Source organism: Stappia sp. ICDLI1TA098 (assembly GCF_054880955.1).
This window is the reverse complement of the sequence record NZ_JBTZBT010000002.1, coordinates 449,786-504,492: the sequence shown is the minus strand read 5'-3', so window position 1 is coordinate 504,492 and position 54,707 is coordinate 449,786. Positions and strand designations below refer to the sequence as shown.

Annotated in this window: 57 protein-coding genes (2 of these 57 running past the window's edge); 39 read left to right on the top strand and 18 right to left on the bottom strand. The window is 65.4% G+C overall.

The features are described 5' to 3' along the window. The 3 genes from glk to ACSLUQ_RS12665 form a co-directional block, all read right to left on the bottom strand. A protein-coding gene (gene glk / locus ACSLUQ_RS12675) for a glucokinase (protein WP_461808731.1) crosses the window boundary here: on the bottom strand, nt 1-989 show its 5' portion. It extends 70 nt beyond the left edge of the window; the window shows 989 of its 1,059 coding nt (coding positions 1-989); it begins with the start codon at nt 987-989; its stop codon lies beyond the left edge, outside the window. After that, nucleotides 986-1,432 carry a methylglyoxal synthase gene (locus ACSLUQ_RS12670; protein WP_461808730.1) on the bottom strand — a complete coding sequence of 149 codons (447 nt, stop codon included), beginning with the start codon at nt 1,430-1,432 and terminating at the stop codon, nt 986-988. Before ACSLUQ_RS12670 ends, glk begins: the two co-directional genes overlap by 4 nt. Before the next feature lie 194 nt (nt 1,433-1,626). Further along, the gene (locus ACSLUQ_RS12665) at nt 1,627-2,487 is read right to left on the bottom strand and encodes a DUF1194 domain-containing protein (RefSeq protein ID WP_461808729.1); all 861 of its coding nucleotides are present in this window, start codon (nt 2,485-2,487) and stop codon (nt 1,627-1,629) included. 591 nt (nt 2,488-3,078) lie between these two features. Between ACSLUQ_RS12665 and ACSLUQ_RS12660 the strand changes: the two genes are divergently transcribed. The 18 genes from ACSLUQ_RS12660 to ACSLUQ_RS12575 all read left to right on the top strand — a co-directional run bounded on the left by ACSLUQ_RS12660 (nt 3,079) and on the right by ACSLUQ_RS12575 (nt 20,889). Beyond that, nucleotides 3,079-4,056 carry a sugar-binding transcriptional regulator gene (locus ACSLUQ_RS12660; protein ID WP_461808728.1) on the top strand — a complete coding sequence of 326 codons (978 nt, stop codon included), beginning with the start codon at nt 3,079-3,081 and terminating at the stop codon, nt 4,054-4,056. A 49-nt stretch (nt 4,057-4,105) separates the two neighbouring features. Further along, nucleotides 4,106-5,086, top strand: coding sequence for a BMP family lipoprotein (locus ACSLUQ_RS12655; RefSeq protein WP_417772550.1), 981 nt, complete (start codon nt 4,106-4,108; stop codon nt 5,084-5,086). Nucleotides 5,087-5,165: 79 nt separating this feature from the next. Further along, complete coding sequence (locus ACSLUQ_RS12650; RefSeq protein WP_461808727.1) at nt 5,166-6,188, top strand: BMP family lipoprotein; 1,023 nt, start codon at nt 5,166-5,168, stop codon at nt 6,186-6,188. After that, the gene (locus ACSLUQ_RS12645) at nt 6,185-7,720 is read left to right on the top strand and encodes an ABC transporter ATP-binding protein (RefSeq protein WP_417772180.1); all 1,536 of its coding nucleotides are present in this window, start codon (nt 6,185-6,187) and stop codon (nt 7,718-7,720) included. The genes ACSLUQ_RS12650 and ACSLUQ_RS12645 overlap by 4 nt, the downstream gene beginning before the upstream one ends. Continuing rightward, nucleotides 7,717-8,823, top strand: a complete 1,107-nt coding sequence (locus ACSLUQ_RS12640; protein ID WP_461808726.1) for an ABC transporter permease — start codon at nt 7,717-7,719, stop codon at nt 8,821-8,823. Before ACSLUQ_RS12645 ends, ACSLUQ_RS12640 begins: the two co-directional genes overlap by 4 nt. A 10-nt stretch (nt 8,824-8,833) precedes the next feature. Then, complete coding sequence (locus ACSLUQ_RS12635) at nt 8,834-9,802, top strand: ABC transporter permease (protein ID WP_417772182.1); 969 nt, start codon at nt 8,834-8,836, stop codon at nt 9,800-9,802. Next, nucleotides 9,799-10,224, top strand: a complete 426-nt coding sequence (gene cdd / locus ACSLUQ_RS12630) for a cytidine deaminase (protein ID WP_417772183.1) — start codon at nt 9,799-9,801, stop codon at nt 10,222-10,224. The genes ACSLUQ_RS12635 and cdd overlap by 4 nt, the downstream gene beginning before the upstream one ends. Next, nucleotides 10,221-11,033 (top strand): purine-nucleoside phosphorylase, encoded by an 813-nt coding sequence (locus tag ACSLUQ_RS12625; protein ID WP_417772184.1) that lies wholly within the window; start codon nt 10,221-10,223, stop codon nt 11,031-11,033. The genes cdd and ACSLUQ_RS12625 overlap by 4 nt, the downstream gene beginning before the upstream one ends. Further along, nucleotides 11,026-11,802 (top strand): deoxyribose-phosphate aldolase, encoded by a 777-nt coding sequence (gene deoC / locus ACSLUQ_RS12620; protein WP_461808725.1) that lies wholly within the window; start codon nt 11,026-11,028, stop codon nt 11,800-11,802. The genes ACSLUQ_RS12625 and deoC overlap by 8 nt, the downstream gene beginning before the upstream one ends. Nucleotides 11,803-11,807: 5 nt before the next feature. After that, nucleotides 11,808-13,130: a thymidine phosphorylase gene (gene deoA, locus ACSLUQ_RS12615; protein WP_461808724.1), complete on the top strand. Its 1,323-nt coding sequence runs from the start codon at nt 11,808-11,810 to the stop codon at nt 13,128-13,130. A gap of 67 nt (nt 13,131-13,197) precedes the next feature. After that, a complete protein-coding gene (locus tag ACSLUQ_RS12610) occupies nt 13,198-14,418 on the top strand; it encodes a phosphopentomutase (protein ID WP_461808723.1) in 1,221 nt (406 codons plus the stop codon). Nucleotides 14,419-14,466: 48 nt separating this feature from the next. After that, nucleotides 14,467-15,483, top strand: coding sequence for an adenosine deaminase (locus tag ACSLUQ_RS12605; RefSeq protein ID WP_461808722.1), 1,017 nt, complete (start codon nt 14,467-14,469; stop codon nt 15,481-15,483). A gap of 194 nt (nt 15,484-15,677) precedes the next feature. After that, on the top strand, nt 15,678-16,307 hold the full coding sequence (gene upp, locus ACSLUQ_RS12600; protein ID WP_417772189.1) for a uracil phosphoribosyltransferase: 630 nt from the start codon (nt 15,678-15,680) through the stop codon (nt 16,305-16,307). A 47-nt stretch (nt 16,308-16,354) separates the two neighbouring features. Further along, nucleotides 16,355-17,128 (top strand): SDR family NAD(P)-dependent oxidoreductase, encoded by a 774-nt coding sequence (locus ACSLUQ_RS12595; RefSeq protein WP_417772190.1) that lies wholly within the window; start codon nt 16,355-16,357, stop codon nt 17,126-17,128. A gap of 53 nt (nt 17,129-17,181) precedes the next feature. Then, nucleotides 17,182-18,108 carry a ribokinase gene (locus ACSLUQ_RS12590; RefSeq protein WP_461808721.1) on the top strand — a complete coding sequence of 309 codons (927 nt, stop codon included), beginning with the start codon at nt 17,182-17,184 and terminating at the stop codon, nt 18,106-18,108. 116 nt (nt 18,109-18,224) lie between these two features. Further along, on the top strand, nt 18,225-18,755 hold the full coding sequence (locus ACSLUQ_RS12585; RefSeq protein WP_461808720.1) for a retropepsin-like aspartic protease family protein: 531 nt from the start codon (nt 18,225-18,227) through the stop codon (nt 18,753-18,755). A gap of 76 nt (nt 18,756-18,831) precedes the next feature. After that, nucleotides 18,832-19,827 carry an aldose epimerase family protein gene (locus ACSLUQ_RS12580; protein ID WP_461808719.1) on the top strand — a complete coding sequence of 332 codons (996 nt, stop codon included), beginning with the start codon at nt 18,832-18,834 and terminating at the stop codon, nt 19,825-19,827. 30 nt (nt 19,828-19,857) lie between these two features. Beyond that, nucleotides 19,858-20,889 carry a histone deacetylase family protein gene (locus tag ACSLUQ_RS12575; protein ID WP_461808718.1) on the top strand — a complete coding sequence of 344 codons (1,032 nt, stop codon included), beginning with the start codon at nt 19,858-19,860 and terminating at the stop codon, nt 20,887-20,889. 24 nt (nt 20,890-20,913) lie between these two features. Here ACSLUQ_RS12575 and ACSLUQ_RS12570 read toward each other — a convergent pair whose 3' ends face one another. Next, complete coding sequence (locus ACSLUQ_RS12570) at nt 20,914-21,531, bottom strand: HAD family hydrolase (RefSeq protein WP_461808717.1); 618 nt, start codon at nt 21,529-21,531, stop codon at nt 20,914-20,916. A gap of 351 nt (nt 21,532-21,882) precedes the next feature. Here ACSLUQ_RS12570 and ACSLUQ_RS12565 point away from each other — a divergent pair, with 351 nt between their 5' ends. Then, on the top strand, nt 21,883-22,800 hold the full coding sequence (locus ACSLUQ_RS12565) for a phosphate/phosphite/phosphonate ABC transporter substrate-binding protein (RefSeq protein ID WP_461808716.1): 918 nt from the start codon (nt 21,883-21,885) through the stop codon (nt 22,798-22,800). Between the two features lie 18 nt (nt 22,801-22,818). Here ACSLUQ_RS12565 and ACSLUQ_RS12560 read toward each other — a convergent pair whose 3' ends face one another. The 5 genes from ACSLUQ_RS12560 to ACSLUQ_RS12540 all read right to left on the bottom strand — a co-directional run bounded on the left by ACSLUQ_RS12560 (nt 22,819) and on the right by ACSLUQ_RS12540 (nt 27,446). Beyond that, entirely contained in the window at nt 22,819-23,991 is a 1,173-nt protein-coding gene (locus ACSLUQ_RS12560; RefSeq protein WP_461808715.1) for an acetate/propionate family kinase, read from the bottom strand. Continuing rightward, nucleotides 23,988-25,499 (bottom strand): bifunctional enoyl-CoA hydratase/phosphate acetyltransferase, encoded by a 1,512-nt coding sequence (locus ACSLUQ_RS12555; RefSeq protein ID WP_461808714.1) that lies wholly within the window; start codon nt 25,497-25,499, stop codon nt 23,988-23,990. Before ACSLUQ_RS12555 ends, ACSLUQ_RS12560 begins: the two co-directional genes overlap by 4 nt. 175 nt (nt 25,500-25,674) lie before the next feature. Then, nucleotides 25,675-26,328 carry a TadE/TadG family type IV pilus assembly protein gene (locus ACSLUQ_RS12550; RefSeq protein WP_461808713.1) on the bottom strand — a complete coding sequence of 218 codons (654 nt, stop codon included), beginning with the start codon at nt 26,326-26,328 and terminating at the stop codon, nt 25,675-25,677. A gap of 9 nt (nt 26,329-26,337) precedes the next feature. After that, nucleotides 26,338-26,904, bottom strand: coding sequence for a TadE/TadG family type IV pilus assembly protein (locus ACSLUQ_RS12545; protein ID WP_417772200.1), 567 nt, complete (start codon nt 26,902-26,904; stop codon nt 26,338-26,340). 56 nt (nt 26,905-26,960) lie between these two features. Beyond that, the gene (locus ACSLUQ_RS12540; RefSeq protein ID WP_461808712.1) at nt 26,961-27,446 is read right to left on the bottom strand and encodes a pilus assembly protein N-terminal domain-containing protein; all 486 of its coding nucleotides are present in this window, start codon (nt 27,444-27,446) and stop codon (nt 26,961-26,963) included. Nucleotides 27,447-27,854: 408 nt separating this feature from the next. On the opposite strand from ACSLUQ_RS12540, the gene ACSLUQ_RS12535 reads away from it, so the two are divergent. The 9 genes from ACSLUQ_RS12535 to ACSLUQ_RS12495 all read left to right on the top strand — a co-directional run bounded on the left by ACSLUQ_RS12535 (nt 27,855) and on the right by ACSLUQ_RS12495 (nt 37,016). Continuing rightward, nucleotides 27,855-28,040 (top strand): Flp family type IVb pilin, encoded by a 186-nt coding sequence (locus ACSLUQ_RS12535; RefSeq protein ID WP_417772202.1) that lies wholly within the window; start codon nt 27,855-27,857, stop codon nt 28,038-28,040. Nucleotides 28,041-28,279: 239 nt separating this feature from the next. After that, entirely contained in the window at nt 28,280-28,786 is a 507-nt protein-coding gene (locus ACSLUQ_RS12530) for an A24 family peptidase (RefSeq protein WP_417772203.1), read from the top strand. A gap of 253 nt (nt 28,787-29,039) precedes the next feature. Beyond that, complete coding sequence (gene cpaB, locus ACSLUQ_RS12525; protein ID WP_417772204.1) at nt 29,040-29,816, top strand: Flp pilus assembly protein CpaB; 777 nt, start codon at nt 29,040-29,042, stop codon at nt 29,814-29,816. A gap of 41 nt (nt 29,817-29,857) precedes the next feature. Further along, nucleotides 29,858-31,327 carry a type II and III secretion system protein family protein gene (locus ACSLUQ_RS12520; protein ID WP_461808711.1) on the top strand — a complete coding sequence of 490 codons (1,470 nt, stop codon included), beginning with the start codon at nt 29,858-29,860 and terminating at the stop codon, nt 31,325-31,327. A gap of 11 nt (nt 31,328-31,338) precedes the next feature. Then, on the top strand, nt 31,339-32,115 hold the full coding sequence (locus tag ACSLUQ_RS12515) for a CpaD family pilus assembly protein (RefSeq protein ID WP_417772206.1): 777 nt from the start codon (nt 31,339-31,341) through the stop codon (nt 32,113-32,115). A 20-nt stretch (nt 32,116-32,135) separates the two neighbouring features. Further along, complete coding sequence (locus ACSLUQ_RS12510; protein ID WP_417772207.1) at nt 32,136-33,455, top strand: AAA family ATPase; 1,320 nt, start codon at nt 32,136-32,138, stop codon at nt 33,453-33,455. A 52-nt stretch (nt 33,456-33,507) separates the two neighbouring features. Continuing rightward, complete coding sequence (locus ACSLUQ_RS12505) at nt 33,508-35,013, top strand: CpaF family protein (RefSeq protein WP_417772208.1); 1,506 nt, start codon at nt 33,508-33,510, stop codon at nt 35,011-35,013. Next, nucleotides 35,006-36,025 (top strand): type II secretion system F family protein, encoded by a 1,020-nt coding sequence (locus tag ACSLUQ_RS12500; protein WP_417772209.1) that lies wholly within the window; start codon nt 35,006-35,008, stop codon nt 36,023-36,025. The genes ACSLUQ_RS12505 and ACSLUQ_RS12500 overlap by 8 nt, the downstream gene beginning before the upstream one ends. A 13-nt stretch (nt 36,026-36,038) precedes the next feature. Further along, nucleotides 36,039-37,016 carry a type II secretion system F family protein gene (locus ACSLUQ_RS12495; protein ID WP_417772210.1) on the top strand — a complete coding sequence of 326 codons (978 nt, stop codon included), beginning with the start codon at nt 36,039-36,041 and terminating at the stop codon, nt 37,014-37,016. Between the two features lie 134 nt (nt 37,017-37,150). Here ACSLUQ_RS12495 and ACSLUQ_RS12490 read toward each other — a convergent pair whose 3' ends face one another. Next, a complete protein-coding gene (locus ACSLUQ_RS12490; protein ID WP_461808710.1) occupies nt 37,151-37,978 on the bottom strand; it encodes a tetratricopeptide repeat protein in 828 nt (275 codons plus the stop codon). A gap of 213 nt (nt 37,979-38,191) precedes the next feature. Here ACSLUQ_RS12490 and ACSLUQ_RS12485 point away from each other — a divergent pair, with 213 nt between their 5' ends. The 4 genes from ACSLUQ_RS12485 (at nt 38,192) to ACSLUQ_RS12470 (ending at nt 41,756) form a co-directional block, all read left to right on the top strand. Continuing rightward, nucleotides 38,192-39,595 carry a leucyl aminopeptidase family protein gene (locus tag ACSLUQ_RS12485; protein WP_461808709.1) on the top strand — a complete coding sequence of 468 codons (1,404 nt, stop codon included), beginning with the start codon at nt 38,192-38,194 and terminating at the stop codon, nt 39,593-39,595. A gap of 113 nt (nt 39,596-39,708) precedes the next feature. Further along, complete coding sequence (locus ACSLUQ_RS12480; RefSeq protein ID WP_417772213.1) at nt 39,709-40,059, top strand: MarR family winged helix-turn-helix transcriptional regulator; 351 nt, start codon at nt 39,709-39,711, stop codon at nt 40,057-40,059. Nucleotides 40,060-40,076: 17 nt separating this feature from the next. Beyond that, a complete protein-coding gene (locus tag ACSLUQ_RS12475; RefSeq protein ID WP_461808708.1) occupies nt 40,077-40,973 on the top strand; it encodes a C40 family peptidase in 897 nt (298 codons plus the stop codon). Nucleotides 40,974-41,327: 354 nt separating this feature from the next. Further along, nucleotides 41,328-41,756, top strand: a complete 429-nt coding sequence (locus ACSLUQ_RS12470; protein WP_417772215.1) for a response regulator — start codon at nt 41,328-41,330, stop codon at nt 41,754-41,756. A 20-nt stretch (nt 41,757-41,776) separates the two neighbouring features. Here the strand turns inward: ACSLUQ_RS12470 and ACSLUQ_RS12465 are convergent, their stop codons facing one another. Beyond that, a complete protein-coding gene (locus ACSLUQ_RS12465; RefSeq protein WP_461808707.1) occupies nt 41,777-42,721 on the bottom strand; it encodes a 2-hydroxyacid dehydrogenase in 945 nt (314 codons plus the stop codon). A gap of 180 nt (nt 42,722-42,901) precedes the next feature. Between ACSLUQ_RS12465 and ACSLUQ_RS12460 the strand changes: the two genes are divergently transcribed. After that, a complete protein-coding gene (locus ACSLUQ_RS12460; RefSeq protein ID WP_417772217.1) occupies nt 42,902-43,222 on the top strand; it encodes a hypothetical protein in 321 nt (106 codons plus the stop codon). Between the two features lie 36 nt (nt 43,223-43,258). On the opposite strand, the gene ACSLUQ_RS12455 is transcribed toward ACSLUQ_RS12460, so the two are convergent. After that, nucleotides 43,259-44,476: a DNA recombination protein RmuC gene (locus tag ACSLUQ_RS12455; protein ID WP_417772218.1), complete on the bottom strand. Its 1,218-nt coding sequence runs from the start codon at nt 44,474-44,476 to the stop codon at nt 43,259-43,261. Between the two features lie 103 nt (nt 44,477-44,579). Between ACSLUQ_RS12455 and def the strand changes: the two genes are divergently transcribed. From def to truA, 4 genes are all read left to right on the top strand, one after another. Beyond that, nucleotides 44,580-45,098, top strand: coding sequence for a peptide deformylase (gene def / locus ACSLUQ_RS12450; protein ID WP_417772219.1), 519 nt, complete (start codon nt 44,580-44,582; stop codon nt 45,096-45,098). A 149-nt stretch (nt 45,099-45,247) separates the two neighbouring features. Continuing rightward, nucleotides 45,248-46,198, top strand: a complete 951-nt coding sequence (fmt, locus tag ACSLUQ_RS12445) for a methionyl-tRNA formyltransferase (protein WP_417772220.1) — start codon at nt 45,248-45,250, stop codon at nt 46,196-46,198. 130 nt (nt 46,199-46,328) lie between these two features. After that, on the top strand, nt 46,329-46,856 hold the full coding sequence (locus tag ACSLUQ_RS12440) for a GNAT family N-acetyltransferase (protein ID WP_417772221.1): 528 nt from the start codon (nt 46,329-46,331) through the stop codon (nt 46,854-46,856). A gap of 110 nt (nt 46,857-46,966) precedes the next feature. Continuing rightward, nucleotides 46,967-47,788 carry a tRNA pseudouridine(38-40) synthase TruA gene (gene truA, locus ACSLUQ_RS12435; RefSeq protein ID WP_461808706.1) on the top strand — a complete coding sequence of 274 codons (822 nt, stop codon included), beginning with the start codon at nt 46,967-46,969 and terminating at the stop codon, nt 47,786-47,788. A gap of 10 nt (nt 47,789-47,798) precedes the next feature. Here truA and ACSLUQ_RS12430 read toward each other — a convergent pair whose 3' ends face one another. From ACSLUQ_RS12430 to ACSLUQ_RS12420, 3 genes are all read right to left on the bottom strand, one after another. Next, on the bottom strand, nt 47,799-48,662 hold the full coding sequence (locus ACSLUQ_RS12430; protein ID WP_417772223.1) for a DUF2189 domain-containing protein: 864 nt from the start codon (nt 48,660-48,662) through the stop codon (nt 47,799-47,801). Nucleotides 48,663-48,773: 111 nt separating this feature from the next. Then, nucleotides 48,774-49,946: a succinyl-diaminopimelate desuccinylase gene (dapE, locus tag ACSLUQ_RS12425; protein ID WP_461808705.1), complete on the bottom strand. Its 1,173-nt coding sequence runs from the start codon at nt 49,944-49,946 to the stop codon at nt 48,774-48,776. Nucleotides 49,947-49,968: 22 nt separating this feature from the next. Next, nucleotides 49,969-50,397: a DUF805 domain-containing protein gene (locus tag ACSLUQ_RS12420; protein ID WP_417772225.1), complete on the bottom strand. Its 429-nt coding sequence runs from the start codon at nt 50,395-50,397 to the stop codon at nt 49,969-49,971. Nucleotides 50,398-50,619: 222 nt separating this feature from the next. On the opposite strand from ACSLUQ_RS12420, the gene ACSLUQ_RS12415 reads away from it, so the two are divergent. Continuing rightward, nucleotides 50,620-51,291, top strand: coding sequence for a class I SAM-dependent methyltransferase (locus ACSLUQ_RS12415; protein WP_417772226.1), 672 nt, complete (start codon nt 50,620-50,622; stop codon nt 51,289-51,291). Nucleotides 51,292-51,385: 94 nt separating this feature from the next. On the opposite strand, the gene dapD is transcribed toward ACSLUQ_RS12415, so the two are convergent. After that, a complete protein-coding gene (dapD, locus tag ACSLUQ_RS12410; RefSeq protein WP_417772227.1) occupies nt 51,386-52,243 on the bottom strand; it encodes a 2,3,4,5-tetrahydropyridine-2,6-dicarboxylate N-succinyltransferase in 858 nt (285 codons plus the stop codon). A gap of 194 nt (nt 52,244-52,437) precedes the next feature. Between dapD and ACSLUQ_RS12405 the strand changes: the two genes are divergently transcribed. Beyond that, nucleotides 52,438-53,343 (top strand): EamA family transporter, encoded by a 906-nt coding sequence (locus ACSLUQ_RS12405; RefSeq protein ID WP_417772228.1) that lies wholly within the window; start codon nt 52,438-52,440, stop codon nt 53,341-53,343. A 12-nt stretch (nt 53,344-53,355) separates the two neighbouring features. Here the strand turns inward: ACSLUQ_RS12405 and ACSLUQ_RS12400 are convergent, their stop codons facing one another. Both ACSLUQ_RS12400 and ACSLUQ_RS12395 read right to left on the bottom strand, forming a co-directional pair. After that, nucleotides 53,356-53,871 (bottom strand): alkylphosphonate utilization protein, encoded by a 516-nt coding sequence (locus ACSLUQ_RS12400; RefSeq protein ID WP_461808704.1) that lies wholly within the window; start codon nt 53,869-53,871, stop codon nt 53,356-53,358. 113 nt (nt 53,872-53,984) lie between these two features. Then, nucleotides 53,985-54,707, bottom strand: the 3' portion of a protein-coding gene (locus tag ACSLUQ_RS12395; protein WP_461808988.1) for a DUF817 domain-containing protein. The gene runs 177 nt beyond the window's last position; 723 of the gene's 900 nt are visible here — the last part of the coding sequence; its start codon lies off the right edge, out of view — the gene reads right to left on this strand; its stop codon occupies nt 53,985-53,987.

Genomic DNA, 54,707 nt, shown 5'->3' with positions numbered 1-54,707 from the left:
ATTCGGGCGAAGGCGGTGAGGCCCTCGAGCGCGGGCTGCTCGTGGCGAATGAGGAAGGTGGGAATGGTCTTCATCAGTCCGGCGTGTGGGGCCTTGGCCTCGAAGGAGGTGCGAAACGCGGGATGCGCCAGATAGGTCTCGATGTGCTTCGCGATGCCGCCCCCCAGAAACACGCCGCCGCGGGCGAGGAAGGTGATGGCGAAGTCTCCAGCGACCCGACCGAGCGCGCGCACGAAGGCGTCCATGGTGCGCAGGCCGACCTCGTCGCCCGCGTCGGCAGCCAGCGTCACGTCGCGGGGTTCCGCGAAGCGTCTGTCGAGGCCGGCCTCGCTGGCGACGGCCCGGGCAAGGTGCAAGAGACCGCTGCCGCTGATGATCCGCTCGGCGCTGACGCGCCCGCCAATCCGCTCGATGTGCGGCCAGATCCGGTAATCGCTCTCGGAAACGGGGCCGAGTTCCACATGCCCGCCCTCGCCGGGGATGGGCACCCAGGTGTCGCTGGCATGAACCATGGCGGCGACGCCGAGGCCGGTGCCTGGGCCGAGCACGACCCTGGCGCCCTTGGCAAGCGCCTTGCCGCCGCCGATCTGGTGGACGGCATCGTCGGCAAGGCCCGGCAGCGCAAGCGCCTGGGCTTCGAAGTCGTTGAGCACGACAAGCCGTTCAAGGCCGAACTCGGCGCAAAGCCCGCGCGGTTCGATGACCCAGTCGGCGTTGGTGAGCGAGATCCTCTCTCCCGTGACCGGACCGGCCGCCGCGATCACCGCCGTGCGCGGCATTACCGAGGTGTGGTCGAGCACGGCCGCCCGGGCGGCTTGTGAAAGGTCCGGGTAGTCGGCGGTTGCGACCGACCCGAAGACGCGCGATTGCGCGTGGGCGTCCGAGATAATGGCGAAACGCGCATTGGTGCCGCCGATGTCGGCGACCAGCACGGGAAAGGGGAAATGACGAAGCGAGGGGGCGCTCTCGAGCCTGGCAGGGATACTCATGTCGTCTGCAACTGGATTTCGGGCGTTCGGGACGTTGTCGCCAGACCAGCAAGGCGGGCGCTGCGCAGCAGGATGTCGGCGGTGGCCCGGTTCAGCGCCATGGGGATGTTGTAGACCAGAGCAAGCCGCATCAGGGCTTTCACGTCGACGTCATGGGGCATCGGCGACAGCGGGTCGACCAGGAAGATCATGCCCTGGAGCCGGCCTTCCGCGATCATCGCGCCGATCTGCTGGTCACCACCGAGCGGGCCGCTCTTCAGGCGGGTCACGTCCAGTTCAGGGCAGGCCTCGATGATGCGCCCGCCGGTGGTTCCGGTGGCGAACAGGCGGTAGGCCCGCAGTTTATCATAATGGGCGCGCGCGAAGGTGACCATGTCGTCCTTCTTTGCGTCATGGGCTATCAGCGCGAGCGCCGGTTTCACTGCCTGGTCTGACTGAGTCACGGGGCATTCCTGCTCATGGGGCCTGGCTTTTGGCCAGGAGCCCTGGTCGTCGAGCCATCGGGTGCGGTCTCCGCTCGCGGGAGCATGGCCGACCGCCCGGCGGGGCTCCCCCAAGAATTACCCGTTTCCGGAGCGTGTTGGAACCCGTCCCGGTGTCTGTGCCGTGGTGGCCCGTCGCGCGGCGTGGCCTTGCCTCAGTCATAGAGGCTGCAATTGACCGGCTTGCGGCCGGCCGCACGTATCACCTGCGGCTGCGTTGGCACGAGACCGGCGATCTCCAGAACCAGCTTCATGCGGATCGCGTCCGCGAACTGTCCCTTGGAGCGGACGGGTATGAAGAAATGCCCCGGGCCGCCGATGACGCAGTCCTCATAATAGTTGTCGATGTTCATCATCGACTGCCAGGTGTCCTTGTCGGATTTCATCATCAGCGGCAGGCCGTTGATGGTGATGCCGGCGGAAACCGTCCGGTCGCGGATGGCGGTGACAGCGCCGCCCTGATTGTTCGGCCCGTCGCCGGAAATATCGATGACCTTGCGCAGGCCCTCGTAGCTGTTGCTCCCGACCATGAGCGTCGCCTGGGCGAGTGCGGAGGAGATGGAGGTCCGCTGTCGGTGGTTGAGTGGCGCCTCGGCGATCTTGGTGGCGAAGGCGGCGGCCGTCGACGCGTCGCTGATCACCGACCAGTCGGCGACGACGAACTGCTCGCCGGTGCCGCCCCACTCCATGTAGGCGACGGCGATGCGTCCGGTCGGGCCGTAGCGGATGGCGTCGAGCACCTGCGGCGAGGTCAGCGCCGCGACGTAGCCGGCACGCTGCACCTCCTGCTCGTCCACGTCCATCGACTGGGAGATGTCGACGGCAAGGACGAGTTCGACGTCGACCTCGCGGTCGGGGGCATAGCCATAGCCCACAACCGGCGGGGTGCCTGCGGCGAGCGCTTTGTTGCCGGATGCGGCAGCGCCGCCGAGCGCGATGGCGGCGGCGAGGCCCAGAGACTTGAAAATCGCCGGTGGGGTCTTGCCGCGCCGACTGATGGGGACTGACACGCACATGGTCGAACTCCTTCAACCGATTGAAGGGCTCCTGCCTTGTCAGACGCTTCTCTTCCCAGTCCCCTCCCGCCTTATCTTCCTGCCGTCCCGGTTGGGCACCGCGCCCGCGCCAAGAACGACTGGTCTGGCGACAGTGAAAATCAGCAAGAGGCATGCCAGTTGCGGGCGAGCCTGAGTGAGTGAGATGTCTTTCGGACGCTACGTCATCAATTAAAATAAGCGCACTAATTGCGTTTTCTGATACCCGTGTCAGATCAGCCGGTTAAGGAGTGTGCCCTGGCGTGGCCTGCGCGGCGGACGTGGCCGGAGCGCGGTGGCGCTCTGCCTGCTGTTTGTGCGCAATCGAGTGTTGTGCCCGCGAAGACGGCAGATGTTGCCGGGTGGTCGGCAAAATTTGCCGGGTGATGCGATTTCTTGCCGGGAACGCGGCGTAAACAGGCTTGACCTTGCGGGGCCGCTCATGCAGTCTGAATGAAAGAAACCGCAAAGGTTGAAGAATTTTTCGGGCTGGCCGGCTGATCTTCCTCCTCTGGCGGGAGTGCCGGTGCATGCGGCAGCCGGGGCTGCCCGATGGCGAGGGGACGGCACTTCATGCCTCAGGTCGACTGGACCACCGACATGGCCATCCGCGCCGCCTGGATGTCGTTCGTTGGCGGCGCGACGCAGGGTGAGATCGCCACGCGGCTCGGAATTTCGACGGCCAAGGTTCACCGCCTGATCGCCCATGCCCAACGCACCGGCCTCGTCCGCTTCCAGATCGTCGGTCGCCCGGCGGATTGCCTCGCGGTCGAGGCGGACCTGGTTACCGAGCACAAGCTCGCGTCCTGCCTGATCGCTCCCGACATCGGCGGGACGGAGGACGATGGCGACATTCGCTCCATCGCAGAGGTTGCCGGGCCGCATCTTGCGAGCCTGCTCGGCGCGCCGACGGTCTCCCAGGTCGGCGTCGGCATGGGGCGCACGCTTCGCGCGGCGGTCGAGCGCATGCCGCGTGTCCTGCGTCCGGATCTGTCCATCGTCTCCATTTCTGGTTCGCTGACGCGCAAACTGTCGGCCAATCCCTTCGACGTGGTGCAGCAACTTGCCGAGCGCACCGGCGGCGAGGGCTATTATCTTCCCGTGCCTTATCTCGCCGACAGCGTCGGCGAGCGCGACATGTTCCTCGGCCAGCGCAGCGTGCAGGCGTTGCTTGAGCGCGCACGCAAGTCGGACCTTTTCGTCATCGGCATCGGCTCCGTCGAGGATGATGGCCACCTGATCCGCCGTGACCTGATCTCGCGCGACGAGCAGCGCGATCTCATCGCCTCGGGGGCCGTGTGCGATCTGATGGGCCGCTTCATCGACAGCACGGGGCGGCTGGTATCGGCGAAGCTCGGAGACAAGGCCGTCGGCCTTCCTTTCGAGGCTGTCAGCGGCGCGCGGGTGGTCGCGCTCGCCGGCGGTCTCGGCAAGCTCGAGGCGACCCGCGCGGCCCTGCGCTCGGGCCTCGTGACCGACCTGATCGTCGATGAAAGTCTGGGCCGGGCTCTTGCGGCCGCCGGCAGAACAGGACAGGCGCGCTCGGCATGATGCCGAAGCGGCCGCATAGGTGGAGGTGAATGCAGTGTTGAAACGGATCATGCTCGGCGTCGCGGCTGCGACGCTTCTTGCGGGAACGGCGATGGCTGAGGATTTCGCACCGGCGGTCGTCTATGACCTCGGCGGCAAGTTCGACAAGTCCTTCAACGAGGCGGCGTATGTCGGCGCCCAGAAGTACAAGGCCGACACCGGCACGAACTATCGCGATTTCGAGATCCAGAACGACAGCCAGCGCGAACAGGCGCTGCGCAACTTCGCCCGTCGCGGCTCCAACCCTGTGGTCGCCATCGGCTTTTCCTATGAGGGTGCGCTGAAGAAGGTCGCCCAGGAGTTTCCGGACACCAAGTTCGCCATCGTCGACATGGTGGTCGACCTGCCGAACGTCCGTTCGATCGTCTTCAAGGAGCAGGAAGGCTCCTACATCGTCGGGCTTCTCGCGGCGATGGCCTCGAAGACCGGCAAGGTCGGCTTCGTAGGCGGCATGGACGTGCCGCTTATCCGCAAGTTCGCCTGCGGCTACAAGCAGGGTGTGATGGAGACCAACCCGCAGGCGACGGTGTTCCAGAACATGACCGGCAACACCGGGGCAGCCTGGACCGACCCGATCAAGGGTGGCGAACTGGCGAAGTCGCAGATGGACCGCGGCGCGGATGTGATCTTCCACGCCGCCGGGGGCACCGGTCTTGGCGTTCTGCAGGCGGTGGCCGACGAGGGCAAGCTTGGCATCGGCGTCGACAGCAACCAGAACGGCCTGCACCCGGGGCATGTGCTGACCTCGATGCTGAAGCGCGTCGATACCGCGATCTACACCACTTTCGAGGACGCACGCACCGGCAACTGGACCTCGGGCATCTACTCGCTTGGCCTCAAGGAGAATGGCGTCGACTGGGCCCTGGACGACAATAACAAGGACCTGATCACGCCCGAGATGAAGGACGCGGTCGAGAAGGCCAAGGCCGACATCATCGCCGGCACGGTCAAGGTGCACGACTACAACTCCACCGACAGCTGCCCGTTCTGAGGCCGCGTACGGGCGGCGGCGCAACAGCCGTCGCCCGTCTGATCGAGGCCGGTCGCGCCTGGGCGGCCGGGGAGGCGTGATGACCCGATATCTTTCGAAACAGACGCCTCGTCGCTTGCCCCTTCAGGGTCTGCGGACACTGGCCGCCCTGCTCTTTTCCGCCACCGCCGCCATGGCCGAGCCGGCGCTCGTCTATTCGGTCGGCGGCAAGTTCGACGGCTCCTTCAACGAGAGCGCCTATCGCGGCGCGGAGCGCTTTGCGAAAGAGACCGGCGGGCGGTATCGCGAGTTCGAGATCGCACGTGACGCTGACAGCCTCCAGGCGCTCAGACGGTTCGCCCAGCGCGGCGAGTTTCCCATCGTCGCCATCGGCTTCAACCAGGCAAGCGCCGTCGCGGCTGCGGCGAAGAGCTTTCCCGATGCGTCTTTCTCCATCGTCGACATGGTGGTCGACGCGCCGAACGTGCGCTCCGTTATCTTCCGCGAGCATGAAGGCTCCTACATCGCCGGACTTCTCGCGGCGATGGCGTCGAAGACCGGCACCATCGGCTTCGTCGGCGGCATGGACATTCCCATCATCCGCCGGTTCCTGTGCGGCTACCGTCAGGGCGCTGCCGCCGTCTCGCCGCACGTTCGCGTGCTTTACAACATGGCCGGTGACACCCCGGCGGCCTTCGCCGATCCCGCGCGTGGGGCGGAACTCGCCCGCTCCCAGATCTCGCGAGGCGCGGATGTGATCATCCAGGCGGCCGGCGGCACCGGTATCGGCGTGCTGCAGGCTGCCGCCGATGCGGGCGTGCTCGGCATCGGCACCGACAGCAATCAGAATGGCCTGCATCCAGGGCATGTGCTGACCTCGATCCGCAAGCGCGTCGACATGGCCGTCCTCGCCAACTTCATGGATGCGCGGGAGGGGCGCTGGACCCCGGGCATCGAGGAACTGGGCCTGAAGGAGGGGGGCGTCGACTGGGTGCTCGACGACGACAATCGTGCGCTCGTCAGCGACGAAATGGAAAAGGCGGCGCGCGCGGCGGAAGCCGCCATCGCCGACGGCCGCGTTGTGGTGCACGATGTGGCGACGCAAGGGGAGTGCCCGCTATGACCGAGACGCTCGCCATCGAGCTTGTCGGCATCGACAAGAGTTTCGGCGCTGTCCACGCCAACAAGGACATCAACCTGAAGATCCGCAAGGGATCGATCCACGGCATCGTTGGCGAGAACGGGGCCGGCAAGTCGACGCTGATGTCGATCCTCTACGGCTTCTATCATGCCGACGCCGGCGAAATTCGCATCGACGGCGAGGCGGTGTCGCTATCCAGCAGTCAGGCCGCCATCGCCAAGGGAATCGGCATGGTGCACCAGCACTTCATGCTGGTGCAGAACTTTACCGTGCTGGAGAACGTCATCCTGGGCGCTGAGGGCGGCGCGCTTCTGGGGGCTGGCGTGGCGCGCGCGCGCGCCGAATTGAAGCGGCTTGCCGACGACTATGACCTCAAGGTCGATCCGGATGCGGTGACCGAGGACCTGCCCGTCGGCCTTCAGCAGCGGGTGGAAATCCTCAAGGCGCTTTTCCGCGGTGCCGACGTTCTCATTCTCGACGAACCGACAGGCGTTCTGACCCCGGCCGAGGCCGACCATCTCTTCCGCATCCTCAAGGTGCTGCGGGACGAGGGCAAGACGGTGCTCCTCATCACCCACAAGCTGCGCGAGATCATGGCCGTGACCGACGAGGTGTCGGTCATGCGGCGCGGAGAGATCGTTGCCACGCGCGAGACGTCAAAGACCTCCATGGGTGAACTGGCCGAACTGATGGTTGGCCGCAGGGTGCTGCTGGAAGTGGAGAAGCGTCCGGCCGAGCCGGGACGCCCGGTGTTGGTCGTCGATCGGCTGACGGTGCGCGACGGGCGCGGCGTCGATGTGGTGAAGGACGTCTCGCTGTCCGTGCGCGCCGGCGAAATCGTCGGCATCGCGGGCGTTTCCGGCAATGGTCAGTCGGAGTTGCTCGAGGCGGTGGCCGGCATCCGCAAGGCGCTTTCGGGGCGCGTAACGGTCGACGGAACGACCGTCGACCTTGCCGCGCGCGAGCCGGATGCGGCGGAAATGCGCGGGCTTGGCCTTGCCCATGTGCCCGAGGACCGTCACCGCATGGGGCTCGTCACCCGCTTCTTTGAATATGAGAACGCCATTCTCGGCTATCACCGCGACCGGGCCTTCGGGCCTGGCGCGATGCTCGACGTGGAGGCAGCGCGCGCGCATGCTCGCGCCGAGATCGAGAAATACGACATCCGCCCGCCGGACTGCATGCTGAAGACCGCCAATTTCTCCGGCGGCAACCAGCAGAAGATCGTGCTTGCCCGCGAGATCGAGCGCGATCCGGCGGTGCTGCTCGTCGGTCAGCCGACCCGTGGCGTCGACATTGGCGCCATCGAGTTCATTCACAAGCGGCTTGTCGCGCTGCGCGACGCCGGCAAGGCGGTGCTGCTGGTGTCTGTCGAACTTGACGAGATCCGGGCGCTCGCTGACCGCGTGCTGGTCATGTTCGACGGGCGCATCGTCGGCGAAAGGTCGCCGGAAGCGGAAGAAGGCGAGCTCGGCATGCTGATGGCCGGGGCGAGCCAGGAGGCAGCGGAATGAACGCGGGAAACCTTCCGCGCTGGGTCGACTTCGTTCTCATCCCAGCGCTCAACGTGGCCGCAGCCTTCATCGTCTCGGGACTGGTTGTCCTGCTGATCGGAGAAAATCCGATCGAGGCGGTCAAGATCCTTGTGTGGGGGGCTTTCGGCTGGAACGAGGGCATCGGTTTCACGCTGTTCTACGCCACCAACTTCATCTTCACCGGACTTGCCGTTGCCATCGCGTTCCACGGCGGACTGTTCAACATCGGCGGCGAGGGGCAGGCCTACCTCGGCGGCCTCGGTGTCGCGTTGGCCTGCCTTGCCCTCGACCGCTATGTTCCCTGGTGGGTGACGCTGCCATTTGCCGTGGCGGGTGCGGCTGCCGCCGGCGCGCTCTGGGCGCTGGTTCCGGCGGTGCTGCAGGCCCGGCGCGGCAGCCATGTGGTCATCACCACCATCATGTTCAATTTTATCGCCGCATCGCTGATGGTCTACCTGCTCGTCAACGTCATGGCGCGGCCGGCCTCGATGCAGCCGGAAACCCGCACCTTCGAGGCCGGCGGGCGGCTGCCGCTGCTTCAGGACGTGATCCCGGGCGCGGATTTCGGCTCCGCGCCGGTCAACATCACCTTCATCATCGCGCTTGTTGCCTGCCTGCTCTGCTGGGTGCTGATCTGGCGCACACGGCTCGGCTACGAGATCCGTACCTTCGGCGCGAGCCCGACGGCGGCCGCCTATGCCGGCATTTCGGGGGAACGGATCACGGTGATCACCATGTTGATCTCCGGCGGTCTTGCCGGGCTGATGGCGGTGAACGAGATCATGGGGTCGCAGCACCGACTGCTGATCGAATTCGTCTCCGGTTACGGCTTTGTCGGCATCGCGGTTGCGCTTATGGGACGCGCCCATCCGGTTGGCATCGTGCTGGCGGCGGTCCTCTTCGGCATGCTCTATCAGGGCGGGGCCGAGCTTGCCTTCGAAATGCCGGCCATCACGCGCGACATGATCGTGGTGATCCAGGGGCTGGTGATCCTCTTCGCGGGGGCGCTTGAGCACATGTTCCGGCCAGCGCTCGTCAGGATCTTCGGCGTGTTGTCGCAACCATCGGCAAAGACGGCGTGAGGGCGGAACCATGTTCGAAACGGTGATCCTCGTCCTCGACAGCACGGTGCGCCTCGCAACGCCCTTGCTGCTTGCCGCCCTTGCCGGGCTGTTTTCCGAACGCTCCGGCGTGTTCGACATCGGTCTGGAAGGAAAGATGCTCGGCGCCGCCTTCGCCGCCGGCGCCGCCGCCGGGGTCACCGGGTCAGCCTGGCTCGGGCTTCTGGCGGGCGTTGGCGTCTCGATCGGCCTCGCCCTTGTCCACGGTTTCGCCTGCATCACCAACCGCGGCAACCAGATCGTCTCCGGCGTTGCGATCAACTTTCTGGCGATGGGACTGACGGCACTGCTGGGGCAGGCGTGGTTCAGCCAGGGTGGGCGCACGCCGCCGCTCGGCGGCGGCGGCCGGTTCCGCGACATCACGCTGCCGTTCGCCGAGGAGCTGCGCGATGTGCCGGTGATCGGAGGCGTCTATTCCGAACTCCTGTCCGGTCACAACATCCTCGTCTACGCTGCCTTCGTGGCCGTGCCGCTGTCGTGGTGGATCCTTTTTCGCACCCGCTTCGGACTGCGGCTGCGCGCGGTCGGCGAAAACCCGGCCGCCGTTGACACGGCCGGCATTTCGGTCGCCTGGCTGCGATACCGGGCGGTGATCTGCACCGGCATCCTTTGCGGTTTCGCCGGAGCCTATCTGTCGATTGCCCAGTCAGCCGGCTTCATCAAGGACATGACCGCGGGCAAGGGCTTCATCGCGCTGGCCGCGCTCATCTTCGCCAAGTGGAAGCCGCTGCCCGTGATGTTCGCCTGCCTGCTTTTCGGCTTCCTCGACGCGGCGGCGATCCGGCTTCAGGGACAGCAGCTTCCGGTTATCGGAGAGGTTCCGGTACAGGCGATACAGGCACTGCCCTATATCCTCACCGTGGTGCTGCTCGCCGGGTTCATCGGCAAGGCCGTGCCGCCGCGGGCCGGAGGCACGGCTTATGTGAAGGAGAGGACATGACGGATATCGCAAGGCTGTTCGAGGAAGCCAAGGCGGCGCGCGCCAACGCCCATGCTCCCTACTCGAGCTTTGCCGTCGGCGCGGCGGTGCGTTCGGCAAGCGGCAGGATCTATTCCGGCTGCAATGTTGAAAACGCCAGCTTCCCTGAAGGCTGGTGCGCGGAGACGACAGCGCTTGGCAAGATGGTCGCGGCCGAAGGAAAAGCCTCGGTTGTCGAGGTTCTCGTCATGGCCGACGCGGCCCTTTGCACGCCCTGTGGCGGCTGCCGCCAGCGTCTTGCCGAATTCGCTGGCGATGATACGCCGGTTCACATCTGCGACACGCGTGGCGTGCGCGCGACATTCACGCTCGGCGAACTCCTGCCGCACAGGTTCGTGCTGCATGAGGCGACGTCGGGCGAGAACCGAAAGGAAACTTCGTGAGTGGATACGGCTCGGAATGCGCATCGATCGTGCGGGCCGCGCGGCCGGGCGACTATCGCATCGGCATGGTGCTCGGGTCGGGGCTCGGCGCGCTGGCCGATGACATCGAGGACGCGGTGCGGGTGCCCTACACCCGCCTGACCGGCTTTCCGATCTCCACCGTCTCATCACATGGCAGCGAGCTTGTCGCGGGAACGCTCGAGGGTGTGTCCGTCGTGGTGCTGTCGGGGCGCGCGCACTACTACGAGGGCGGTGGCGCGACAGTGATGCGCACGCCGCTGGAGACGCTGAAGGAGCTTGGCTGCGACACGGTGCTTCTCACCAACGCGGCCGGCTCGCTGCGTGAGGACTTCGCTCCGGGAACGCCGATGCTGATCTGCGATCACATCAACTGGTCGGGCATCAATCCGCTGATCGGCGAGGAAAGCGACGATCGGTTCCTCGACATGAGCGCGGCCTATGACGCCGACCTGCGGGCACGCCTGCGCGCACAGGCCGAGACGGCCGGCATCGCCATGGGCGAGGGCATCTACATGTGGTTCTCGGGCCCCTCCTTCGAAACGCCGGCGGAGATCCGCATGGCGAAGCTGCTGGGCGCCGATGCCGTCGGCATGTCGACCGTGCCGGAGGCGATCCTGGCGCGCTATCTCGGTCTGCGGGTGGCGGCGATCTCCACCATCACCAACTATGGCGCGGGGCTTCACCCGCATGCGCTGTCGCACGCGGAAACCAAGTCGACGGCGCTGACCGCCGTTGGCGCATTGAAAACGCTCATTCGCGGTTTCGTGAAGGATCTTGGCAATGACTGACGCCACACAAATGGATATCGCCGCGCGGGCGCTTCCTCTCGTGGACCTGACCAATCTCGACGAAGCCTGTGGCAAGGCGGACATCGACGCGTTGTGCGCGCGCGCCGTCACGCCGCATGGAACGGTTGCCGCCGTATGCGTCTGGCCGCGCTTTGTCGCTCAGGCCGCCTCCAATCTGGCCGGCTCTGGCGTTGGGGTCGCCACCGTGGTGAACTTCCCGGATGGTGGCGAGGACACGAACGCCGTCCTGCAGGAGACGCGCAAGGCGGTGGACGAGGGGGCGGACGAAATCGACCTCGTCATGCCCTGGCGCGCCTTTGTCAGCGGCAGGCGCGGCTTTGCCGAAACGCAGGTCGCGCGCGTTCGCGAGGCCTGCGGAGACCGGCTGCTCAAGGTCATTCTCGAAACGGGCGCGATCGAGGACGCTCTGCTGATCCATGTCGCCTCCAACATGGCGATCGCGGCCGGAGCGGATTTCATCAAGACCTCGACCGGCAAGGCGCGGGTCAATGCCACTCTGCAGGCGGCCGAGATCATGCTGACGGCAATCGAGGAGCGCCGTCGCGAGGACGGACGCGAGGTCGGCTTCAAGCCGGCCGGCGGCATCCGCACGCTTGAGGATGCCGGCGCGTATCTGGCGCTTGCCGACCGCCTGCTCGGCCAGAACTGGGTGTCCGCGGCGCATTTCCGCTTTGGCGCGAGCGGACTGCTCGACGCGCTTCTCGCTGTTCTCGACGGGACGGCGGCAGCGTCTGGGGAAGGATACTGACCGACATGCTGGCCCAGGAAATTATCCGCAAGAAGCGGGACGGCGGTGCTCTCGATGCCGAGGAGATTGCTTTCTTCGTCCAGGGGCTTGTCGACGGCAGCGTGCGTGACGAGCAGGTGTCGGCGCTGGCGATGGCGGTCTTCTTCAAGGGACTGACGCTTGAGGAGCGCGTCTCTCTGACGCTTGCCATGCGCGACAGCGGCAGCGTGCTCGACTGGAGCGATGTCGATGCACCCATTCTCGACAAGCATTCGACCGGCGGCGTCGGCGACAATGTCTCGCTGATGCTGGCGCCGGCGCTTGCCGCCTGCGGGGCGGCGGTTCCGATGATCTCCGGCCGTGGCCTTGGCCACACCGGCGGTACGCTCGACAAGTTCGACAGCATTCCGGGCTACACGACGCAACCGGACAATGCGCTCTTCCGCAAGGTGGTGAAGGAGGTGGGGTGCGCGATCATTGGCCAGACCGCCGACCTCGCCCCGGCCGACAAGCGGTTCTACGCAATCCGCGATGTGACCGGCACGGTCGAGAGCCTCGATCTCATCACCGCGTCCATTCTGTCGAAGAAACTCGCCGCCGGCCTTCAGGGGCTGATCCTCGATGTCAAATGGGGAACAGGCGCCTTCATGGGCAGCTACGAGGAGGCGAAGGCGCTGGCCGAGAGCCTCGTGACCGTGGCCAATGGGGCGGGATGCCGGACCACCGCGCTTCTCACCGATATGAACGAGCCGCTTGCCTCCGCCGCCGGCAATGCGGTGGAAATGCGCAACGCGGTGGACTTTCTGACGGGCAGGGAAATCGACAACCGCCTCTTTGACGTCACCGTGGCGCTTGGTGCCGAGGCGCTTGTCATCGGAGGGCTTGCGATGGATGCGGACGAGGGCGCCGAAAGGATGCGTCGCGCCTTCGCAAGCGGACAGGCGGCCGAACGCTTCGCGCGCATGGTTGCCGGCCTCGGCGGTCCGACCGATTTCATTGAGCGGCCCGAGATTTATCTCGCCACGGCGCCGGTGGAGCGGGCGATCTATGCGGATGCACCGGGCACCGTCGTCGGTGTCGATGCCCGCGCGGTCGGCATCGCCGTCGTCGAGCTGGGCGGCGGCCGTCATACGTCGGACGAGGCAATCGATCCGGCGGTCGGCTTCACCCATCTTGCCGGCGTAGGCCACACGGTCGACAGCGACGGGCCGCTTGCCATTGTCCATGCGGCCGATGAAGCGGCGGCCGCGCGTGCCACCAAGGCCATTCGCGCCGCCTACAGGATCGGCAAGCCGGCCGACGTCGAGGACCGTCCGGTCGTGGCGGAACGTGTGACGGCCGCCTCCTGAGGGCAGGAACGGCCGCAATCGGGACCGCGGGCGAATGTGTGCGCGGCGGAGAGGAAAGAGGAATCCCATGGCGCGCGCTATCTTGTGCGTACTCGACAGTTTCGGGATCGGCGGTGCCCCGGATGCCGCAAGCTTCGGCGACGAGGGAGCGAACACGCTCGGCCATATCGCCGCTTCCTGCGCAAAAGGCCTCGGCGACAAGAGCGGCCTTCGCGAAGGGCCCCTGGCGTTGCCGAACATGGCGCGGCTCGGCCTCGGTCATGCCGGGGAACTCGCCTGCGGCCAGGTTCCGGCGGGGTTTGACACAAGCGTGGACCCGCAAGGCATCTGGGGTGCCGCAAGCGAAGCCTCGAGGGGCAAGGACACGCCCTCGGGGCACTGGGAGATCGCTGGCGTTCCGGTCGCCTTCGACTGGGGCTATTTCCCCGATACGGTGCCGACCTTCCCCGCCGAGCTCACCGAAGCGGTGATCCGCGAGGGCAATCTCCCTGGAATTCTCGGGGACCGGCATGCCTCGGGAACCCAGATCATCGCCGAACTGGGCGAGGAGCATGTCAGGACAGGCAAGCCGATCTGCTACACCAGTGGCGATTCTGTCTACCAGATCGCCGCCCATGAGACCCATTTCGGCCTCGAACGGCTCTATGCGCTTTGCGAGACCGTGCGCGATCTGGTCGATCCCTACCGGATCGGGCGCGTCATCGCCCGTCCCTTCCTTGGTGAGAGCGCGGAGACCTTCGAGCGCAGCGCCAACCGGCGGGATTACTCGGTTCTGCCGCCGGCTCCGACCCTTCTCGACCGGGTGATCGCATCCGGGGCACGCACGCTGACGATCGGCAAGATCGGCGATATCTTCGCCCACCAGGGCATTGGCCTGATCCTGAAAGGCGCTGGCAACGACGCGCTTTTCGACAAGACGCTGGAGGCCGTCGACATGGCTCGGGACAGCGATCTGGTCTTTGCCAATTTCGTCGACTTTGACAGCCTTTTCGGGCATCGCCGCGACGTGGCGGGCTATGCGGCGGCGCTGGAGGCCTTCGATCGCCGCTTGCCTGAGCTGGTCTCCCGGCTGCGTGCTGGCGACCTTTTGATCCTCACCGCCGATCACGGGTGTGACCCGACGTGGCGTGGCACCGATCACACCCGCGAACGCGTGCCGGTGATCGGCGTTGCGCCGGACGGCGCGGCTCATGCCATTGGCATCCGGGACACATTCGCCGACATCGGCGAGACCGTCGCCGCGCATCTGGGGCTTGCTCCTGGAGACAAAGGGGCCACGTTCCTCTAGGCATGGTTCGCCGCCTGCCGGCGGCGTCAGTGAAGTCGTGGGAGAAACATGGTCCTGAAAGCCGAGACCCCTGCGCTGCCCAAGGCGGAGTTGCACGTCCACATCGAGGGCGCCGCGCCGCCTGCTCTGGTCAAGCGGCTTGCCGAGCGCCACGGACTGGACATCGACGGGCTGCTTGACGGGCAGGGACGCTATGTGTGGTCCGACTTTACCGGGTTCCTCAACGCCTATGATCGCGCCGCGCGTGTCTTTCGCGCACCCGAGGACTATGCCGATCTCGCCGAGACTTATCTCCTTTCCATCGCCGCAGAGGGGGCGATCTATGCCGAGCTGACGATCTCGCCCGACCATGCGGCGGGCGCGGGGCTGTCCTATCGCGACTATGTGGCCGGGCTTGCCGAAGGCATCGCGCGGGCGCGCAAGGCCGTTGGCATCGAGGCGCGGATGATCGCCATCGGCGTGCGCCACTTCGGCGCGCGGGCTGTCGAGCAGGTGGTGACACAGGTTCTTGCCGCGCCTCATCCGCTCGTCACGGGTTTCGGGCTTGCCGGCGACGAGCGCGAGGGTCACCCGGCGAATTTCGCTCGCGCCTTCCGCATGGCCGGGGACGCGGGGCTGGGATTGACCGCCCACGCCGGTGAGTTTTGCGGTCCCGAAAGCATCACAGCGACCCTCGACTTTCTGCGCGTAGGCCGCATCGGCCATGGCGTCAGGGCGCTCGAGGACCGGGAGGTGGTCGCGCGTATCGTGGAGGACGGCATCGCGCTCGAGATCTGCCCGACGTCCAATGTCGCGCTCGGGGTCTGTTCGAACCTGCGCTTCCATCCGGTCAATCACCTGAGGCGGGCCGGATGCCGGGTGACGCTCAATTCCGACGATCCGCCGTTCTTCGCGACCTCGCTTGGAGCGGAATACGAAAGCTGCGCGCGCACCTTCGGCTGGAAGAGCGGCGATCTGATCGAGATGACACGCAACGCGGTGAAGGCGGCTTTTTGCGACGAGACCACACGCGCCCGCCTGATGGGCCGGATCACAGGCTTCGTTTCCGCCAATGCGGGGACCTGACGACCCGTTCGCGGCCGCTCACAGCGGTGGATCGTGCCCCGCCAGGTGCTCGCTGCAGGTTCCGCTTCCGCCTGGCATGTTCTAACAGTGGGATATGCGGTTTTGGACGGGCAGGGCCGCTGCCGCCGTGCCGCCGGAAGGCGCGAGGCCAGCTCTGCCGCGATTGGGTCAACTGACAAGACGGGGAACGCGCCATGACTGGAGCCACGGTAATCGATCATCCGCTGGTGCAGCACAAGCTCACGCACATGCGGATGAAGGACACCTCGACTCAAGGTTTCCGCAGGCTGCTGCGGGAAATCTCCGTGCTGCTAACCTATGAGGTCACGCGCGATCTGCCGATCACCAGCGTCGAGATCGACACGCCGCTTCAGCCCATGTCGGCCCCGGTCATCGAGGGCAAGAAGCTGGTCTTCGCTTCGGTCCTGCGCGCCGGCAACGGCCTTCTGGAAGGCATGCTCGAACTGGTGCCGGCCGCCCGCGTCGCCCATGTCGGCCTGTATCGTGATCCCAAGACCCTGCAGCCGGTGGAATATTACTTCAAGGCGCCGGAAGATCTGGCCGAGCGGCTCGTCGTCGTTGTCGATCCGATGCTGGCGACCGCGAATTCGGCCATCGCCGCGGTGCAGAGGCTCAAGGAGCGCGGCGCCAACAACCTGCGCTTCCTCTGCTTGCTCGCAGCCCCTGAGGGCATTGCAAAGTTCAACGAGGCGCATCCGGATGTGCCGATCTTCACCGCCGCCATCGACGAAAAGCTGAACGAAAAGGGCTATATCGTCCCCGGCCTCGGCGATGCGGGTGACCGGATGTATGGCACCAAATAGGATCTGTTAAAGGCTACGCCGGGAGCCGCTCAGGAGGAGGAAATACCATGTCCGACGCATCGACCCTCGCGATCTATCCGGGTCTGCGCGACAAGACTGTGCTCGTAACCGGTGGCGGTAGCGGCATCGGTGCCGAGATCGTCCGCCATTTTGCCGCCCAGGGCTGCAAGGTCGGCTTTCTCGACATCGACGCGCAAGCCTCCACGGCACTGGTCGATGAACTGTCCGCAAAGGGCGCGCAGATTCACTTTGTCGAGACCGATCTGACCGACATCCCGGCGACGCGCGAGGCCATTGCCGAGGTGCGCCAGGCGCTTGGCGCCGTCGCGGTGCTCGTCAACAACGCCGCCCACGACGAGCGCCACAAGCTTGAGGAGGTGACGCCGGAGTATTGGGACAGCCGCATCGCGGTCAATCTCAGGCATCAGTTCTTCTGCGCCCAGGCGGTGGTCGACGACATGCGCGGGCTCGGCGGTGGCGCCATCGTCAACATGGGATCGATCTCCTGGATGATCGGCAAGGGCGGCATGGCGGGCTACACGGCCTCCAAGTCCGGCGTCGTCGGCCTGACCCGTTCGCTTGCCCGCGACCTGGGGCCGGACAACATCCGCGTCAATTGCATCGCCCCGGGCTGGATCATGACCGAGCGCCAGATCGAGCTCTGGCTTGACGAGACAGGCGAGCGCGAAATCCTTGATCGCCAGTGCCTCAAGCGCAAGCTGATGCCGTCGGACGTCGCCTCGGTCGTGACCTTCTTTGCCTCCGAGGCGGCCGGCGCCTGCACGAACCAGACCTATATCGTCGACGGTGGCTGGGTCTGATCCCACTGCCGCGCCGGGCACCCGGCAAGCCGCATGGCAGGGAGTGAAGTCGCATGATCACCGTCTTCGGCTCGATCAATCTGGACCTCGTTGTTGTCCTGCCGCGCCTGCCTGCGCCGGGCGAGACAGTTGTCGGGCCTGACCACCAGCTTTTTGCCGGCGGCAAGGGCGCGAACCAGGCACTCGCCGCAGCGCGGGCCGGGGCACGGGTGAGGATGGTCGGGGCCGTTGGGCGGGACGTCCATGCCGCCGCTGCTCTCGTCAATCTCGAAAGGGCAGGCGTTGACCTTTCCGACGTGCGTCATCTCGACGGCACGACCGGCATCGCCATGATCGGCGTCGATGAGGCCGGCGAAAACCTGATCATGTGCGCGAGCGGGGTCAATGCCCGGGTGAGCGCCGACTGGCTCGAGGGGCGGCTGGCAAGGGGCGATCTTCTGGTCCTTCAGCGCGAGTTGTCGCCCGAGCCTATCGCCGAGGCGGTTGCGCGGGCGAGGCTTTGCGGAACCCGCGTGTTGCTCAATGCCGCGCCGTCCGGCGATGCGGCGCTTGCCCGGCTTGTCGAGGGGGTGGATGTGATCGTTGCCAACGCCTCGGAAGCAGCGGAGCTGGCGCTTGCACTCGGCGCGGGCGAGACGCCGGTCGCCGACCTCCATTGCGCCGTGTTGAGCGGACCGGACCGGCTGGCCGTCGTCACCCTCGGCGCACGCGGCCTGGTTGCCCAGATGGGCGGGAAACGCTGGCACGTCGCGGCTCCCGAGGTCGAGGTGGTCGACACCACCGGCGCTGGAGATGCCTTCGTCGGCGCTCTGGCCGCGGCGCTTGACCGGGGTGCCGACGTGGAGCGGGCGCTTGCCGAAGGCACGGCCGCCGGCGCGCTGGCCTGTACCGCGACGGGCGCGCAGTCCTCCTCTCCCGATACCGCCTCCATTGCCGCTCTCGCCGAGCGCATCACGGTCACGCTCGTCACGGCCGGCTGACGGCAAGCCGTTCACCACCGGCTAACCCTTTCCGCCGATGGGGCGCTGTGTTTAGGCGAACGGAAAGCCGCTCCTGCTAGCTTCCGAAGCCCGGGCGCAGGAGGAAAGGGCGACGGATGTTGCGATATCTTCTCATTGCCGGCGTCGTTGTCATCGCCGCCGCGCTGGCGCCGCGCTTCGCGCCTGATCTCATGCGGCAGCTTTTGAACGCGGACCAGACCGCCGCGGAGGCCCGTTCGGGCGATCCCGCTGCCCCGAAGGCGGTCCAGCGAGGTCCGCGCACGCTCGTTCTGTCCGTCAGCCGAAACGGACACTACGAGGTCGACGCCTATTTCAACGGGCGCCCGGTGCACTCGCTGATCGATACCGGTGCTTCCGTGGTCGCCCTTCCGGCGGATGTCGCGCGCGCCTCCGGCCTCAATCCATCGCGCGCCGACTATACCGCCCGTGTCAGCACGGCCAACGGAACGGTTCTTGCCGCACCCGTGACACTGCGTGAAATGCGGCTCGGGAGCATCCGGCTTGCCAACGTGAAGGCGCTGGTGCTCCCGGAGGGAGCGCTGCAGGTGCCGCTTATCGGCATGTCCGCGCTCAACAGGCTTTCCAAGGTCGACATACGCTCCGGCACGATGCGTTTGATTCAATAGGAAAAGAGCGCGATAGTCCGGGGCGTGCGGATCGCCTTTCGGCGCTGATCCGTCGATCAGGATGCTGTGGGGTGGGATGAACGTCACGCAATTCGGAGCGCTGCCGGACGGTGCGCGCGTCGAGCGCATATTGATCGGGCTTGGCGATCTGGAGGCGACGATCCTCACCTATGGCGCGGTCATCCAGGACCTGCGCGTCGCCGGGCAGCCGGTGGTTCTCGGCCTTGCGACCCTCGCCGACTATGTCGCTCATTCGTCTTATTTCGGCGCTGTGGTGGGACGCTGCGCCAACCGGATCGCCGGAGGCTCCTTCACACTCGATGGCGAGACCTTTCATCTCGAGCTCAACGAGAAGGGGCGCACGCATCTGCACGGCGGGCCTGGGGGCTTCGACAAGTGCGTGTGGGCGCTCGCGGATGCTGGGCCCGATTTCGCGGAGCTGAAACTGGAACGCCCCGATGGCGACCAGGGCTATCCGGGCGCGGTTGTCGTCTTCTGCCGCTACGAGCTTCACGCCGACCGGCGGATGCGCATCGTGCTGCGTGGTGAAGCGGACCGAACGACGCTGCTGAATCTCGCGACCCACAGCTATTTCAATCTGGATGGCGGAGGCGATGTCCGCGACCACGGCCTGCGCGTTGATGCCGATACCTATCTTCCCGTCGACGCGGATGGTCTCCCGACCGGAGAGCTGCGTCCCGTTAGGGGGACGCCCTTCGATTTTCGCCGCATGCGCCGGATCGGAGATGCGACGATGATCGACCACAATTTCTGTATCACGGACGCGCCGCTGCGCGACCCGAGGCTCGTGGCGCGGCTGGAAGCTGCCTCGGGCGGGCTCGCGCTGGAGGTGTCCTCTACCGAACCCGGCCTGCAGGTTTACGACGGAGCCAAGATCGCCGTTCCGGTTGCAGGGCCGCACGGTCGGCGCTATGGGGCTTACGCCGGCCTTTGTCTGGAGCCGCAACGCTGGCCGGATGCGGTCCATCATCGGGGGTTCGCCGGCGCGGTGCTGCGGCCCGGCGAGACCTACCGCCAGATCACCGACTACGCGTTTCCGCCTGCTCGATGACGGGCGGGCGCTCATCTGGAGCATGACAGCATGAAGACCGTATTCTCGCCCGGTCAGCTCGCCCACGATCCCAAGCACGAGATCTCGGACGGCGAACTGCGGCCGGCAGTGGAAATTCCCGCGCGTGCCGAGATGGTGCGCGCCCGTATCCTCGAAACGGAGCTGGGCGAGGTGCTTACGCCCGAGGATTTCGGACGGGGCCCGCTCGCGCGCGTCCATGACGGTGACTATCTGGACTTCCTCGACAGCTTCTGGACGCGGTGGACCAACGCCGGACGCGGTGGCGAGGCGTTTCCCTTTGTCTGGCCGGTGCGCGGTCTGTCTCTCGAGCCGAAGCCCGATCACATCGATGGCCTGCTTGGCCGCTATTCCTTCGACGCGGGCACGCCGCTCGGCCAGTACAGTTTCGCGGCCGCACGTGCCAGCGCCAACTCGGCTCTTACGGCGGCGCGTCTTGTCGCCGGCGGCGAACGCTCCGCCTTCGCGCTCTGCCGCCCGCCGGGGCATCATGCCGCCGCCGGTTACTACGGCGGCTACTGCTTCCTGAATAATGCCGCTATCGCTGGCCAGTGGCTGCGCGATGCTGGAGCAGAGCGGGTCGCGATCCTCGACGTGGATTATCACCACGGCAACGGCACCCAGTCGATCTTCTACGAGCGCTCCGACGTTCTGTTCCTGTCGATCCACGCCGACCCGCGCGAGGAATATCCCTACTTCCTTGGCCACGCCGGCGAGACGGGCGCGGCGGCGGGCGAGGGGTATAACGCCAATTATCCGCTGGCGCTCGGGGCGGACTGGGAAACCTGGTCGAACGCACTCGCTGCCGCGATGGCGCGCATTCGCGATTTCGCACCCGACACGCTCGTCATCTCGCTCGGGCTCGACGCCTATGAGAAGGATCCGATTTCGCGGTTCCGGCTGGCCTCGGAGGACTTCACCCGCATGGGCGCCGCGCTCGCCGGCCTCGGCTTGCCGACGATTTTCGTCATGGAGGGCGGCTACGCCGTGGAGGCGCTGGGCGTCAATTGTGTCAATACGCTCGCAGGTTTCGAGGGAGGCTGACCGGCTCCCTCGAAACAGGGTGGGTCAGACCGGGAAGCCGTGGTCGCGCAAGGCCAGGCGAAGCGCGTCCGAACCGGTGAAATGCACCGCGTGCATGCCGACGCCGCGCGCACCGGTGATATTGGCCGGACTGTCATCGACGAAGACGGTCTGCGCGGCCTCGAGGCCGTTGCGCTCGAGCAGCACCTCGTAGATCCGGGGATCGGGCTTCACCAGTTTCTCATGCGCGGAAACGACCGTGTCGCGGAAGCTGTTGCCCAGGAAGGGGAACCGCTCGATGCACTCGGGAAACTTCTCGGCGCTGAAATTGGTGATCGCGTAGAGCGGCACCCCGGCGTCCTTGAGCTCATCGAGCAGCGCCACGGTGCCCTCGATCGCGCCGGGCACCATCTCGTGCCAGCGCTCGTCCCAGGCGCGGATCGCTTCCTCGTGCTCGGGGTGGACGGAAAGGCGTTCCTCGATGGCGACGGCGAAGCTGCGACCGCGGTCTTGCTCCAGGTTCCATTCCGGAGGGAGGATCTCGCTCAGGAACCGCTCGGCCTCGGCCGGCTCGGGAAAGAGCTTGCTGTAGAGATGACGCGGGTCCCATTGGATGAGAACGTTGCCGACATCGAAGACGACCGTATCGGGACTGCGTGGCATGATGGCTCCTTGCGTGTGAGTCGGGCGAGGCGGAGCTCGACCCTCCAACTGGATAGGGCGCAATTGCGAAGGTTTCCAGACGGTTTGGACAGGCGCGAGCACTGGAGGGAACGCCAGCGTTGGCATGGCTGGCGGACGCTGGCGTATTTCCCGTGCGTCCTTGCGACCTGCCTGACGCTGGTGGTCCTGTCGGGCGGCACCCCGCTTCGCGCGCAGGAGCGGGAGCAATCGTCGGCGTCAAAAAGCGCTGCGCAATACGATGATGACACGGGCACGACGGTGGGCCCGGCCTTTCTGCCGTGGCCAGAGGAGGGACTTTCCGGGGAGGCCGAGGAAACCGGAGAGGATCTGGTGTCCGATGCCGACGAGCTGGCGGAACAACCCGGCTTCGATCCGGCGCGCCTCGCGCTGCTTCCGGTTTTGCGGGTTGGCCTGGTGCTCGATCCCGGCGGGGGCGATTTTTCCCGTATCGAGCCTTTGCGCGCCATGCTCGAGGAGGGCATGCGGTTGCCCGTGATCATTGTCGCCTACCGCGATCTTTCGCACCTGCGGGATGCGCTGATGCGCGGAGAGGTCGACTATGCGCCCCTGTCGGCGACCGCCTTTGCCGATGCGCAAGACAAATGCGCCTGTCTCCAAGTTCTGGCCGTCGCCCGCGACAGCGAGGGGGGGGCTGGCTGGCATGCCCTGGCGCTGGTCCGGGAGGACGCGCCCTTCGCCGGACTTCAGGATCTCGCGGACGCGCGTCTTGCGGTCGCCTTGCCCGGCTCGACGGCGGGGCGCGAGCTTCCGCTTGCAGCGCTGGCTGGCATTGGCATCACGCCGCCGCCAGAGCATCTTGTCGAGGTCGCCGGCCCACTCGCTGCCGCGCGAGCTGTCCTGTCGGGTCGTGCCGATGTCGCCTTCGGCTGGTCGTCGAGCGTAGACGCGCAAAGCGGGCGCGGGACCCTGCAGGACCTGCTGGCAAGGGACGGTGCCCGCCCGCCGCTCAGGATCATCTGGGTTTCGGATGAGATCGCGAACGCTCCGCAGGTCGTGCGCGACAGCGTGCCCGACGCGATCCGCCGCGATCTCGCCAACCTATTGACGGTGGCGGCGGGCGAAAGCGGAGACCCGCAGCAAGCCGGCGAAACGCCGGTGAACCTGCTGGCTCCGCATGGTCTCGCGCCTGCCGATGCGGCACACTTCGAGCCGCTTGTGGAACTCACGCGACAGCGGCGGCGGGCGTTGCCCGGCCGGCTGCGTCCGCTCATCGAGAATGCCGACTGACAGAGGCGATTGCCTCTCCTAGGTGCTCACGAGCGCGAGCGCGTGGCGTGCGATCATCCGCTCCTCGTCCGTCGCCATGCGCAGCACGGTGACACGCGAGCCCGGCGCGGAAATCCCTGTCTCCTGGCGCAGGTTGGCCTCCTCGTCGAGGTCGACGCCGAGAAATCCGAGTCCGGCGCACACCTTCTTGCGCAGCAGGGGCGAGTTCTCGCCGATGCCCGCTGTAAAGACGATGCCGTCGAGGCCATCCATGACGGCGGACAACGCCCCGATCTCGCGGCGAATGCGCGCGGCGAAGTGGTCGATGGCAAGGGCTGCCGCCGGGTCGTCGGAGGCTTCCAGAACGCGCATGTCGTGCGAGATCCCCGACAGGCCGAGAAGTCCGGACTTGTGGTAGAGCAGTTCGGCAAGTGCCGTCGCATCCATGCCGTGTTCCAGGAGATAGAGGAGGACGCCCGGGTCGATCTGGCCGCAACGGGTTCCCATCGGCAGTCCGTCCAGCGCCGAAAGCCCCATCGTCGTTGAGACGCTGCGGCCGGCCTTTACCGCGCAAAGCGAAGCGCCGTTGCCGAGGTGGGCGACGACGATGCGGCCTTGCGCGAGCGTCGGGTGCGTGCGGGCAATCTCGCCGGAAATGAACTCGTAGGACAGTCCGTGAAAGCCGTAGCGGCGCACGCCGTCATCGTAGAAGTGCGCGGGCAGGGCGAACGTGTCCTCGATCCGGCCGTGTCCGCGATGAAAGGCCGTGTCGAAACAGGCGATCTGTGGGACGTCGGGAAAAGCCGCGCGCGCTGCCCGGATGCCGGCGAGATTGTGCGGTTGATGCAGCGGCGCCAGCGGGATCAGTCCGGCCAGTTCCTCCAGGGCCGCGTCGTCGATGACGAGCGGCTCGGTATGCTCCGCGCCACCGTGGACGACGCGGTGACCGACGGCGGAAAGGGCAAGCTGCGGCATGTGCGTGTCGAGCCAGGCGACGACGACGGCAAGCGCGCTGTCGTGACAGGCGGCCTCCGCGGGAGAAAGCGCGCGCGTCGCACGTTCCTGGCCGCCGACCGCGTCTATGGTCAACCGGGGATGGGCGCCGAGCCCGTCGACCTTGCCGCGCAGGCGCGAGGTTTCGCCGTCGAAGAGCTGGAACTTGATCGAGGACGAGCCGGCATTGATTACCAGAACGGGAGCGGCGGCCGTCATGCGTTGGACCCCGATGCGTCGCGGGCACTCTGCGCGGGTTTGCCGCTCGCGTCCGTAGCCGTTTCCCGGGCGATCTGCTTGCCGCGTTCCTCCGCCGCCTCGCCGTCCTCATGGGGGACGACAACGGAAGCGCCGGTCTTGAGCCAGTGGTCGTGCAGCAGGGCAAGCGCGCAGGAGACGAGCCGCGACCGCGCATCGTCCGCCCGGCTGGTCAGGATGATTGGCACGCTGGCGCCGACCACCAGTCCGGCAGCTTCCGCATGGGCAACGAAGGTGAGCTCCTTGGCCAGCATGTTGCCGGCCTCCAGGTTCGGGGCGATGAGCACATCCGCCTGACCGGCCACCAGCGACGAGATGCCCTTGCTGCGGGCTGCCCTGATGTCGATGGCATTGTCCATCGCCAGCGGGCCGTCGACGATGCCGCCGGTGATCTGGCCGCGTTCTGCCATCTTGGAAAGAACGGCCGCGTCGATGCTCGACGCCATGGCCGGATTGACTGTTTCCACCGCCGACAGCACACCGACCTTGGGAACCTCGGTGCCGATGGCGCGGGCCAGGTCGATGGCGTTTTGCACGATATCGACCTTGGCGGTCAGGTCGGGGGCGATGTTGATCGCCGCATCAGAGATGATCACCGGGGTCGGCCGGCCGGAAATGTCCATCACGAAGCAGTGGGTCAGTCGTTTGCCCGTGCGTAGCCCGCCGTCACGCTTGACGACGTGGTGAAGCAGCGTGTCGGTATGGAGATGCCCCTTCATCAACGCCCGCACCCGACCTTCGTGGACGAGCTCGACCGCGCGCCGTGCGGCCTGGTCGTCGGTCGGCAGGTCGATGATCTCGATCCCGTCGAGGACGCCGCCGATTTCGGCGGCAGTGCGCGCGATGGCCTCGGCGCGCCCGATGAGGATCGGCGTGATCAGCCCGTGGCTGGCCGCCATCAGCGCTCCGCCAAGGGAATTTGCGTCGTCGGGAGAAACGACAGCGACCGGCAACGGCGGCAGGCCGGCGGCAAAGCCGACGAGCCGGTCGAAGTGCTGGTGGCGCTCGACGAGGATGCCGGGAAGCGCGCTGGCGTCGAAGGTGATGCGCCGGTCGGGCGCGACCACGATGGCTTCTCCCTCGGTCACGCAGACGCCATCAGCTCGGGTCACCCTTGTGGAAAGGCGAAGGACGCGGCCGTCCTCCTTGGCCGTGACGGTGGCGCGCACGGTCAGCCGGTCACCGACCTCGACGGGCTCGAGAAAACGGAAGGTCTGGCTCTTGTAGGCGGTTCCCGGTCCGGGGAGCTGATTGCCGAGCACGGCCGAAATCAGCGAGCCGACCCACATGAACGGGGCCACCGGTGCATCGATCACACCGTCGCCACTCCAGTCGATATCGGGGAGATGAGTTGGATTGATGTTTCCGGAGGCATGGGCGAAGACGAAAAGGTCATCCGCCGTCAGGGTGCGCTCCACCTCGGCGCTTTCGCCGATTTCGATCTCGTCGAATGTGCGGTTGCTTGCCATCGATCTCGCCTGTTCCCTGCTTTCCAGCTCCGTTTTCCCGTCGCGATTTTGCGTCGGGCGACGGCGAGAATACACCGTCAACCGGAACGGAAAATGAAATAGGAGAAGGAGTTAGCTCTATCCGTTGGGGCACGGATGCGCCACTTTGCCACGTACCGGATTGCAATGACAGGGGTCAGGAGCAGCACTCGACCTCGCTGCTGACCCGCGGGCGCATGTAATAGGTGTCGGACAGCTCGATCGTATCCGTGCTGAAGACATCCTTGAGCAGCGCCGCAAAGGTCGGCCGGTGCGAATAGACTGCCCGGGTGACGATCAGATAGGTGTCCTTGTCTTGTGTCAGCCCTTCGGGGATCTGGATCGGTGGCGTGTTGTTCGCGTTCCACCGCGACGTATTGAGCGCCCGGCTCCACACCACCCGGGGTTGGTTCACGTCCTTGATCCAGATGCTGGCGACGACGAGCTTCAGGTTGTTTTCGGGGTAGGGCTCGAGGATCGCTCCGGAGATCTTGAGCAGGTCCGCGATGTCGCTTTCCTTCAGCTTGTCGGTCTGGGCGACGAGATCGGCGATGGAGCTTGCCACCTGGCTCACCTTGCGATCGACCGTCATGGCCTGGTCCAATTCGATCATGCCGAGAAGAAGCAGCAGCATGAAGGGCAGCACGAGCGCAAACTCCACCGCTGCGACAGCGCGGGTCTCGCGCCCCAGGCGGTTGATGAGCCTCCCGAAGGCGGCCGGGCGCGCACGACCTGTCTCGCCGGAGGGCGATGCACTGTCGTTGGAGCGTTCCGGTGCGTGAGCGCGCGTTTCCGCGGTCGGGCGTTGCATCGTGGGGACCTAGTTAGTCTTTGTCGACCAGGGGAAGGGCTCGTTTCGGAACACGGCGGTGGCCACAAGCAGGCGGTCGCCGGAGGCCAGGTCGCCGAAGTTGGTCTGCATCAGCGAGGAAAACATCGGCCAGCGATACATGGCCCGCACGATGACGATCTGGTTGGCCTCGCCGTGGTTGTAGCCCACGTCGTTGGTCAGCTTGCCGTCGTCGATAAGCTGCTTGGGCTTGTAGCTGGAGAAATTGTCGAGCTTCTCGACGTCGATCGTTAGCCTGTCGGCGGAGACGGGAAAGCCGCTCATATTCTCGAGGATGACCTTCTTGAACTCCGCCGCGTTGAAGCCTTCCGCCTGGGCCTGGCCGGTGCGGATGAGGCGTGCGGCGTCCATCACGGCGTTGCCGAGGATCTGGTTCGCGAAGAAGGCGAGGCCGATTTCGATGATGCCGAAAAGAAGAAGCATGAAGGGGATCGCGACGAAAGCGAACTCGATTGCAGCCGTTCCCTCGCGATTGGCGGCGATCTCGCGGCCCCGCCGTCTGATGACCGTCGGGAGGAATTTGAATGCTTTCGACATGTCGCGGCTTTCCGCCCGTCCTCGCCATTGAGAAACCTTGCCCGGCCCCTGGCCGGTCAATTGTTCAGGCCGGCTGCCTTCTCGGACATCTCTGTATGCGCCTGAGCCTGCTTGGCCGTCGCGTCGTAGGAGGCCTCGACATCGCCGACCCTGAGTACGGGCTCGCAGACCGGAGAGCAGGAATAGGAGCTGCGCGCGGTGTTGCGCATGACCGTCACGACATCGGATGGCGCGGAGCCGACCGTGATCACCTCATCGATGATCGGCTCCCCGTTCTTATCGAGGATCACGAGGTTGGTGGTGCCGTAGAGCTTGCCGGTGACGACGACCGTCTGGCGGTCGTACATCGTCACGTCGGCAATGGCCGGATTGCCGACAATGACGGTGTCAGCCGGTGCGTCAATGCGAAAAACCTTGGCGCGATCGGTCATCACGTGCACGGGGCCGTCTTCGGATGCAACGGCATCGCCGGCCGCGATCATCGAAAAAAGCAGCGCTGCGATGGAAAGAGCGGCGCTTGTGAACGCGCGAAAGGGCGGCATGACATACGGCTCCCTACGAGAATGGCTACCCGAAGGTGAACGACATTGGTGAAGGAACCGCTAACGGTCGTCAGGATGCAGTTGCGCTGGAAGAGGCGATCCACCTGGGCCGCGCGGGTTGCCTGAACACCTGACGTAGCGGATTCAGGATATATCGGCGGTTCCAGCGGGTTGCGGCCGCAGCGCGGTGCCGTCTTGAGCCTGTTGCAGCTAAAGTTGGAGTGAATGTATTTGCTAGTTGTTAACCAATAACTCCTCCGAGTGAAAACGGTATGTCGCTCTATGATCGGCTTAACCTTGTAGCAAGGTGTGCTTCCTATAGTGATCTCATCTTCGAGCGGCCAACATTTAGAAAACAAAGGTCGCCGAGATGGCGCAGTCAAATAAAGTGGAAGCTAGGAGCCAATCATGAAGAATATTCTTGCTCGTTTTGCCAAGGACGAATCCGGCGCGACCGCGATCGAGTATGGCCTGATCGCTGGCCTGATCTCCATCGGCATCGTCACCGCCGTGACCACGGCCGGTACGCAGATCTCCGCGATCTTCACGACCGTTTCGACGAAGCTGACCACGGCCAACTCTGCCGTCAAGTAAGTCGCAACGCGACACGAGGGACAGGGTCTCCGGCACGCAACCGCGTTGCGGAGACCCCTTCCGATGATCGGGCGGCTTCGGCCGCCCGTATTCTTTTGCGCCGGCTTCTTCTGCCGGCGTCAACCCGGTCTTAAGCGTCAGCGGCAAGACTGGGCCGCGTTGCCGTTCGCGTTCACGCGGCATGGCGCGCCGAAGCGGGATGCCGGTTGCCCGGTGCCCCGGGGAAGAGGACATGGGATATGCTCGACGCCGCACTTCTGGTCGTGTTTCCGACGCTGGTCGCCTTCGCCGGCGCCTCCGACCTCTTCACCATGACGATCCCCAACCGGGTTTCGCTGTTGCTTGTGGCGGGCTTTGCCGTGCTCGCCCCGATGATCGGCATCGGCATCGCCGATATCGGCTGGCATCTGCTGGCCGCCGGTCTCACCTTGTGCGTCTGTTTCTCTTTCTTCGCTTTCGGCTGGATGGGCGGCGGCGATGCCAAGATCGCGACGGTGATCGCCCTGTGGTTCGGCTTTAGCCAGGCCTCCGTGGCGTTTCTGGCGCTCGCGGGGATCTATGGCGGCGTGTTGACGCTCGCGATCCTGTTCTTCCGGCAGGTGCCCTTCCTGCCGCTACCGGCCGGGCGGGGCGAATGGATCTTGCGTCTGCATGATCGGGTGACGGGCATTCCTTACGGGATCGCTCTGTCGCTGGCCGCACTGGAGATCTATCCGCAATCGGTCTGGTTTCATGCGCTGAGCTGAGCCTTCGCGCATTCCTCATTTCCCTTCTGTCGTTTGCTTGCCGGAGGCCGGATGTGCTCTCCGGCATTCTTGCGTTAACGGATGGTAAAGGACTCGGTTCATTCCCCGAAATGCAAGAAGGTTAACGTATATTCATCAAAGTTGCTCACCCCTGATTAACCATGTCTTGACCATTTACCCGCAACAGTAGGCGCAACATGATCGGGTCAGTTCACTGAATCCGGTCCCGTCTCGATCTCTACGGGTATTGGTAATGAAGATCGCACGATTGGCCATTCTGGGTATCTCGCTCGCGGCAGGCCTGCTGGTGGCGCGCATGGTGATGAACACCGGGCCCGAGCCCGTGGCCGAGCCTGTTGCCGTCGTCTCCGAGACGCCGAAGGATGAGGTGCTCGTCGCCGATCGCGACATCGCTCTGGGCTCGTCGGTCAGCAGCGGAGATCTGCGCTGGACCGAATGGCCGAAGGAACTTGCGCCACAGAGCGCCATCCTCCGGTCGGAGCGTCCCGGGGCGCTTGATGAGCTCGTCGGTCGCATCGCCAAGGCGCCTGTCTACGAGGGCGAGCCGCTGCGCGAGGAGCGCCTGATCAACAGCGACCGCGGTTTCATGTCGTCGATCCTGCCCAAGGGCAAGCGGGCCATTGCCGTGTCGGTCGAGGCGCTGACCGCCGCCGGTGGCTTCATTCTTCCTGGCGACAAGGTCGATGTGATCCTGACCCGCCAGTCGGGCAATCGGGGCAGCAACTCGTTCCTCAGCGAAACGATCCTTCAGAACGTCCGCGTCCTGGCCATCGACACCACGACGGCGGGCGAACAGAACGAGAAGTCGCTTCCGCCCGGCCAGACCGCGACGCTGGAACTGTTGCCGTCGCAGGCGGAGGTCGTTGCCCAGGCCTCGCAGCTCGGGACGATCTCGCTGGTGCTCCGCTCCGCCGAGGATTCCGCGGACAATGCCGAGACGGAAGAAGTCGGCGGTGGTGTGAATTTCGTGAAGTTCGGCGTGTCCGGGCAGATGCAGACCCAGAAGTGAGACTGCATGTGGGTCCGGAGACGACGGCAAGGAGAAGTCTGATGTTGGCTCAACGTTTTCAAGGCACTGGCGCACGCTGCGTCCTTGGCCTGGCGCTTGCCATCGGCCTTGCCCTGGGTGGCGGGCTTGGCGGGTCGTCGAGGGCGATGGCTGACGGCTTTCCGAAATCGGTGACGGTCTCCGCTGGAGAGCGGGTCGCCGGACGCCTGCTTCGCGTCGGCCTCGGTCGCTCCGTCGTGATCAATCTGGGCGAGGAGGTGAGCGACGTCATCGTCTCCAATCCGGCGGTCGCAGATGCGGTCGTGCGCAATTCCCGCCGCGTGTTCATCATGGGCAACAAGGCCGGACAGGCGAGCCTCTTCCTGTTCGGGCGCGCCGGCAACCAGATCGCCAGCTACGACCTTGCCGTCGAGACGGACACCACCGACCTCAACGCCATGATGCGCCGCGCCATTCCCGGAGCCGAGATCCGGGCGGAATCGGTCAACGGCAATATCGTGCTGAGCGGAACGGCCTCCAGTACGGAAATGGCGCAGCGTGCCGCCGATCTTGCGGCGCGCTTCTCGCAGACGTCCGGGGAGGGGGCAAAGCCGGTCCTCAACATGATTTCCGTCAGCGGCTCCGACCAGGTGCACCTTAAGGTGACCGTGGCCGAGGTCGAGCGCTCGATCATCAAGCAGCTCGGCGTCAACCTCGCTGGCAACATCGGCATCGGCAACTACAATGTCGGTTTCAACAATTCTCCCAGCTACACGGTGAACTCGAACGTCGTGAACCGTGCCGCCGGCGGTCTGTTCGACCCGACCAATCCGAACAGCACCTCGGGATTCATCGCGGGCAGCACCCAGCTCAAGGCCAACATCGAGGCATTGCAGCGCGACGGCGTGATCCGCACACTTGCCGAGCCGACGCTGACGGCGATTTCCGGCGAGAACGCCAGCTTCCTGGCCGGTGGCGAGTTCCCGATCCCGATCGCCGAGGAAAACAACAAGGTCACCGTGCAGTTCAAGAAGTTCGGCGTCGGTCTGGACTTCACTCCGGTGGTGCTCGGCTCCGGGCGGATCTCGCTTCGCGTGAAGACCGAGGTCAGCGAGATCACCCAGGAAGGCGCTGTCAACATCGGTACGCTGACGATCCCGGCGCTGAAGGTGCGCCGCGCGGAATCGACCGTCGAGTTGCCGTCCGGCGGAACGCTGGTGATGGCCGGCCTGCTCAAGGAAACCTACAAGCAGGACCTCAATGGCGTCCCCGGTCTGATGCAGGTGCCGATCCTCGGCGCGCTGTTCAAGAGCCGCGACTTCCTGCGCCAGGAAACCGAGCTGGTGGTCTTCGTGACGCCCTATACGGTCCGTCCGGTCGCCCGCTCCGAGCTGGTCGCACCCACCAAGAATCTCGCTCCCGCGACGGACGGCGATACCATTTTCCTGAACCGCCTCAACCGCATGTATCGGGTTTCCGGTGCGCGGGGTGAAGGCTCCTACCACGGCCAGGTCGGCTACATCTACGAGTGAGGTACGCAGCCATGCCGCCCCGTCCCGCCATTCGCCGTCCCGCCCCCAAGGGGCAGATGCGGCAGGTCGTCCGCGCCGCACCGCTGGCGCTCGCCCTTGCCTCGGCACTGCTTGCCGCCGGCTGTCAGACCCAGCGCCCGACGACCGATGTTCTGGCGCTGAACGACTATCGTCTGCGTCACCCGATTGTTGTCGCGGAAGGCACCAAGACGCTCGACCTGCCGATTGGAAGCGGCACTCGAAAGCTGTCGCCGCAACTCGCCGCCGTGGTGTCGAGCTTTGCCGGCGAGGCCCGCTCGCGCGGCGGCGACGCCGTTGAGGTGGTCGTGCCGTCCGGCTCTGGAAACGAGGCGGCCGTCCATGCGGTTCTGCCGCAGATCCGCTCGGCCATCGCCAGGGGGGGCATCTCGTCCAAGCGCATTGTGACCCGCAGCTATCCCGTCTCCGATCCCAATGTTTCTGCCCCGGTCCGCCTTGCCTATTCGGGCATCCAGGCGAGTGCCGGACCGTGCGGACAATGGCCGGACAACATCGCCGGCGGTGGCAATGGCCGTTACCACCAGCCGGAGCTGAACAACACGCAATATTACAATTTCGGCTGTTCCAGCCAGGCGAACCTGGCGGCGATGGTCGAGAATCCGACCGACCTTCTTTATCCGCGCGCCTCCACGCCGGCTGACCAGAACCGCCGTGGCACCGTGTACGAGAAGTACCGCAAGGGCGAGAAGACGTCGTCCGAGTACAAGGAAGGCGTTGGCGCCAAGGTGTCCGACGCGGTGGGCAACTGATCCTCTTGGGAGTTTAAAGGATGAGCAGCCTTTCATATGGAAGCGAACCCCCGGAGGAGGGGGGCATCCGGGAGGAGGTGTCGCACCACACCGCTCCGGAAGTGACCGCGCCGATCGACACGCTCGATCTGAAGGCGGTCCCGCGCATCGCCGTCCAGGCGTTTTGCGAGACCGACGGAGTTGCCCGCGCCATCGAGGATGCGTCGCAGGACCGCCGTATGGCCAAGGCGCATGTGAAAGTTCACCGCGGCGGGATTTCGGCTGCGGTCGATTTCTATGGTTCCGCCCCGACGCCGAACCTGATCCTGATCGAGACCCGTCTGGAGACGGCGCGCCTGCTGCAGGAACTGGAGCGCCTTGCGGAAGTCTGCGATGCGGGCACCAAGGTGATGATCATCGGCCACGTCAATGACGTGCTGCTTTATCGCGAGCTCATTCATCGCGGCATCAGCGACTATCTTGTCGCTCCGGTAAGCCTGTTCCATGTGATCGGGGCGATTGGCGAGCTCTATGCGAACCCGGATACGGATCCGCTTGGCCGCGCGGTTGCCTTTGTTGGTGCCAAGGGCGGCGTTGGAGCCTCGACGGTGGCGCACAATGTTGCCTGGTCGATTGCCCGGCTGTTCGAGAAGGACGTGCTGCTCGCGGATCTCGATCTTGCCTTCGGCACCGCTGGCCTCGACTTCAACCAGGATCCGCTTCAGGGCGTCTACGAAGCCATTTCCACGCCTGAGCGTCTCGACGAGACCATGCTCGACCGGCTCCTGTCCAAATGCGCCGACAAGCTGAGCCTCCTGGCCGCGCCAGCCTCGCTGGAGCGCACATACGATTACGGCGAGACGGGCTTCGACGGACTGGTCGACGTGATGCGCCAGGGTGCGCCCTCTGTGGTTCTTGACGTTCCGCACAGCTGGGCAGGCTGGGTGCGGCGGGTGCTTTCCTCCGCCGACGACGTGGTCATCGTCGCCGAGCCGGACCTCGCTAACCTGCGCAATGCCAAGAACATGATCGATACGCTGCGCCAGCTCCGTCCGAACGACGCTCCTCCCAGGCTGGTTCTCAATCGGGTCGGCGTTCCCAAGCGGCCGGAGATCAAGGCGGCGGAATTCGCCGATGCGCTTGGCGTTGAGGCCGTCGTCGCCATCCCGTTCGAGCCGCAGCTTTTCGGGGTCGCGGCCAACAACGGTCAGATGATCGGCGAGCAGGACGAGCGCCATGCCACCGCGGAAATGTTCGACAGGATCTCGCAGGTGGTGACCGGACGGGGTGAGGTGCAGAGGCGGAAAGGACTGGCGCTCGGTGCGCTGGTCAACCGTTTCCTGAAGAAGGGCGCGGCGTGAGCGTGAGCTTGTGTCGAGAGCGCCCGTATAGACGAACCGAGAGCAGGTAACGATGTTCGGTCGACGTGGGGCAACATCCGGAACGCCGATTTCCAGCCCGAAGGCACCGCCTTCGCCGGCCACGCCGGCTGTTGCGCCGACGCCGCCTCCGGCGGTTTCATCCCAGCCGGCCGCCCCTGTCGCGCCCCCCGTTGCGCCACCGTCTCCGCCGCCCGCCGCCTCCCGTCCGCAGGCCGCGCCTGCGGCGGCGAAGGAGCGTGAGCGCTCGCCCGAGTATTATGCGACCAAGGCCTCGATCTTCAATGCGCTGGTCGAGGCAATCGATCTCTCGCTGCTGACGCGACTTTCTGCCGAAGAGGCGCGCGAGGAAATTCGCGATGTCGTCAACGACATTATCGCGCTCAAGAATGTCGTCATGTCGATTTCCGAGCAGGAAGACCTGCTCGAGGACATCTGCAACGATGTGCTCGGATTCGGCCCGCTCGAGCCGCTGCTGGCACGAGACGACATCGCCGACATCATGGTGAATGGCGCCGACACGGTCTACATCGAGACCGAGGGCAGGATGCAGCGAACCGGTGTGCGTTTCCGCGACAACCGGCAGCTCATGAACATCTGCCAGCGCATTGTCAGCCAGGTCGGCCGGCGCGTCGATGAATCGAGCCCGATCTGCGACGCACGCCTCGCCGACGGTTCGCGCGTCAATGTCATCGCGCCTCCACTCGCCATCGACGGCCCGACGCTCACCATTCGTAAGTTCAAGAAGGACAAGCTGACGCTGAAGCAGCTTGTCCAGTTCGGCTCTGTCTCCCCGGAGGGCGCGACCGTCCTCGAGATCATCGGCCGCTCCCGTTGCAACATCCTCATTTCCGGCGGCACCGGCTCGGGCAAGACGACGCTGCTCAACTGCCTGACCGCCTATATCGATTCCACTGAGCGGATCATCACCTGCGAGGATGCGGCCGAGCTGCAGCTCCAGCAGCCCCATGTGGTTCGCCTCGAGACCCGCCCGCCCAATCTGGAGGGAGAGGGCGAGGTGACCATGCGCGACCTGGTCAAGAACTGCCTGCGTATGCGGCCCGAACGCATCATCGTCGGCGAGGTGCGCGGCCCGGAGGCCTTCGACCTGCTGCAGGCGATGAACACCGGCCACGACGGATCGATGGGAACGCTGCACGCCAACAGCCCGCGCGAGGCGCTGTCGCGTCTTGAATCGATGATTACCATGGGTGGCTTCTCGCTGCCGTCGAAGACGTTGCGCGAGATGATCGTGTCCTCGATCGACGTCATCGTCCAGGCTCAGCGCCTGCGCGACGGCTCGCGCCGTATCACCCATGTCACTGAAATCGTTGGCATGGAAGGCGATGTTGTCATCACCCAGGACGTGTTCCTCTACGATATCCTCGGCGAGGACGCGAACGGCCGCCTGATTGGCCGTCATCGCTCCACCGGTATCGGCCGGCCGAAATTCTGGGAAAAGGCCCGCTATTTCGGAGAGGAACAGCGCCTTGCGACCGCTCTCGATGCGGCGGAAGTGATGGAGGAGGCGCGTGGTTGACCTCCAGGCTTTCCTGACACCGGAGATGACACGCCTCGCCGCCGCCGTGCTGGCGATGTTCGCGGTCGTCGGCGTCGTCTACGCGGTGTTCCAGCCGCTGATGAGCGGTGGGTCGCGCAGCGACAAGCGATTGAAGACGGTCGCCTCCCGTCCGGCGACGGTTGACGGTGTCCGAAAGATCAAGGATGCGGACAAGCGCCGCAAGTCCGTGCAGGACCAGCTCCGCGAGTTCGAGCTGCGGGAACGAAAGAAGGTGCAGAAGGCGTCGAATCCCTCGCTCGAGGAGCGGTTTGAGCAGGCCGGCTTGTCGTGGAGCAAGCGCACCTTCTATGTTTTCTCGATCGTCAGCGGCGTTGTGCTTCTGCTTGTCGGGCTTTTCATCACCTCCTCGATCCTGTTGCTCGGGTGTCTTGCATTCGTCGGGTTCTTCGGCCTGCCGCGCTATCTCTTGTCGTTTCTCCGCAAGCGCCGGGTCGAGGCCTTCCTGGCAGAACTGCCGAACGCCGTCGACGTGATCGTGCGCGGCACCAAGGCCGGCCTTCCGCTGGCCGAGTGCATCTCGATCGTCGCCCAGGAGGCGCGCGAGCCGATCAAGACCGAGTTCCGCCGTATCATCGAGGCGCAGTCCATGGGCGTCACCCTGTCGGAAGCAGTCGCCAAGCTGCCGCAACGCATGCCGGTGCCGGAGGCGAATTTCTTCGCCATCGTCGTCGCCATCCAGTCGCAGGCGGGCGGATCGATGTCCGAGGCGCTCGGCAATCTTTCCAAGGTGCTGCGCGAGCGCCGCGCGATGAAGGGCAAGATCAAGGCGATGAGCCAGGAGGCCAAGTCCTCCGCCGCCATCATCGGCTCGCTGCCGTTCATCGTCGTCGGCATCCTGTCGCTGACCAGCCCGTCCTACATCATGCTTCTTTTCACCGACCCGGCCGGCAACATGATCCTCGCCTTCAGCGGAGTGTGGATGGTCTCCGGGATGGTGATCATGAAGAAGATGATCAACTTCGACTTCTGAGCGGGAGACGGGCATGAATTTCACAAGTCTACTCTCCCAGCAGAACATCATCATGGGGCTGACCGCACTCGCTGTCGGCGGAACGGTCTTTGCCCTGGTGATGCCGTTGATCGAAGGCGATCGGCTGAAGACGCGGATGAAGACCGTGGCTCTGGAGCGCGACAAGCTGCGCGCCCGCGAGCGCGCACGCCTTGCCAACGAGAAGCAGAACTCGCGTGTTTCGCTGCGAAATCAGCCCAAGAAGCGACTGCAGACCTTTGTCGATCGGCTGAACCTGCGAAACCTGATGTCGGACGAGAAGACCGCGTTTCATCTGGTGCAGGCGGGCTTTCGCGGTCCCCGGCCGCTCTACACCTTCCTGTTCGCCCGGCTGGTGATGCCGGTGATCCTCTTCGTCGTGGCGCTGTTCTACACCTTCGTTGTGCTGCAGCTCGAGCAGCCGCCGATGGTCAAGGTGCTGATCGCCAGCGTCATCGCCTTCATCGGCTACTACGCGCCAGACCTCTACGTGAAGAACAGGATCCAGAACCGGCAGACCTCCATCAACCGAGCCTGGCCCGATGCGCTCGACCTGATGCTGATCTGCGTGGAATCGGGCATGTCGATCGAGGTCGCTTTCCGCAAGGTGGCGGAAGAGATTGGCGTTCAGTCGGTCGCGCTTGCCGAGGAACTGACGCTGACCAATGCCGAGCTGTCCTATCTCGGCGACCGGCGCCTGGCCTACGAGAATCTCTCGAAGCGGACCGGGCTGGAGAACGTCAAGAACGTCTCGCTCGCCCTGATCCAGGCTGAACGCTACGGCACGCCGGTCTCGCAGGCGCTACGTGTCATGGCCGACGAGAGCCGCTCTCAGCGCATGCAGGCGGCGGAGAAGAAGGCGGCCGCCCTGCCGCCGAAATTGACCGTGCCGATGATCGTGTTCTTCCTGCCGGTGCTGCTTGCCGTCATCATCGGACCGGTGATCATCCAGGCGATGGCAACCTTCCGATAGCTGCGGGTCCGCGCCGCCCGCCTGCGGATTGCGGATACGAAAAAGCCCCGGCCGCATCGACCGGGGCTTTTTCGTTTTTCAAATGACGTGCATGAACCAAACCAGGGGACGCGCAGAGCGGAAAAGCAGCCGGATCAGCCGCCGCTCTTCTTCTTGCCCTTCTTGTCGGCCGCGGAGATTTCCGCCCAGGAGTTGCGCTGGGCCAGCATCGACTTCAGGTAGGCGATGTTCTCGTTGGCCTGACGCGGATCTATCTCCGCGCGGGCGACCGTCTCGGCTTCCTCGAAGCGGCCCTGAAGCCCGATGGCGAGCGCCAGGTTCTGGCGGATGCGGCTGTCGGCCTTGGGGCTGGCGGCCGCGCCGCGCAGCACCTTTTCCGCCTCCTTAACGTCGCCGGACAGGAGGTAGGACATGGCCAGATTGTTCAGCAGGCTCGGCTCACCCGGGGCAATCTTCAGGGCCTGATTGTAGAGATCGCGGGCTTCCGCGGTGTTGCCCATCTGGTCGTTGATTGCGGCGGCGGCCGACATCAGGCGCCAGTCCGGATTGGTGGGGGTCTGGGCACCGTTGATGACCTGCAGCGCTTCCGGCAGCTTGCCGCCCATCGCCAGCACCTTGCCATAGGCGGCCGCGACATCGCGGTCGGACTGATGCGAGATCACCGCCTTGCGGAGCACGGCCTCCGCCTGCTCGACCTGGCCGTTTCGGCGAAGTGCCGCAGCGTAGTTGAGGATGTTGTCGCGGTTGGCCGGGTCCCGCTCGTAAGCCTGCCCCCAGTAGCCAACCGCCTGGCGGGCGGCATCGGACCCGGGTGTCACATAGGCCTGTGTGGCACTGGCATGGGTGCCGATGCTGCGCTTCGACGAGGCGCAACCGCTGACCGCCAGCATTGCCGCCAGCGACACCGCGAGGGTGAGACGCAGCGCGACCGGACGGGAGGTGGAGCGACGTGTGGCGGCCATGAAAGGGGCTCCTCGAAGCGCCTGTGGGATTCGCAAATTGCTTGCATCAAGCAATAGGGCGTTAACCCTAATGCTTCGTTAAATCGTCGCCGGAGGAACCGCCGCGACCGCCCAGGCGGGTCGGCGATGCGCGTTCCGGAGGTTTGCCGTCTTTCGGTGATCGTGGTTTAAGCTATGGCAAATCCGTCCCGTTTTCTCCGGAAGGAGCCTCCCTTGCTCACCTCGCTTCTCGCCCATGATGTTTCGGCATCCACCGTCACCGTCTGTCTTGTCGATAAGGACAGGGCAGCGAGCCGGCTTGCGGACCTTGGCCCGGCTGCCGTGCGTTTCGCCGAGGCGAGTGGCTTCGACGGGGGAGCGGGCCAATTGCTGGCCGTTCCCGCGCCGGATGGATCGTTCAAGGCGGTGCTCTACGGCGTCGCCTCGCCGGGAAGGCCGGGGTTTGCGGCAGGTGACCTGCCGAAGAAACTCGCGCCTGGCGACTATCGTCTCGATCTCGGTGATGGCGGAGCGGCGGGAGCCGAGGACGAGGCCGCACTGGCCTTCGCGCTCGGGTCCTACCGCTTCGAGCGCTACAGCAAGCCTTCCGACAAGCCGCGGCCACGCCTGATGGTTGGCGCCGGGGTCGACCTGGAGGCAATCGGAGTGATCCTGTCCGGCGTGCAGATCGCCCGCGATCTCATCAACACGCCGGCCAACGACCTTGGGCCGGCCGAACTGGCGGACGCGATGCTCGCGCTCTTTTCCCGCAACGGCGGCCAGGGCAGCGTCATCGAGGGCGATGCTCTGCTGTCAGCGAATTTTCCCATGGTTCACGCCGTCGGCCGCGCCAGCGCGCGCGCTCCGAGACTGGTCGATGCCACCTGGGGAGAGATGGCGCATCCCAAGGTCACTCTCGTTGGCAAGGGCGTCGTGTTCGACACCGGCGGCCTCGACATCAAGCCGGCAAGCGGCATGGCGCTGATGAAGAAGGATATGGGGGGAGCCGCCAACGTGCTCGGCCTTGCCGCGATGATCATGGAGGCGCGCCTTCCGGTTCGCCTGCGCGTCATCGTTCCCGCGGTGGAGAATGCGATTTCCGGCGATGCCTTCCGTCCGGGCGATGTGCTGCAAAGCCGCAAGGGCCTGAGCGTCGAGATCGGGAACACCGACGCGGAAGGCCGGCTGGTGCTCGCAGACGCACTGGCGCTTGCCGATGAGGAGGAACCGGAGCTACTGATCGACATGGCGACGCTGACGGGTGCGGCCCGTGTCGCGCTCGGCCCCGAACTGCCGCCGCTCTACACCGATGACGATGCCTTCGCCGATGACCTTGCAGCAAGCGCCGAGGCGGTGAACGATCCGCTCTGGCGCCTGCCATTGTGGCGTCCCTACGAGAGCTATCTCGACAGCCGTATCGCGGACATCAACCACATCAACACGAGTGGCGCCGGGTTTGCTGGCTCCATCACGGCAGCCCTGTTCCTGTCGCGGTTCGTCGGGAAGGCGAAGACCTGGGCGCATCTCGACATCTATGGCTGGAACCCGTCCGACCGGCCGGGACGCCCGGCCGGCGGAGAGGCTCAGACTGTGCGGGCCCTGTTCGCCTGTCTGAAGGACCGCTACCCGCCTGCGTAAGGACGCGGATCTGTCGCCTCGCGTATAACGGATCCGAAACGATATCGCCCTAGAGTGCCCTCATCCGAGGTCCTGGGCACGCGGTCCGGGTGAAGAGCGAAGGTTTCGAAGGGATGGGGATCGAGATCCGGCCGGCACAGGCGCTCCGGCTCTGGCACGACGTCACCATGTCCCTGGTCACCGACGGCGACCAGGACCTGACATCTCGCCAGATGGCGATCCTGCTGACGGTCTATCTGGAGCCGCCGCCGCACACGGTGCGCGGCCTGGCCGCGCGGCTCGATGTCACCAAGCCGGTGATCACCCGCGCGCTCGACACGCTGGGGGCGATGAAGCTTCTCTCGCGTCGCCGTGACGAGGCGGACCGCCGCAATGTCGTCGTGACGCGCACGGTTGCCGGTGCGCTTTACCTGGAGCGGATCGGCGATACGATCACCGAAAAGGCGGCCGCGATCACGCGCTAGGCCGTGTGGAGACTGACATGGCCGCTTCCTCTTCCATTCCTGCCTCGTCCCTCGACAGGCGCCGCCATCCCGTGCGCGCCGATCTCGCCGCTGCAAGCTACGCCGGAAGTGTGTCGGCCAGGCAGTTCGTCGAGGGACGCGCGATGCGGATTTCCGCCGACTTCGCCGACATTCGCCCGGTTGCCGATCAGGCGCGACCGATCGACACCCAGGCGCTTTTCGGGGAAACTTTCACCGTCTACGAGATCCGCGATGACGGCTGGGCCTGGGGGCAGCTCGAGACCGACGGATACGTCGGATATCTGCCGGCAGAGGCGGTGTCGGAAGCGGGTGCTCCGGCCACGCATCGGGTGGCCGTGCCGCGCAGCTATCGCTATCCCGGTGCGGAACTGAAGCTGCCGCCGGTCGGCCTTCTGTCGCTCGGCGCCCGTGTTCGTGTCACGGGGAACGCAACGACGCGCGGCCTCGACTATGCCGTTCTCGAGGATGGCTCGGCCATGGTGGCCCGTCATCTGGAGCGGCTCGACCATATCGCTGGGGACTGGGTTGCGGTTGCCGAAAATTTGTTGGGAACACCCTATCTTTGGGGAGGTCGGACCTCGCTTGGCCTCGATTGCTCGGCTCTCGTCCAGCTTGCCGCCCAGCAGGCGGGGATCGTCCTGCCGAGGGACAGCGACATGCTGGAAGTCGAGGCGGGCGTCGCCCTTGAGCCGGGCGATGGCGTGCCGTCCGATCTGCGCCGGGGCGATCTGCTGTTCTGGAAGGGGCACGTCGGTATCATCTGCGACCCGGCCACACTGCTTCACGCCAACGGGTTCACGATGACCGTTGCGCGTGAGCCGGTGGAGACAGCGCTCGCCCGTATTGCACGCAGCGAGTGGGGACGCCTGACCGGCTGGAGGCGCTTCGCCTGACGTCGCGGTCGCCGTGATTGTCTATTTTTTTGGGAAGCGAAATAAACCGCTCGAAAAAACTCCCGCTGCGAAATTTATAAATTGAATAAGTATTCATTCTTGTTGTTTGTTTTATGCTCCAAGTCGTCACCAGATATGCGCGAATTGCATTTGTAGTTACATATTGATGGGGGTAGCTTCCGCGCAAATTCGACGCACGTATCTTCGCGTGCCAGTCGGCTTGCGCGGTCGGTCTCCGGTGGCTCCTGCCTCATCCCGTCCGCTGCCCTCTTGCATTTCCGGACCCCGATACCCGCTTCCTGCCTTTGGCACGACGGGATATTTGGCGTTCCAGCCTCGGACGGACAGCTCTGAATGCTGCATGCGATACCCCATGCCGTTTTCCTTCATGTGGAGGACAACACGGACGACGCGCGTCTGTTTCGCGAAACGCTTGAAGCCCTGACCGGGAATGTGCGCATCCGCAGGGTGAGCCTGGCGGAAACGGCGCTTGATCTGCTGGCGGATACAGATGAGGCGGATGGTCCGCCGTTCGATTGCGTGGTGACCGCGGTTCGCCTTCCGGGGCTGAATGGCGGAGACCTGGCACGACGGCTGCGTCAGCGGTTCGATGCCGCATCGCTTCCGATCATCGGACTGACGCGCGACGCACCGGTAAACGAAGCCAGTGCCGGCTGGTTCGATGCGCTTTTCCAGAAGCCGGATACGTCGCGGGGCCTGCGCCCCGTCGTCCAGGCGATTGTAGATCTCTGGTTCACCAAGGCCCGCCGCTACCATTGCTGAGCAGCGGAGCGTCGCTGCTCCTAGTAGCCGACCGTCCGGTCAACCACATTCTCGAGCTTCTCGCCGCGCTCATGCGCGGCAATCTGCGCGGCGATATAGTCCGAGATCGTCTCCGGATCGCTGTCGGCCGCCACATGCGGTGTCACCACGACATTCTCTAGTCCCCACAACGGGCTGTCCGGCGACAGCGGCTCGGTCTCGAACACGTCAAGGCTTGCCCCCGTGAGCGTGCCGTCCGTCAACGCGCGCACCAGGTCCGCCTCGACCTGGCTGCCGCCGCGGCCGGCGTTGATGAAGACCGGACCGCCGAGCGCCCCGTCGCGAGCGAGTTTCGACAGCAGGGCGTGATCGATGAGGTGCCGGGTGTCTGGTGTCAGCGGCAACAGGTTCACCAGAATGTCGGTTCGTCCGAGGAAGGTATCGAGTTCGTCGGATCCCGCGAAACAGGCAATCCCGTCGAGCGTCTTGCGGCTGCGCGCCCAGCCGGCGACCTCGAAGCCGAGCGTCGCGAGCACGCGCGCCGCATCCGTCCCCAGAACGCCAAGACCGAGGATGCCCACCCGCACGCGCCGTGCAGCAGGCTGGTCCAGATCCTTCCAGAGCCGTGCCTTCTGCTGGGCGAGATAGGTCAGTTGCTGGCGATGATGGAGCAACACCTGCAGCGCCACCCATTCGCTCATGCGAGCCGTCAGATCGGGATCCACCACCCGCACGAGCGGCGCTGCGGGTAGATCCGGCTGCGCGAGCAGATGGTCGACGCCGGCTCCCAGCGAGAAGATCACTTCCAGATTGGGGCAGCGCGCCAGCAAGCCCGCTTCCGGCTTCCAGGCGAGTGCATAGCGGATTTCCGACAGGTCCCCAAGGTCATCGGGATAGCTGCGCACCGTATGGCCTGGCAGCCGCGACGATAGCCTCTCGACCCAGGGCAGGGAATTCCATCCGGCGACGGCGATCAGGAGGGACATCGGGCAGCTCCGCTTGGGTGGGATCTCCCTCTTAACCGCTTGCGCCAGCGCAAGCAAAGGGGAGGGAGGTGGCGAATGAGTTGCTTTTAAATAAAAATGCAATTTATGGTGTGTGTCGACCTGTCAGCTTTCTGGCCGCGGCCGATAGCAAATCGGGTGTTTTCCAAAAAGGAGGTTGTCATGGGTGTTGGAGATCTGGAGAAGGTCAAGGCATGGGTGGATACCATGCCTCCGAGGCCGGGCAGGCTCGTCGTCATTGGTCGGGTCGTCGCGCCGACGCCCTGTCACGAGGCGAAAGCCGTGCTTGATGCGATCGAGAAATCGAACCCGCCTGTCTATGTGGTGAAGGTGACCGTGCATCCGCTTCCGGGGCGATGCCTGCAGGTGCTGCATGCCATCGACTTTCGCTTCGTCCTCGAGAACTATGCCGATGACGCGCGGCAGGTCAGGGTGATCTCGGAAAAGGACAGCCTGCTTGTCGATATCGAAGAGGTGAGCTGATCCGGGCCTGTCGTCGAGGCGACGGCGGGGCCGACGTCAGCCCTGATGCCCCGGGTGGTCGCGGAGCGGCGGAAGACCGGACCCGTTCGGGCGCAGCCCGGTGTCGGGGCTGGAGGCGACAGGTGCTGCCTCCGGTGCCAGATCCAGCTCGCCGATGCCACGACCGCGTTTGGTGATCTTTTCGCTGGAAATCAGGATTTGCTCGATATCCCGTTCCGCCTGGCCGAAATGAGACTGGAGCTTGCGAACGCGCTCGTCGAGGCGCGTCACGTCCTGCACCAGATGGCCGACCTCCGCCTGGATGCGGTGGGCCTCCTCGCGCATCCGCGCGTCGCGCAGCACCGACTGGATCACCTGGATGGAGAGCAGCAGCAGGGACGGGGAGACGATCACCACCCGCAGGCGATGCGCCCGCTGGACAAGATCGTCGAACTGCTCATGGATCTCGGCAAAGACGCTCTCCGAGGGAACGAACATGAAAGCGGTGTCGAGCGTCTCACCCGGCACGAGATAGCGTTCGCGGATATCTGACAGGTGCTTGCCGATGTCGCGCCGGAACCGGGCCTGGGCCTGTTTCGTCGCCTCGGCATCGCGCGCATCCTTCAGCGCGGTATAGGCCTCCAACGGGAACTTTGCATCGACGGCGAGCGAGGGTGAGCCATTGGGCAGATGGATCAGGCAGTCGGGGCGCACGCCCGTCGAGAGCGTTGCCTGAAAGGTGAAGGCGGCTGGTGGCAGCGCATCCTGGATCAGTGCCTCCATCCGGCCCTGACCGAAAGCGCCACGCGTCTGCTTGTTGGCCAGGATAGACTGCAGCTCGCCGACCTGCCCGGACAAGGAGCTGATCGTCGCCTGCGCCCGGTCGATCACGGCGAGGCGTTCGTGCAGGTGCCTCAGTCCCTCATGGGTGCGCCGGGTTGTCTCCGCCATGGACTGGCCGAGCTTGTGGCTCATGCCGTCGAGCCGGTCGTTGACGGCACGCATCAGGTCGCCCTGCCGCGAGCCGAAAACCTCCGCCATGGTCTGCATCCGTCCGGTCATTTCGGACTGGGCCTTCACCATGGCTGCAAGCTTTTCCTCAAGTTCATGCGCGCGATCTTCCGCCCGCCACTCGGCCTGGCGCCTGACGCCGGCCTGCCGTAGCAGGGTCACGACCACGACCGCGAGCAACACCAGCGCGCCAATGGCAGCACAGGCAATGGCCTCGGCCATGGTCACGGGACGGTTGCCGATCGAGAACAGAATCGCTGTCATGGAAACAAATATAGAACATCCCTCGAAACGAGGGAACGTGCGGCGCGCGGTTTCCGTGGCCGCACGCGTTGACGCACGGCCGGACTTCCCATATTTCAGCGGCATGACGAAACGCGACATCCTCATCCTCCCCGACGCCAAGCTTAGGCTGGTCAGCGAACCCGTCGCCAAGGTCGACGATGCGATCCGCCAGCTGGCAGACGACATGCTCGAGACCATGTACGACGCGCCGGGGATCGGCCTTGCGGCGATCCAGATTGGCGTGCCCAGGCGCATGCTGGTGCTCGACGTGGCGCGCGAGGGCGAGGAGGCGGAGCCGATGGTGGTGATCAACCCTCAGGTGATCTGGGAATCGCCTGAGCGCTCGATCTACCAGGAAGGCTGCCTCTCCATTCCCGAATACTACGAGGATGTGGAACGGCCCGAAAAGATCGCGCTGAAGTTTCTCGACCGCGAGGGCGTCGAGCGCGAGATCGAGGCCGACGGCCTTCTCGCCACCTGCCTCCAGCACGAGATCGATCACCTGGATGGCGTGCTGTTCATCGACCATATCTCCAAGCTGAAGCGCGAGCGGGTCGTGAAGAAGTTCCAGAAACAGGCGCGGCTGACCGACAAGGCCTGAGTGCTGCGGGCATTTCCGTAGCGATAAGGGCCGGCTGCGGCCGAGAGCGCCCGGGCGATGATGGACCCGGGGCCTGCGTGGGTGCCGCCCTTCTGCCACCCGTCCACATGTATCCCCGCCTGGGGGCGCAAAGAACAAGGGAAACGGGCATGAGCCTTCGCGTCGTCTTCATGGGCACTCCGGATTTCTCCGTGCCGACGCTCATGGAAATCGTCGGCCAGGGCCATGACGTGGTCGCCTGCTACACCCAGCCGCCGCGCAAGGCTGGACGCGGCATGGAGGAGCGGCGTTCGCCGGTGCATCAGGCCGCCGAAACGCTCGGTATCGAGGTGCGTGCGCCCGTCTCCTTCAAGGGGGAAGAAGAGCGCGCGGCTTTTGCCGCGCTCGAGCCGGATGTCGCCGTCGTCGTCGCCTATGGCCTCATCCTGCCGCGCGCGGTGCTCGATGTTCCTGTTTACGGCTGCCTCAACCTGCATGCGTCGTTGCTGCCCCGCTGGCGCGGGGCAGCCCCGATCAACCGGGCGATTATGGCCGGCGACAGGGAAACGGGCGTCGAGGTCATGCGCATGGAGGCGGGACTCGACACCGGCCCGGTCTATATGGCCGAGAAGGTTGCCATCGGCGAGACCATGACCGCAGGAGAACTGCACGACCGCCTGTCCGCGCTTGGCGGCGACCTGATGACGCGTGCGCTCGCCGCCCTGCCGCGCGGTGGCCTCGTCGCCACGCCGCAGGCGGAAGAGGGTGTCACCTATGCCCGCAAGCTCGAGAAGTCCGAAACCCGGATCGATTGGAGCCGACCGGCGCAGGACGTGCACGACCATATCCGGGGGCTTTCGCCCTTTCCAGGCGCCTGGTGTGAGATCGAGCTTGGCGGTCGCACGGAGCGGGTGAAGGTGCTGCGCTCGGCGCTTGCGGACGCCGGAGGCAGTGCGGCACCGGGAGACGTCGTCGCGGCGGACACGGAGGCGGGACTCGTCGTGGCTTGCGGAGGCGAAGCCGTGAGGCTGCTGCAGCTCCAGCGGGCCGGGCGCAAGCCGATGGCTGCGGCTGAGTTCCTGCGCGGCGCGCAGATCGCCACCGGCGACCGGCTTTCCTGACAGGCGACGGCAGCGTCATTGCACAATCGCCAAGCCGTCGGCGCCTGCTATAGGATGCAGCCTGTCAGGCGCGCACGCCTGATGTCCCACCCTGCCCGCAGTAGCCGCAAGCCAACCGGAACCCGTGACCATGACCCATCCATCTCTTGCTCCGACGCTCAGAACGGCCTCTTCCGCGGACGCGGAAGCGATCTCCACCCTGCTCGGCGCGGCGTTCGGCCAGGACGCCGAAGCCCGGCTCGTTCACGAGTTGCGGGCCTGCGGTGCGTTCCTGCATGAACGGGTGGCGGTCGGGCCGGACGGTCGTGTCGTCGGCTATGTCGCCTTTTCGCGGGTCACGGGAGCGGGACCGGCGCATCGCCTGACCATCGCCTGTCTGGCGCCGGTTGCCGTCACGCCCGACCTTCAGCGCTCGGGCATCGGTTCGGCGCTGGTGCGCGACGGGCTCGAGACATTGCGTGGGGAAGGCGTCGATCTCGTTCTGGTGCTCGGTCCGCCGGCCTACTATCCGCGTTTCGGGTTCGACTCGGAGCTTGCGCGCAAGGTATCCGCGCCGTATGCGGGGGCTGCCTTCCAGGCGCTGGCGCTTACCGAGGCCGCCCGTGCGGCACTTCCCATCGAGGTGAGTTTCGCCACCCCGTTCGAGGCGTTCGATTGAAGTCGGCAGGCTCGGGCACTACCGCCGGGCGGGGGCGCCAATGCGGCAACCGGAACGGAACGGCCGACCCGCGTGACCCCGCCAGATGATTGTCCTGAACCGGTGATGACATGCCGCGCTACAAGCTGACGCTCGACTACGATGGCCGCCCGTTCGTTGGTTGGCAGAGACAGGCGAACGGCCCGTCCGTGCAGGCCGTGATCGAGCGGGCCGTGAAGGCCTTTTCCGGCGAGACGGTCACCATTGGCGGCGCGGGACGAACCGACGCGGGCGTCCATGCGACGGGACAGGTCGCCCATCTCGATCTCGAGAAGGACTGGCCTGAGGCAACCATTCTCGGTGCGCTCAATTTCCATTGTCTGCCCGACCCGGTCGCGGTTCTCGCCTGCGAGAAGATGCATGAGGGGTTCGATGCGCGGTTTTCCGCGATCCGCCGGCACTATCGGTTCCGGATCGTCAACCGCGTTGCGCCGCTCACCCATGACCTCGGCCTTGCCTGGCACGTCAAGAAGCCACTCGACGCGGAGGCGATGCACGCGGCCGCGCAGGTCTTCGTCGGGCATCACGACTTCACCACCTTTCGCCATTCTCGCTGTCAGGCGAAAAGCCCGTGGAAGACACTGGAGACCTTCTGCGTGCGTCGTTCGGGCGAAACGGTGATCGCCGAGTGCGCGTCGCGCTCCTTCCTGCACAACCAGGTGCGCTCGATGGTCGGCACCCTTCGCCTCGTCGGCGAAGGGCGCTGGGGAACGGACGATGTGGCCAGGGCGCTCGCCGCGCGCGACCGCGAGGCTTGCGGTCCGGTCTCCCCGCCCGACGGGCTTTATCTGACCCGCGTCGACTACCGTCCGGCCGGGGAGGACATCGCTTCGCGGGCCGCCTATCTGGCCGAGGCCGGACAGGAAGAAGAGGCGCAAGATGCGAGCCGGTGATCCATGTCGCTCACGCCGGCTCCGTCCCCGCATCGGCTTCTGTGTCTGCAACGGGGTCGGCCGGCGGCACCAGCGCGCGGTAGAGGTGCCACGTCGTGTGGCCGAGGATCGGCAGCGCGATCAGCAGTCCGGCGAAGAACGGCAGCATTGACACGATCAGCGTCACGGTCACGACGAGCGCCCAGCCGATCATTGGCACGGGGCTTGTCACCACCGCGCGCACGCTGGTGATCATTGCGGTGATGAAGTCGATGTCCCGGTCGAGCAGCATCGGGAAGGAGACGACGGTGAGCGAGAAAAGCACCACCGACAACACCGCCCCGACCACATGGCCGATGATCAGGAAGAGGAGGCCCTCGGGCGTCGTCAGCACCACCTCGACAAACTCGCCGAAGCTCGCGAAGGACTGGAAGCCCAGGAACAGGGCAAGCAGCAGGCGGACCTGATACATCCACATGATCTGGATGAAGAGCACGACGAAGGCCATCCATCCGAGTTCGCGGCTGCGCTGCTCCCAGATCACGCCGAGCACGCCCGGCCATGAAAGCGGGGTTCCCGCCTCGATCCGGCGGCTCACCTCGTAGAGCCCGACGGCGATGAACGGCCCGATCAGGCTGAAGCCGGCGGCGAGGGGATAGCTCAGGTAGCTCATGTGAAACGCCGAGGCGGTCAGCAGAACCAGGTTGCCGCCGAGGGCGAAAACCGCTCCGAAGAACAGGCCGTAGAACGGCGCGCTGCGGAAGTCGCGCATCCCCGCGCCGAGTGCGTCGACGATGACGTTGATGGTGATCGGGTTGACCCGCGTCGGATCGATCCGGCGCGGACTGTCGGCAAGCGGCTCCCCAACCGCTTCCGGTGGTGTCGTCGTGCTCATATGGCTCCTCCCTGGCACGTCTGTTCACATCAGTGAAGCAAGAAGCGCGCGCGGCGTCACCTTAGAAAAGCTACGCAATTCCCTGAAGATGAGCGCCGCCGGGGAAAAGCCTCAGCGGGAGGCGAAATAGCTGTCGAGGAAGCGCCTGTAGATCGCGGCCAACCGGTCGAGGTCCGACACCGGCACATGCTCGTCGACCTTGTGCATCGTCTGTCCGACAAGGCCGAACTCCACCACCGGACAGAAGTTCTTGATGAAGCGGGCATCGGAGGTGCCCCCACCGGTAGAGAGTTCCGGCCGCAGTCCGGTCTCCGCCTCGACCGCATCGGAAAGGGCGTCGATCAGCCCGCTGTCGTGCGTGAGGAAGCTGTCGCTGGAATCGCGCGCGAACTCCAGCGTCCAGTCGCAGGAAAGGTCGTTGAGGCCGGCAAGCTCTGCCTCGAGGTGGGTCTTGAGGCTGTCGACCGTCCAGTGATCGTTGAAGCGGACATTGAATTTCGCCTGCGCCTGGCGCGGGATCACATTGGTCGCCGTATTGCCCACGTCGATGGTGGTGATCTCGAGATTGGACGGCTGGAAGCGCTCGTTGCCCGTGTCGAGGACCAGCCGGTCCAGCGCGGTAGAGAGCTTCAGCAGATCGGCGATCGGGTTCTTGGCCAGATGCGGATAGGCGACGTGCCCCTGTACGCCGGTGACCGTGACGACGCCCGACAGCGAGCCGCGCCGGCCGACCTTGATGGCATCACCGAGCCTGTCCGGGTTGGTCGGCTCTCCGACGATGCAGGCATCGAAGCGGTGGCCGGCCGCTTGGGCCCAGTCCAGGAGCTTGACCGTGCCGTTGACCGCCGGTCCTTCCTCGTCGCCGGTGATCAGGAAGGAGATCCGGCCGCCGAAGCCGGGGCCTCGGTCGGCGAGAAAGCCGAGCGCAGCACCGGCAAAGGCGGCGATGCCGCCCTTCATGTCGACCGCGCCGCGTCCGTAGAGTGTGCCGTTCTCGATCGTTCCGGCGAACGGGTCGTGCTGCCAGGCGGCAGCGTCACCGGCCGGAACGACATCCGTATGGCCGGCGAAGACGAAATGCGCTCCCCCGGTACCGACGGTCGCGAAAAGGTTCTCCACGTCCGGCGTATCCTCGTCGCTGAACGTGACCCGGTCGACCGTGAAGCCGGCCGCGCCGAGGCGGTCCTCGAGATAGGCGAGCGCGCCGCCCTCATCGGGTGTCACGGAAGGGCAGCGCAGGAGATCGCGGGCGATTTCCGCGGCGGAGGAGAGCTTGTCGGTCATGGCGAGGGTCTGTTTCTGGAGGTTACTTTGGCCGTTGCCAGCGGCTGTTGGGGCCGGGGCCATAGGCATTGGGGCCCCGATCGCCCGGCAGGAAACCGAGCGCGAAGAGCAGCAGGACATTGAGCAGCGGCACGAAGACGAGAATGGCGAGCAGCCCCGTGAGGCCCTTGTCCTGAAGCCGCTTGATCACGAGCGCCAGTTCCACCCACTGGAAGGCGAAGAGCATGATCGGCATGGACGGATGGTTGCGGATGATGTTCGCCAGAGCCAGTTCCATCGCCTCTGGCGAGGAGATGTCGGCGCCCGACAGCCAGATCGTCATGGGAATGGCGAAAACGCACCACAGGAAACCGAGCGCCAGCCAGTAGGGCTCACGGGAGACGCGGCCGATGGGATTGAAGAACAGCCAGAGAAATCCCAGGGGGCCGGGGTGTGGGCGGGGCGCGGACATCGGAACCTTGTGCGGGAGGGAACCTGCCCCCCGACTTAGGCCGCTGCGCGTCGACAATCAAGGAGTTGCACCGCGTTGTTGCTGCCTGAGGCAGGTTTCGCGCGAAATTGGGAGGGCGTTAATCGGCGGTTATCGGTGTGATGCTAGAGCAGGGGCGAGTGCCCTGTGCCCGAAACCGCTTCCGGTCGAGGGCGGGGAGGGATTTCTGCAGGAGCCGCCGCCGTGTTCAGCCTTTCGCCCGTGTCGTCGAACAACGTCTTTCGCAAGCGCCGGGTCGCGCGGCTGAACGAGATGATCGCCGATCATGTTGCCGCCAAGGGGCATTGCCGTGTGCTCGACATGGGTGGCACGCGTGTTTTCTGGCAGGTCTGGCGCGATCAGATCGATTTCGCCAACATCTCCGTCACCTGCGTCAACCTCAGCTTCGACGAGGGATCCGGCCCCGACGACGGATTGCCGGTCCAGACGCTAGAGGGAAATGCCTGCGACATGCCGCAATACGCGGACAACTCCTTCGACGTGATCTTCTCAAACTCGGTGATCGAGCATGTTGGCCTTTGGCCAAACAAGTCGGCCTTCGCCCGCGAGGCGCGCCGTCTGGCGCCGAGTCATCTGATCCAGACGCCGAACTTCTGGTTTCCGATCGAGCCGCATGCCCGCTTTCTGATGCTGCACTGGCTGCCGCGACCCGTGGCCTATCGCATTCACATGATGATGCGCACCGGCTTCTACCCCAAGGCCGCGACGCTCGATGAGGCGATGACCTCGGCGGAGGATGCAAGCATGCTCGACCGTCGCCAGATGCGTCACCTTTTCCCCGATTCGACCGTGGAGACGGAGCGCTTCCTGGGGCTGCCGAAGTCGCTGGTCGCGATCCGCCACACGAAGCCGTGACAGGCTGAGGCCCCCCTCGCAGGGGCACCCGGTAGCCGAACATAAAAAGGGGGCGCGATGCGCCCCCTTTGCGTTTCCGTGCTCGCGACCCGGCTCAGGCGCGCAGCAGCTCGTTGATCGAGGTCTTGGAACGGGTCTTTTCGTCAACGCGCTTGACGATTACGGCGCAATAGAGGTTCGGGCCCGGTTCGCCGTTCGGCAGCGGCTTGCCCGGCATGGTGCCGGCCACGACCACCGAATAGGGCGGCACTTCGCCGTAGAAGACCTCGCCGGTGGCGCGGTCGACGATCTTGGTCGACTGGCCGAGGTAGACGCCCATTCCCAGAACGGCGCCCTCGCGCACGACGCAGCCCTCCACCACTTCCGAGCGGGCGCCGATGAAGCAGTTGTCCTCGATGATGACCGGCCCGGCCTGCAGCGGCTCGAGTACGCCGCCGATGCCGACGCCACCCGACAGATGCACGTTCTTGCCGATCTGCGCGCAGGAGCCGACGGTCGCCCAGGTGTCGACCATCGTGCCCTCGTCGACGAAGGCACCGAGGTTGACGAAGGACGGCATCAGGACGACGCCCTTGCCGATATGGGCGGAGCGGCGCACGATGGTACCCGGGACTGCGCGAAAGCCCGCGCCCTCGAAGTCGACGCCGCGCCAGCCGTCGAACTTGGAGGGAACCTTGTCCCACCAGACCGCGTCGCCGGGGCCGCCCTTGATGATTTCCATCGGGTTGAGCCTGAAGGACAGCAGCACCGCCTTCTTCAGCCACATGTTCACAACCCACGCGCCGTCCCGCTTCTCGGCGACCCGTGCAAGGCCCTTGTCGAGCAGGTCGAGCGCGGCGTTGACCGCCTCGCGGACCTCGCCGGTCGTGTGCGTGCCGATTGCGGCCGCGTCCTCGTACGCGGCGTCGATCACTGCGGCAAGCTGCGCAAGGTCGGTGTGGGAGTGGTTCATCGCGGCGAAACTCCAGGATACGGGAAGGGATGGGTCTTCGAGACTTCGCGGCGGACCTAAGCCGCAGCTTGCGGTGAAGTCAAGACGGGCCGGGACAGCCTGAGGGCGAGCCCGCCGGTTTCGGGTGTTGGCGCGAAGCACCCTTGCACGGAAAGCGATTCCGCTCACCACGCCGATCCTGTATGGGAAATGGCATGGACATGTGGATTCCCATCACCATCTTCGCGGCATTCTGCCAGAATGCACGCTCCGCCCTGCAGCGTCATTTCGCCGGAAAGCTCGGAACAACCGGCGCGACCTTCGTGCGCTTCGGCTATGGCGTTCCTTTCGCGCTGATCTATCTGGCGGGGCTGCATGTCGTGGGCGGCATCCCGTTGCCGGAACCCAACGTCTCCTTCGCAATCTTCGGCATGGCGGGCGGCATCGCCCAGATCCTGGCGACCTTCCTGCTTGTCTACCTGTTCTCGCTGCGTAACTTCGTCGCCGGAACGGCCTACTCCAAGACCGAGCCGGTGCAGGCGGCGATCTTCGGTCTGGTTCTTCTGGGGGAGACGGTGACGCCGGTTGCCGGCCTTGCCATCGCCGTTGGCGTGGTCGGGGTGATCTTTGTTTCGCTGGCCGGCAAGCCGGTGAGCCTCGGCTCGCTGGTCACCGCACTTGCCGGAAGACCGGCGCAGATCGGGCTGGCTTCTGCGGCCATGTTCGGCCTGTCGGCGGTCTGCTACCGCGCGGCCTCCCTGTCGCTCGGCGGGCCGGGTTTTCTCATGCAGGCCTCCTTCACGTTGGCTTTCGTCACCGTGTTCCAGACCGCTGCGATGGTTGTCTGGATGCTGCTGCGCGAGCGCGGCCAGCTCCGCGCCAGCATCGAGAACTGGCGCGGGGCCGTTTGGGTTGGCCTGATCGGCGTTGCCGGCTCCGCCGGCTGGTTCACGGCGATGACGCTGGAGCGCGTCGCCTATGTGCGCGCTCTCGGTCAGATCGAGCTGATCTTCACCTTCATCGTGTCCTGGAGGATCTTTCGCGAGAAGCTGCACCCGGCCGAGGCAATCGGCACCGCGCTGATCGCCACCGGCATCGTTCTGCTGCTTCTGGGAAGCTGAGGCGGCCCGCCCTCAGGCCTTCTTCACGAACTCGCAGAGGATGACGATCCGCTGCCCCTCGACGCGTCCCTCGATGTGGGCGGCGTTGTCGGCCACCAGCGAGATCTTGCGGACCGCCGTGCCGCGCTTGGCGGTGAAGCCTGCGCCCTTCACCTGCAGATCCTTGATCAGCGTCACCGTGTCGCCGGAAGCGAGCACGGTGCCGTTGCAGTCGAGATGAACGAGCGCCGGGGCGTCATCAGACCCGGCTTCCGCCCAGCTCTGCGTGTCGGGCTCGAGATAGGCGATGTCGAGGACATCGCGCGCCCATGGCGCCTCGGGAAGAGCGTTGAGCAAGCGCCACGCAAGCACCTGTACCGCCGGTTCGGTGCTCCAGATTGCCTCGTTCAGGCACTGCCAGTGCGGGCCGTCCTGCGGTCCTTCCTCGAGCCCGGCGCGGCAGGTGGCGCAAACCGGCACGGTCTCGGTGCGCGGCGCGACTTCATAGTCCGTGGCGTTGTCGGAATTGCAAAGGGCGCAGTGCGGCATGGGAGATCCTGTCGGTGAAGGCCTGAAAGGGGATGCCGTGGCATACGCCAGGGCCCCGGCCCTGTCCATGTCGCGGATCGCGATAGCAGATACAGGGGAATACCTACAGGTAATTACTTATGGCGCGCTTCCCGCTTCGGCCGGTTGACGAGCGTCACGAGCACGAAGGAAATGACCATCAGCAACACCCACGCGTTCAGCTTGGCAAGGGAGACCAGCCTCCAGCCTTCCGCCTGGTGCGGATAGCTCCAGGCGCGGGCGAAGGTGCCGATGTTCTCGGCGAGCCAGATGAAGGTTGCGACGAGGAAAAAGCCGAGCACGAGGGGCATCTTGTGCCGGTAGCGATACACCGAATAGTGCACCCAGGTGCGTCCGTAGAGCAGGAAGAGGGCCGCGAACAGTCCGAGCCTTATGTCGAGCGTATAGTGATGGGTGAAGAAGTTCACGTAGATCGCCAGCGCCAGCAGCCAACTGGTCCAAAGCGGCGGGTAGTGGCTGTATCCGAAGTCGAGGATGCGCGAGACGCGCGCCAGATAGCTGCCGACCGCCGCATACATGAAGCCGGAAAAGAGTGGCACGCCGCCGATGCGGAAAAAACTCTCTTCCGGGTAGATCCATGAGCCGGCGGAGGTCTTGAACACTTCCATCGCCGTGCCGACAACGTGAAAGATGAGGATCACCTTGGCCTCGTCGAGCGTCTCGAAGCGGGCCAGCAGCAGCCACGCCTGGATGGCGAGGGCGGCGAGGAAGAGGAAGTCGTACCGCGCCAGATCCGCGTCCGCCGGGTAGAGGAAGCGGGTTCCGAGAATGAGCGCGAGCAGCAGGGCGCCGTAGAT

Excerpts from the sequence above, each read along its gene's own strand:
- ACSLUQ_RS12665 (WP_461808729.1), bottom strand. The coding sequence starts at position 2,487 with ATGTGCGTGTCAGTCCCCATCAGTCGGCGCGGCAAGACCCCACCGGCG.
- ACSLUQ_RS12660 (WP_461808728.1), top strand. The coding sequence starts at position 3,079 with ATGCCTCAGGTCGACTGGACCACCGACATGGCCATCCGCGCCGCCTGG.
- ACSLUQ_RS12655 (WP_417772550.1), top strand. The coding sequence starts at position 4,106 with ATGCTCGGCGTCGCGGCTGCGACGCTTCTTGCGGGAACGGCGATGGCT.
- ACSLUQ_RS12650 (WP_461808727.1), top strand. The coding sequence starts at position 5,166 with ATGACCCGATATCTTTCGAAACAGACGCCTCGTCGCTTGCCCCTTCAG.
- ACSLUQ_RS12645 (WP_417772180.1), top strand. The coding sequence starts at position 6,185 with ATGACCGAGACGCTCGCCATCGAGCTTGTCGGCATCGACAAGAGTTTC.
- ACSLUQ_RS12640 (WP_461808726.1), top strand. The coding sequence starts at position 7,717 with ATGAACGCGGGAAACCTTCCGCGCTGGGTCGACTTCGTTCTCATCCCA.
- ACSLUQ_RS12635 (WP_417772182.1), top strand. The coding sequence starts at position 8,834 with ATGTTCGAAACGGTGATCCTCGTCCTCGACAGCACGGTGCGCCTCGCA.
- cdd (WP_417772183.1), top strand. The coding sequence starts at position 9,799 with ATGACGGATATCGCAAGGCTGTTCGAGGAAGCCAAGGCGGCGCGCGCC.
- deoC (WP_461808725.1), top strand. The coding sequence starts at position 11,026 with ATGACTGACGCCACACAAATGGATATCGCCGCGCGGGCGCTTCCTCTC.
- deoA (WP_461808724.1), top strand. The coding sequence starts at position 11,808 with ATGCTGGCCCAGGAAATTATCCGCAAGAAGCGGGACGGCGGTGCTCTC.
- ACSLUQ_RS12610 (WP_461808723.1), top strand. The coding sequence starts at position 13,198 with ATGGCGCGCGCTATCTTGTGCGTACTCGACAGTTTCGGGATCGGCGGT.
- ACSLUQ_RS12605 (WP_461808722.1), top strand. The coding sequence starts at position 14,467 with ATGGTCCTGAAAGCCGAGACCCCTGCGCTGCCCAAGGCGGAGTTGCAC.
- upp (WP_417772189.1), top strand. The coding sequence starts at position 15,678 with ATGACTGGAGCCACGGTAATCGATCATCCGCTGGTGCAGCACAAGCTC.
- ACSLUQ_RS12595 (WP_417772190.1), top strand. The coding sequence starts at position 16,355 with ATGTCCGACGCATCGACCCTCGCGATCTATCCGGGTCTGCGCGACAAG.
- ACSLUQ_RS12590 (WP_461808721.1), top strand. The coding sequence starts at position 17,182 with ATGATCACCGTCTTCGGCTCGATCAATCTGGACCTCGTTGTTGTCCTG.
- ACSLUQ_RS12585 (WP_461808720.1), top strand. The coding sequence starts at position 18,225 with ATGTTGCGATATCTTCTCATTGCCGGCGTCGTTGTCATCGCCGCCGCG.
- ACSLUQ_RS12580 (WP_461808719.1), top strand. The coding sequence starts at position 18,832 with ATGAACGTCACGCAATTCGGAGCGCTGCCGGACGGTGCGCGCGTCGAG.
- ACSLUQ_RS12575 (WP_461808718.1), top strand. The coding sequence starts at position 19,858 with ATGAAGACCGTATTCTCGCCCGGTCAGCTCGCCCACGATCCCAAGCAC.
- ACSLUQ_RS12570 (WP_461808717.1), bottom strand. The coding sequence starts at position 21,531 with ATGCCACGCAGTCCCGATACGGTCGTCTTCGATGTCGGCAACGTTCTC.
- ACSLUQ_RS12560 (WP_461808715.1), bottom strand. The coding sequence starts at position 23,991 with ATGACGGCCGCCGCTCCCGTTCTGGTAATCAATGCCGGCTCGTCCTCG.
- ACSLUQ_RS12555 (WP_461808714.1), bottom strand. The coding sequence starts at position 25,499 with ATGGCAAGCAACCGCACATTCGACGAGATCGAAATCGGCGAAAGCGCC.
- ACSLUQ_RS12550 (WP_461808713.1), bottom strand. The coding sequence starts at position 26,328 with ATGCAACGCCCGACCGCGGAAACGCGCGCTCACGCACCGGAACGCTCC.
- ACSLUQ_RS12545 (WP_417772200.1), bottom strand. The coding sequence starts at position 26,904 with ATGTCGAAAGCATTCAAATTCCTCCCGACGGTCATCAGACGGCGGGGC.
- ACSLUQ_RS12540 (WP_461808712.1), bottom strand. The coding sequence starts at position 27,446 with ATGCCGCCCTTTCGCGCGTTCACAAGCGCCGCTCTTTCCATCGCAGCG.
- ACSLUQ_RS12535 (WP_417772202.1), top strand. The coding sequence starts at position 27,855 with ATGAAGAATATTCTTGCTCGTTTTGCCAAGGACGAATCCGGCGCGACC.
- ACSLUQ_RS12530 (WP_417772203.1), top strand. The coding sequence starts at position 28,280 with ATGCTCGACGCCGCACTTCTGGTCGTGTTTCCGACGCTGGTCGCCTTC.
- cpaB (WP_417772204.1), top strand. The coding sequence starts at position 29,040 with ATGAAGATCGCACGATTGGCCATTCTGGGTATCTCGCTCGCGGCAGGC.
- ACSLUQ_RS12520 (WP_461808711.1), top strand. The coding sequence starts at position 29,858 with ATGTTGGCTCAACGTTTTCAAGGCACTGGCGCACGCTGCGTCCTTGGC.
- ACSLUQ_RS12515 (WP_417772206.1), top strand. The coding sequence starts at position 31,339 with ATGCCGCCCCGTCCCGCCATTCGCCGTCCCGCCCCCAAGGGGCAGATG.
- ACSLUQ_RS12510 (WP_417772207.1), top strand. The coding sequence starts at position 32,136 with ATGAGCAGCCTTTCATATGGAAGCGAACCCCCGGAGGAGGGGGGCATC.
- ACSLUQ_RS12505 (WP_417772208.1), top strand. The coding sequence starts at position 33,508 with ATGTTCGGTCGACGTGGGGCAACATCCGGAACGCCGATTTCCAGCCCG.
- ACSLUQ_RS12495 (WP_417772210.1), top strand. The coding sequence starts at position 36,039 with ATGAATTTCACAAGTCTACTCTCCCAGCAGAACATCATCATGGGGCTG.
- ACSLUQ_RS12490 (WP_461808710.1), bottom strand. The coding sequence starts at position 37,978 with ATGGCCGCCACACGTCGCTCCACCTCCCGTCCGGTCGCGCTGCGTCTC.
- ACSLUQ_RS12480 (WP_417772213.1), top strand. The coding sequence starts at position 39,709 with ATGGGGATCGAGATCCGGCCGGCACAGGCGCTCCGGCTCTGGCACGAC.
- ACSLUQ_RS12475 (WP_461808708.1), top strand. The coding sequence starts at position 40,077 with ATGGCCGCTTCCTCTTCCATTCCTGCCTCGTCCCTCGACAGGCGCCGC.
- ACSLUQ_RS12470 (WP_417772215.1), top strand. The coding sequence starts at position 41,328 with ATGCTGCATGCGATACCCCATGCCGTTTTCCTTCATGTGGAGGACAAC.
- ACSLUQ_RS12465 (WP_461808707.1), bottom strand. The coding sequence starts at position 42,721 with ATGTCCCTCCTGATCGCCGTCGCCGGATGGAATTCCCTGCCCTGGGTC.
- ACSLUQ_RS12460 (WP_417772217.1), top strand. The coding sequence starts at position 42,902 with ATGGGTGTTGGAGATCTGGAGAAGGTCAAGGCATGGGTGGATACCATG.
- ACSLUQ_RS12455 (WP_417772218.1), bottom strand. The coding sequence starts at position 44,476 with ATGACAGCGATTCTGTTCTCGATCGGCAACCGTCCCGTGACCATGGCC.
- def (WP_417772219.1), top strand. The coding sequence starts at position 44,580 with ATGACGAAACGCGACATCCTCATCCTCCCCGACGCCAAGCTTAGGCTG.
- fmt (WP_417772220.1), top strand. The coding sequence starts at position 45,248 with ATGAGCCTTCGCGTCGTCTTCATGGGCACTCCGGATTTCTCCGTGCCG.
- ACSLUQ_RS12440 (WP_417772221.1), top strand. The coding sequence starts at position 46,329 with ATGACCCATCCATCTCTTGCTCCGACGCTCAGAACGGCCTCTTCCGCG.
- truA (WP_461808706.1), top strand. The coding sequence starts at position 46,967 with ATGCCGCGCTACAAGCTGACGCTCGACTACGATGGCCGCCCGTTCGTT.
- ACSLUQ_RS12430 (WP_417772223.1), bottom strand. The coding sequence starts at position 48,662 with ATGAGCACGACGACACCACCGGAAGCGGTTGGGGAGCCGCTTGCCGAC.
- dapE (WP_461808705.1), bottom strand. The coding sequence starts at position 49,946 with ATGACCGACAAGCTCTCCTCCGCCGCGGAAATCGCCCGCGATCTCCTG.
- ACSLUQ_RS12420 (WP_417772225.1), bottom strand. The coding sequence starts at position 50,397 with ATGTCCGCGCCCCGCCCACACCCCGGCCCCCTGGGATTTCTCTGGCTG.
- dapD (WP_417772227.1), bottom strand. The coding sequence starts at position 52,243 with ATGAACCACTCCCACACCGACCTTGCGCAGCTTGCCGCAGTGATCGAC.
- ACSLUQ_RS12405 (WP_417772228.1), top strand. The coding sequence starts at position 52,438 with ATGGACATGTGGATTCCCATCACCATCTTCGCGGCATTCTGCCAGAAT.
- ACSLUQ_RS12400 (WP_461808704.1), bottom strand. The coding sequence starts at position 53,871 with ATGCCGCACTGCGCCCTTTGCAATTCCGACAACGCCACGGACTATGAA.